The sequence below is a fragment of the Rhizomicrobium sp. genome (assembly GCA_037200385.1).
In the GTDB taxonomy this organism is placed as follows: Bacteria; Pseudomonadota; Alphaproteobacteria; order Micropepsales; family Micropepsaceae; genus Rhizomicrobium.
Genome location: JBBCGL010000001.1, coordinates 790392 through 846961, shown reverse-complemented (window position 1 = coordinate 846961; position 56570 = coordinate 790392). Strand labels below are relative to the sequence as shown.

At 66.0% G+C, this 56570-nt stretch carries 56 protein-coding genes (2 of these 56 cut by a window edge); 23 read left to right on the top strand and 33 right to left on the bottom strand.

Features of this window, described 5'->3' with window-relative positions:
* The 5 genes from WDM91_03995 to WDM91_03975 all read right to left on the bottom strand — a co-directional run.
* On the bottom strand, positions 1 to 459 hold the 5' portion of the coding sequence (locus WDM91_03995; GenBank protein ID MEI9993737.1) for a hypothetical protein. It extends 255 nt beyond the left edge of the window; 459 of the gene's 714 nt are visible here — the first part of the coding sequence; the start codon lies at positions 457 to 459; the stop codon falls past the left edge of the window.
* A gap of 261 nt (positions 460 to 720) precedes the next feature.
* On the bottom strand, positions 721 to 1527 hold the full coding sequence (locus WDM91_03990; protein ID MEI9993736.1) for a transglutaminase family protein: 807 nt from the start codon (positions 1525 to 1527) through the stop codon (positions 721 to 723).
* Between the two features lie 18 nt (positions 1528 to 1545).
* A complete protein-coding gene (locus WDM91_03985) occupies positions 1546 to 2466 on the bottom strand; it encodes a transglutaminase family protein (GenBank protein ID MEI9993735.1) in 921 nt (306 codons plus the stop codon).
* A 77-nt stretch (positions 2467 to 2543) separates the two neighbouring features.
* On the bottom strand, positions 2544 to 3515 hold the full coding sequence (locus tag WDM91_03980) for an alpha/beta hydrolase-fold protein (GenBank protein ID MEI9993734.1): 972 nt from the start codon (positions 3513 to 3515) through the stop codon (positions 2544 to 2546).
* 19 nt (positions 3516 to 3534) lie between these two features.
* Entirely contained in the window at positions 3535 to 4551 is a 1017-nt protein-coding gene (locus tag WDM91_03975) for a polyprenyl synthetase family protein (protein ID MEI9993733.1), read from the bottom strand.
* Positions 4552 to 4626: 75 nt separating this feature from the next.
* Here WDM91_03975 and WDM91_03970 point away from each other — a divergent pair, with 75 nt between their 5' ends.
* From WDM91_03970 to glyS, 4 genes are all read left to right on the top strand, one after another.
* Positions 4627 to 5562 (top strand): DUF2007 domain-containing protein, encoded by a 936-nt coding sequence (locus tag WDM91_03970; GenBank protein MEI9993732.1) that lies wholly within the window; start codon positions 4627 to 4629, stop codon positions 5560 to 5562.
* The gene (locus WDM91_03965; protein MEI9993731.1) at positions 5559 to 6089 is read left to right on the top strand and encodes a VOC family protein; all 531 of its coding nucleotides are present in this window, start codon (positions 5559 to 5561) and stop codon (positions 6087 to 6089) included. The genes WDM91_03970 and WDM91_03965 overlap by 4 nt, the downstream gene beginning before the upstream one ends.
* A 67-nt stretch (positions 6090 to 6156) precedes the next feature.
* Entirely contained in the window at positions 6157 to 7041 is an 885-nt protein-coding gene (locus WDM91_03960) for a glycine--tRNA ligase subunit alpha (protein ID MEI9993730.1), read from the top strand.
* A gap of 3 nt (positions 7042 to 7044) precedes the next feature.
* Positions 7045 to 9114: a glycine--tRNA ligase subunit beta gene (gene glyS / locus WDM91_03955; GenBank protein ID MEI9993729.1), complete on the top strand. Its 2070-nt coding sequence runs from the start codon at positions 7045 to 7047 to the stop codon at positions 9112 to 9114.
* Positions 9115 to 9143: 29 nt separating this feature from the next.
* Here glyS and WDM91_03950 read toward each other — a convergent pair whose 3' ends face one another.
* Positions 9144 to 9431, bottom strand: coding sequence for a DUF4242 domain-containing protein (locus WDM91_03950; protein ID MEI9993728.1), 288 nt, complete (start codon positions 9429 to 9431; stop codon positions 9144 to 9146).
* A gap of 93 nt (positions 9432 to 9524) precedes the next feature.
* On the bottom strand, positions 9525 to 9926 hold the full coding sequence (locus WDM91_03945) for an MAPEG family protein (protein MEI9993727.1): 402 nt from the start codon (positions 9924 to 9926) through the stop codon (positions 9525 to 9527).
* A 158-nt stretch (positions 9927 to 10084) separates the two neighbouring features.
* Here WDM91_03945 and ppdK point away from each other — a divergent pair, with 158 nt between their 5' ends.
* Both ppdK and WDM91_03935 read left to right on the top strand, forming a co-directional pair.
* On the top strand, positions 10085 to 12757 hold the full coding sequence (gene ppdK / locus WDM91_03940) for a pyruvate, phosphate dikinase (GenBank protein ID MEI9993726.1): 2673 nt from the start codon (positions 10085 to 10087) through the stop codon (positions 12755 to 12757).
* 201 nt (positions 12758 to 12958) lie between these two features.
* Positions 12959 to 13603, top strand: a complete 645-nt coding sequence (locus WDM91_03935; GenBank protein MEI9993725.1) for a cell wall hydrolase — start codon at positions 12959 to 12961, stop codon at positions 13601 to 13603.
* 75 nt (positions 13604 to 13678) lie between these two features.
* Here the strand turns inward: WDM91_03935 and WDM91_03930 are convergent, their stop codons facing one another.
* From WDM91_03930 to nadA, 4 genes are read right to left on the bottom strand one after another with little or no spacing between them, the layout of a single operon-like run.
* On the bottom strand, positions 13679 to 14449 hold the full coding sequence (locus WDM91_03930; GenBank protein ID MEI9993724.1) for an SDR family oxidoreductase: 771 nt from the start codon (positions 14447 to 14449) through the stop codon (positions 13679 to 13681).
* A 32-nt stretch (positions 14450 to 14481) separates the two neighbouring features.
* Complete coding sequence (gene nadC / locus WDM91_03925; protein MEI9993723.1) at positions 14482 to 15342, bottom strand: carboxylating nicotinate-nucleotide diphosphorylase; 861 nt, start codon at positions 15340 to 15342, stop codon at positions 14482 to 14484.
* Positions 15339 to 16922, bottom strand: coding sequence for an L-aspartate oxidase (locus WDM91_03920; GenBank protein MEI9993722.1), 1584 nt, complete (start codon positions 16920 to 16922; stop codon positions 15339 to 15341). The genes nadC and WDM91_03920 overlap by 4 nt, the downstream gene beginning before the upstream one ends.
* A gap of 1 nt (position 16923) precedes the next feature.
* Complete coding sequence (gene nadA, locus WDM91_03915) at positions 16924 to 17955, bottom strand: quinolinate synthase NadA (protein ID MEI9993721.1); 1032 nt, start codon at positions 17953 to 17955, stop codon at positions 16924 to 16926.
* A 250-nt stretch (positions 17956 to 18205) separates the two neighbouring features.
* Here nadA and WDM91_03910 point away from each other — a divergent pair, with 250 nt between their 5' ends.
* Positions 18206 to 18634 (top strand): hypothetical protein, encoded by a 429-nt coding sequence (locus WDM91_03910; GenBank protein ID MEI9993720.1) that lies wholly within the window; start codon positions 18206 to 18208, stop codon positions 18632 to 18634.
* A gap of 7 nt (positions 18635 to 18641) precedes the next feature.
* Here WDM91_03910 and WDM91_03905 read toward each other — a convergent pair whose 3' ends face one another.
* The 5 genes from WDM91_03905 to WDM91_03885 form a co-directional block, all read right to left on the bottom strand.
* On the bottom strand, positions 18642 to 19175 hold the full coding sequence (locus WDM91_03905; protein ID MEI9993719.1) for a hypothetical protein: 534 nt from the start codon (positions 19173 to 19175) through the stop codon (positions 18642 to 18644).
* Positions 19176 to 19183: 8 nt separating this feature from the next.
* Positions 19184 to 19738, bottom strand: a complete 555-nt coding sequence (locus tag WDM91_03900; GenBank protein ID MEI9993718.1) for a response regulator — start codon at positions 19736 to 19738, stop codon at positions 19184 to 19186.
* 122 nt (positions 19739 to 19860) lie between these two features.
* Positions 19861 to 20820 (bottom strand): hypothetical protein, encoded by a 960-nt coding sequence (locus WDM91_03895; GenBank protein MEI9993717.1) that lies wholly within the window; start codon positions 20818 to 20820, stop codon positions 19861 to 19863.
* Positions 20817 to 21335 (bottom strand): protein-tyrosine phosphatase family protein, encoded by a 519-nt coding sequence (locus tag WDM91_03890; GenBank protein ID MEI9993716.1) that lies wholly within the window; start codon positions 21333 to 21335, stop codon positions 20817 to 20819. The genes WDM91_03895 and WDM91_03890 overlap by 4 nt, the downstream gene beginning before the upstream one ends.
* A gap of 38 nt (positions 21336 to 21373) precedes the next feature.
* Positions 21374 to 21961, bottom strand: coding sequence for an HD family hydrolase (locus tag WDM91_03885; protein ID MEI9993715.1), 588 nt, complete (start codon positions 21959 to 21961; stop codon positions 21374 to 21376).
* A gap of 142 nt (positions 21962 to 22103) precedes the next feature.
* Between WDM91_03885 and WDM91_03880 the strand changes: the two genes are divergently transcribed.
* Positions 22104 to 24509, top strand: a complete 2406-nt coding sequence (locus WDM91_03880) for an ATP-binding protein (protein MEI9993714.1) — start codon at positions 22104 to 22106, stop codon at positions 24507 to 24509.
* Between the two features lie 53 nt (positions 24510 to 24562).
* Complete coding sequence (locus tag WDM91_03875) at positions 24563 to 25429, top strand: universal stress protein (protein ID MEI9993713.1); 867 nt, start codon at positions 24563 to 24565, stop codon at positions 25427 to 25429.
* A 65-nt stretch (positions 25430 to 25494) separates the two neighbouring features.
* Here the strand turns inward: WDM91_03875 and WDM91_03870 are convergent, their stop codons facing one another.
* Positions 25495 to 26616, bottom strand: coding sequence for a beta-ketoacyl-ACP synthase III (locus WDM91_03870; GenBank protein ID MEI9993712.1), 1122 nt, complete (start codon positions 26614 to 26616; stop codon positions 25495 to 25497).
* 144 nt (positions 26617 to 26760) lie between these two features.
* Here WDM91_03870 and WDM91_03865 point away from each other — a divergent pair, with 144 nt between their 5' ends.
* The 5 genes from WDM91_03865 to WDM91_03845 are packed head-to-tail and all read left to right on the top strand — an operon-like array spanning position 26761 to position 31531.
* Positions 26761 to 28104 (top strand): PAS domain-containing sensor histidine kinase, encoded by a 1344-nt coding sequence (locus tag WDM91_03865; protein MEI9993711.1) that lies wholly within the window; start codon positions 26761 to 26763, stop codon positions 28102 to 28104.
* A gap of 26 nt (positions 28105 to 28130) precedes the next feature.
* Positions 28131 to 28823, top strand: a complete 693-nt coding sequence (gene queC / locus WDM91_03860; protein ID MEI9993710.1) for a 7-cyano-7-deazaguanine synthase QueC — start codon at positions 28131 to 28133, stop codon at positions 28821 to 28823.
* Positions 28820 to 29449, top strand: a complete 630-nt coding sequence (gene queE / locus WDM91_03855) for a 7-carboxy-7-deazaguanine synthase (protein ID MEI9993709.1) — start codon at positions 28820 to 28822, stop codon at positions 29447 to 29449. Before queC ends, queE begins: the two co-directional genes overlap by 4 nt.
* 28 nt (positions 29450 to 29477) lie before the next feature.
* Positions 29478 to 30608 (top strand): tetratricopeptide repeat protein, encoded by a 1131-nt coding sequence (locus WDM91_03850; protein MEI9993708.1) that lies wholly within the window; start codon positions 29478 to 29480, stop codon positions 30606 to 30608.
* A complete protein-coding gene (locus WDM91_03845) occupies positions 30605 to 31531 on the top strand; it encodes a pepsin/retropepsin-like aspartic protease family protein (GenBank protein MEI9993707.1) in 927 nt (308 codons plus the stop codon). Before WDM91_03850 ends, WDM91_03845 begins: the two co-directional genes overlap by 4 nt.
* On the opposite strand, the gene WDM91_03840 is transcribed toward WDM91_03845, so the two are convergent.
* Both WDM91_03840 and WDM91_03835 read right to left on the bottom strand, forming a co-directional pair.
* Positions 31532 to 33064 carry a sulfatase-like hydrolase/transferase gene (locus WDM91_03840; protein MEI9993706.1) on the bottom strand — a complete coding sequence of 511 codons (1533 nt, stop codon included), beginning with the start codon at positions 33062 to 33064 and terminating at the stop codon, positions 31532 to 31534.
* A gap of 50 nt (positions 33065 to 33114) precedes the next feature.
* A complete protein-coding gene (locus WDM91_03835) occupies positions 33115 to 33711 on the bottom strand; it encodes a nitroreductase (protein MEI9993705.1) in 597 nt (198 codons plus the stop codon).
* Positions 33712 to 33877: 166 nt separating this feature from the next.
* Here WDM91_03835 and cysE point away from each other — a divergent pair, with 166 nt between their 5' ends.
* Positions 33878 to 34699 (top strand): serine O-acetyltransferase, encoded by an 822-nt coding sequence (gene cysE, locus WDM91_03830; GenBank protein ID MEI9993704.1) that lies wholly within the window; start codon positions 33878 to 33880, stop codon positions 34697 to 34699.
* A 150-nt stretch (positions 34700 to 34849) separates the two neighbouring features.
* On the opposite strand, the gene WDM91_03825 is transcribed toward cysE, so the two are convergent.
* Positions 34850 to 36091, bottom strand: coding sequence for an FAD-binding oxidoreductase (locus WDM91_03825; protein ID MEI9993703.1), 1242 nt, complete (start codon positions 36089 to 36091; stop codon positions 34850 to 34852).
* 99 nt (positions 36092 to 36190) lie between these two features.
* On the opposite strand from WDM91_03825, the gene WDM91_03820 reads away from it, so the two are divergent.
* Complete coding sequence (locus WDM91_03820) at positions 36191 to 36421, top strand: DUF3126 family protein (GenBank protein MEI9993702.1); 231 nt, start codon at positions 36191 to 36193, stop codon at positions 36419 to 36421.
* A 156-nt stretch (positions 36422 to 36577) separates the two neighbouring features.
* Here WDM91_03820 and recQ read toward each other — a convergent pair whose 3' ends face one another.
* Complete coding sequence (recQ, locus tag WDM91_03815; GenBank protein MEI9993701.1) at positions 36578 to 38404, bottom strand: DNA helicase RecQ; 1827 nt, start codon at positions 38402 to 38404, stop codon at positions 36578 to 36580.
* A gap of 111 nt (positions 38405 to 38515) precedes the next feature.
* Between recQ and WDM91_03810 the strand changes: the two genes are divergently transcribed.
* Positions 38516 to 39724: a hypothetical protein gene (locus WDM91_03810; GenBank protein ID MEI9993700.1), complete on the top strand. Its 1209-nt coding sequence runs from the start codon at positions 38516 to 38518 to the stop codon at positions 39722 to 39724.
* Here WDM91_03810 and WDM91_03805 read toward each other — a convergent pair.
* A complete protein-coding gene (locus tag WDM91_03805) occupies positions 39712 to 40506 on the bottom strand; it encodes a hypothetical protein (GenBank protein ID MEI9993699.1) in 795 nt (264 codons plus the stop codon). The two genes, WDM91_03810 and WDM91_03805, sit on opposite strands and share 13 nt — an antisense overlap.
* Before the next feature lie 276 nt (positions 40507 to 40782).
* Here WDM91_03805 and WDM91_03800 point away from each other — a divergent pair, with 276 nt between their 5' ends.
* On the top strand, positions 40783 to 41058 hold the full coding sequence (locus WDM91_03800; GenBank protein ID MEI9993698.1) for a hypothetical protein: 276 nt from the start codon (positions 40783 to 40785) through the stop codon (positions 41056 to 41058).
* A gap of 18 nt (positions 41059 to 41076) precedes the next feature.
* On the opposite strand, the gene WDM91_03795 is transcribed toward WDM91_03800, so the two are convergent.
* Positions 41077 to 42879 carry an NAD(P)/FAD-dependent oxidoreductase gene (locus WDM91_03795; protein ID MEI9993697.1) on the bottom strand — a complete coding sequence of 601 codons (1803 nt, stop codon included), beginning with the start codon at positions 42877 to 42879 and terminating at the stop codon, positions 41077 to 41079.
* A gap of 175 nt (positions 42880 to 43054) precedes the next feature.
* On the opposite strand from WDM91_03795, the gene WDM91_03790 reads away from it, so the two are divergent.
* Both WDM91_03790 and WDM91_03785 read left to right on the top strand, forming a co-directional pair.
* Entirely contained in the window at positions 43055 to 43741 is a 687-nt protein-coding gene (locus WDM91_03790) for a DUF2306 domain-containing protein (GenBank protein ID MEI9993696.1), read from the top strand.
* A gap of 25 nt (positions 43742 to 43766) precedes the next feature.
* Positions 43767 to 44486 carry a DUF4386 domain-containing protein gene (locus tag WDM91_03785; GenBank protein MEI9993695.1) on the top strand — a complete coding sequence of 240 codons (720 nt, stop codon included), beginning with the start codon at positions 43767 to 43769 and terminating at the stop codon, positions 44484 to 44486.
* A 6-nt stretch (positions 44487 to 44492) separates the two neighbouring features.
* Here WDM91_03785 and WDM91_03780 read toward each other — a convergent pair whose 3' ends face one another.
* The 4 genes from WDM91_03780 to WDM91_03765 all read right to left on the bottom strand — a co-directional run bounded on the left by WDM91_03780 (position 44493) and on the right by WDM91_03765 (position 47870).
* A complete protein-coding gene (locus WDM91_03780; GenBank protein MEI9993694.1) occupies positions 44493 to 45143 on the bottom strand; it encodes a glutathione S-transferase family protein in 651 nt (216 codons plus the stop codon).
* A 4-nt stretch (positions 45144 to 45147) separates the two neighbouring features.
* Complete coding sequence (locus WDM91_03775; protein MEI9993693.1) at positions 45148 to 45774, bottom strand: YceI family protein; 627 nt, start codon at positions 45772 to 45774, stop codon at positions 45148 to 45150.
* 208 nt (positions 45775 to 45982) lie between these two features.
* On the bottom strand, positions 45983 to 46723 hold the full coding sequence (locus tag WDM91_03770; GenBank protein MEI9993692.1) for a PhoH family protein: 741 nt from the start codon (positions 46721 to 46723) through the stop codon (positions 45983 to 45985).
* Positions 46724 to 46946: 223 nt separating this feature from the next.
* Positions 46947 to 47870: a DUF6635 family protein gene (locus WDM91_03765; protein ID MEI9993691.1), complete on the bottom strand. Its 924-nt coding sequence runs from the start codon at positions 47868 to 47870 to the stop codon at positions 46947 to 46949.
* A gap of 79 nt (positions 47871 to 47949) precedes the next feature.
* On the opposite strand from WDM91_03765, the gene WDM91_03760 reads away from it, so the two are divergent.
* Positions 47950 to 48480: a gamma carbonic anhydrase family protein gene (locus WDM91_03760; GenBank protein ID MEI9993690.1), complete on the top strand. Its 531-nt coding sequence runs from the start codon at positions 47950 to 47952 to the stop codon at positions 48478 to 48480.
* A gap of 17 nt (positions 48481 to 48497) precedes the next feature.
* Here WDM91_03760 and WDM91_03755 read toward each other — a convergent pair whose 3' ends face one another.
* Entirely contained in the window at positions 48498 to 49103 is a 606-nt protein-coding gene (locus WDM91_03755) for a DUF4339 domain-containing protein (GenBank protein MEI9993689.1), read from the bottom strand.
* 110 nt (positions 49104 to 49213) lie between these two features.
* Here WDM91_03755 and WDM91_03750 point away from each other — a divergent pair, with 110 nt between their 5' ends.
* Complete coding sequence (locus WDM91_03750; protein MEI9993688.1) at positions 49214 to 50014, top strand: enoyl-CoA hydratase-related protein; 801 nt, start codon at positions 49214 to 49216, stop codon at positions 50012 to 50014.
* Between the two features lie 56 nt (positions 50015 to 50070).
* On the opposite strand, the gene WDM91_03745 is transcribed toward WDM91_03750, so the two are convergent.
* Positions 50071 to 50538, bottom strand: a complete 468-nt coding sequence (locus WDM91_03745) for a glycine zipper domain-containing protein (protein ID MEI9993687.1) — start codon at positions 50536 to 50538, stop codon at positions 50071 to 50073.
* A 213-nt stretch (positions 50539 to 50751) separates the two neighbouring features.
* Between WDM91_03745 and WDM91_03740 the strand changes: the two genes are divergently transcribed.
* Entirely contained in the window at positions 50752 to 53430 is a 2679-nt protein-coding gene (locus WDM91_03740; protein ID MEI9993686.1) for a M1 family metallopeptidase, read from the top strand.
* A 57-nt stretch (positions 53431 to 53487) separates the two neighbouring features.
* Here the strand turns inward: WDM91_03740 and WDM91_03735 are convergent, their stop codons facing one another.
* From WDM91_03735 to sdhD, 4 genes are all read right to left on the bottom strand, one after another.
* Entirely contained in the window at positions 53488 to 54132 is a 645-nt protein-coding gene (locus WDM91_03735; protein ID MEI9993685.1) for a hypothetical protein, read from the bottom strand.
* A gap of 127 nt (positions 54133 to 54259) precedes the next feature.
* Positions 54260 to 54670 (bottom strand): DUF2306 domain-containing protein, encoded by a 411-nt coding sequence (locus WDM91_03730; protein MEI9993684.1) that lies wholly within the window; start codon positions 54668 to 54670, stop codon positions 54260 to 54262.
* Between the two features lie 4 nt (positions 54671 to 54674).
* Entirely contained in the window at positions 54675 to 56465 is a 1791-nt protein-coding gene (gene sdhA / locus WDM91_03725; protein MEI9993683.1) for a succinate dehydrogenase flavoprotein subunit, read from the bottom strand.
* Positions 56466 to 56570, bottom strand: partial view of a succinate dehydrogenase, hydrophobic membrane anchor protein gene (gene sdhD / locus WDM91_03720; protein MEI9993682.1) — the end only. The gene runs 276 nt beyond the window's last position; the window shows 105 of its 381 coding nt (coding positions 277-381); its start codon lies off the right edge, out of view; it ends in the stop codon at positions 56466 to 56468.

Genomic DNA, 56570 nt, shown 5'->3' with positions numbered 1-56570 from the left:
TGCGCCGGTGGCGTAAAGCGCCCAGGCTTGGCCGACGCCGCTCTGCGTCTGCCCCTGGATTTGCACGCCGATCGCAGTGGTGAGCGTGCCGCCGCCGGCCGGTATCGGCGATTGCGCGACGAAGGCGCTGCCGGTCGTGATCGTCGCGCCGCTCTGCGGCTGCAGCGCGGCCTGGACGCCGGTGGCCGTCGTGATCGTCGCGCCGGCCGCCAGCGTCGCGACGTCGAGGCTGCTGATCAGGTTTGCGCTGCCGCCGCCCTGCTTGTTCACGGAGCTGGTAGCGCCGAAGAGCCTGTCGACCGCATTCGCGCCGCTGTCGGTCAATCCGCCGCCGAAGCCGGCCGCGGATTGGCCCGCCGCGACCGGAAACTGGCCGACGACCTGCTGGACCGCCAAGGTCGCGGCGCTGGGACCGGCGGCGGGCGCATAGAGGAGTGCGTTGATGGTTTGCGTTGTCATGAGATCCTCCTGAAGGGTTTGGACGATCCAATTCTACGATTTCATCCATCAATATTATTATTAATCCCGAGATAGGATTTTTATATTGTGAAATACCAATATTGACACCGTGCTGACGCCCTCGAGACCGTGATGGAAAAGGAGAGTGGGCATCACCCAGAGGTGCCTCGCGAAGCGAGGCCTCGAAGGGCGACGGGCCGCCCGCGCCGTCCAACCCGATCGCAAACCCCTTTAAATCATCTTATCCGAAGGCTGAGGTGATCACGCCACCTCCTCCGTCACCACCTTGAACGTCACCAGCTCCGCCTTGCCGAACGCCGTCGACAGCGCGACGTCCGCCGCGTCGCGGCCGCGCGCCATCAGGATGCGGCCGATGCGCGGGATGTTGTGCCGCGCATCCCAGGTGTGCCACCGCCCATCCAGATAAACGTCGAACCAGGCGCTGAAATCCATCGGCGACGGGTCGTAGGGCATACCGATATCGCCGAGATAGCCGGTGCAATAGCGCGCCGGGATGTTCATGCAGCGGCACAGCGCGATGGCGAGATGGGCGTAGTCCCGGCACACGCCCAGCTGCTCGCGATGCGCGTCGAAGGCCGTGCGGTCGGGCCGTGCGTGCTGATAGCCGAACACGATGCGGTCATGCGCATAGTCCGCGATGGCCTTCGCCCGCGTCCAGCCCGGCGGCGTCTGGCCGAACGTCTGCCAGGCGAAATCGGCCAGCTTGTCGGTGTCGCAATAGCGGCTGCCCATCAGGAAGACGAGGACGTCATCCGGCAGGTCGTCGATCTCCGCCTGGCGCGCGCCTGTCGGCACGATGTCTTGCAGGCCGCTGTCGCGTATCAGGAAGTCGGCGGTGAAATGCGTCGTGCCGGCCGGCGCCACCAGCCTGGTGCAGACATTGCCGAAGCCGTCGCGATAGTGGCGAAACGGCAGCGCGGGCGTGGCGGCGAAATTCTCCGGCGTCTGGAGATCGGCTTGCCGCTCTGGCCGCACATGCAACATGAGGAGCAGCGGCGTCTGCGCGGTGCAGGCGAAGGCGATGTCATAGCCGCACCGAATCAGCAATCGTATATCCTCAAAAGGTCAACGCATCCGCACCACGCGTCTGCGTTCGGTCTCCCCGGGCTCTTCGGCCACCACGTCGACTTCGACGTCCATTCCTTGATAGTCGTCCGCATTGCCGGAAAACGTTCCCGACAAGGGCACGGCCTGGGCCGGATCGCGTGCCACGGCGACACGGATCAGGTCGCGGTTGCCGACCAGGCCATTGGTGGGATCGAATTCCGCCCAGCCGCCACCCGGAAGGAAAACGCGCACCCAGGCATGGGTGTTCCCACCGCCCTTGTGCGCCGCGCGCCCCTCGCGCGGTGGGGCGTAGAGATAGCCGGAGACGAACCGTGCGGCGAGGCCGAGCGTCCGTGCCGCTTCCATCATCAGCACGGCGAAGTCGCGGCAGGAGCCGCGACCCAGGGCGAGAGTCTCGAGCGGGGCCTGGGGCGGGCCGCTGGCGCGGCCCTCGTATTTGAGCTCCTCGTGGATCGCCAGCGCCATCGCGGCAAGCAGATGCGGTGCGTCGCGCGCCGTCAGCCCGTCGAGGAAGCGGTGCGACCAGGCGGCCAGCACGCCGTCGGGATCGGCATGGATGGGTGTCCGCGACGGCCCCAGATCGGCGTCGTCGAGCACGTCATAGACGAACGGATAGGCATTGGTGCCGTATTCCGCATGCGGAATGTCCAGCGAATTCTCCGGATGGTGCTCCAGCCGGTTGATGCTCTCGAACACCAGTTCCCGGGCCCGGGTCTCGAAGCGCGCGATGCCGATCGTGTTGCCGAACACGTCATGGACGTAGCGGATGGCGGCCGGCCGCGGCGTGATGGTCAGCACCGATTCGAGCACATGCTGGTCGAAGCTCTCGCGCGGCCGGAACATCATGCGATGTTCGCCGAACGAAACCGGCTGCGCATAGCGATAGCGTGTCAAATGACGCACGCTCAAGACGGTCACGATGGGCCCACCCGCGATTCCGTGACCATCATGCGCCATTGTGCATCCGCGAAGGCGTGGCGGAAGGTCGCGCCGGGTTACGACCCGGGATACCCGTGCCACAGCCACTCCAGCGCGCCGGGCAGGGTCTGCTCGGTCACCCGCGGATCGACATGCCGTGCGCCGAGCGAGAGCGTGAAGCGGTAGGCATAGCCCTTGGCCTTCAGCACGGCTGCCATGCGCCGATTGGCGAGCGGCCAATTGTGCCAGGTCTCCTCCGGATCGTCGAAATGCAGGTCCTTCTCGCCGACCTCCAGCCAGAGCCGGATCGGCTTGCGCTCCGCATTCGGCAGGATCGTCGCGTGATACTCCCAGGCACCGCGCGGCGTCGCCTCGCTCGGCGGCGATTGCTGGTTCACGAACGTCCCGGAATAGCAGAGCACGCGGCGGTAGCGCTCTGGATGGAACCACGCCATCGAGAAGGCACACGCCGCGCCCGAGCTCGCGCCCATCGTCGCCCGCCCCTCGGGATCGTCCGTCAGCGTCACATCGCATTCGTGCATCACGCGCGGCAGCACCTCGCGCTCGATGAAATCGCTATAGGTGCCCGAGACGGTGTCGTATTCGAGCCCGCGCTGGCTGCCCTGTGCATCGCCGCCGCCGCTGTCGATCAGTACGGCGATCATCGGCGGCACGCGTTCCTCCGCGACGAGGTTGTCGAGGACGCGCGGCAGGCGATTGAGATAGCCGTAGCCGTCCTGCGCCACGATGAAGGGCGCCGCCGTACCCGGCACATATTGCTTCGGCACATAGACCCAGACCGTCCGGGTGTAGGGGTAGGGCTCCGACTGCTCGGTTTCGGCGGCCGCGATGCGATTGCCATGCGCATCGCGCCGACTGGTGACCGCGTTCTCCAGCCGGCGGATGCCGGAATAGATCGCACTGTCCGTCGATTGCATGATGAAGGCATGCACCGTGCCCGCCGGCACGCCGGGCTGAAGTCTGAATTCCGGAGCAGGCACATAGTCCGGCCCTATGACGAAATCGCCCATCGCAAACCGCTCCGTCATGACTGTCAGACGCCGCGAGCTAATAGGCCCGCTCGACACAGAAATCTGCGATGTCGGCCAAGGCGGCGCGGATGTCGCTGTCGGGAAGACCGTCCAGCGCGGCCTTCGCGCTGTCGGCATAGTGGCGGGCGCGCGTCATGGTTTCCTGGATCGCACCGGTGGCCTCGACATAGCTGATGGCGCGTTCGAGATCGGCGTCGCTCTGCGGGCCGCCCTCGATCACCCGCTTCCAGAACACCTCCGCCTGCTTGTCGGCGCGGGCATAAGCGAGGATCACGGGAAGCGTGACCTTGGCCTCGCGGAAATCGTCGCCGACCGCCTTGCCCATCAGCGCCTGGCGGCCGGAATAATCGAGCGCGTCGTCGACTAGCTGGAAGGCGATGCCCAGGCTCATCCCGTAGGCGCGCATCGCCTGAACGAAAGCGGGACCCCTGGTGCACAGCGTGGCACCCGACTCGGCCGCGGCGGCGAAGAGTTCGGCGGTCTTGGCGTTCACGACCTTCAGATAGTGCTCCTCCGTCGTGCCGAGATTGCTCTCCGATTTGAGCTGCATGACCTCGCCTTCGGCGATGATCGCGGACGCGCCTGCGAGGATCTCGAGGACCCGCAGGCTGCCGGTCGCAACCATCATCTCGAAGGCGCGCGAGAACAGGAAGTCGCCGACCAGGACGGTCGCCTTGTTGCCCCAGACGAGATTGGCCGCGACCTTGCCGCGACGCAGGGTGCTGGCGTCGACCACGTCGTCATGCAGCAGGGTCGCGGTATGGATGAACTCGACCGCGGCCGCGAGATTGACCTGCTTGTCGCCCTCATAGCCGCCCATCCGCGCGGCAGCCAGGGTCAGCATGGGGCGAAGGCGCTTGCCGCCCGAATCGATCAGGTGCCGCGACAGCTCCGGGATCAGCGCCACGGCGCTGCCCATCCGGGCATGGATCATCCGGTCCGTCGCCGCCATGTCGGCGGCCACGAGGGTATGCAGGCGTTCGACCGGCGAGACGTCGTCGCTCTTGGCCTTGCGCGTTTCGGGCTTCAACATGGCGCCGACATTGCGAGTGGAATATCTTGCGGTCAAGCTGACCAAACCTCGCAGCCCGGTCCCTGGAAAACGTAAATGCGCCCGATACTTAAGACCAATGATCCGGTCCTTCTGAGCTTTGCGCGGGACGCCCTGGCGCAGAGCGGCATCGAAAGCGTCGTGTTCGACGAATATGCCAGTGTGATGGACGGCAGCCTGGGCATCCTGCCGCGGCGCCTGATGGTGGCGGACGACGACGCCGACCGTGCCGGGCTGGTGCTCAGGGAGGTTCGAAGTCGCAGCGAATCGGCACCGCAGCCAACCGAGGACCGCTTCCTCGGCGGGCAGGTGATCGTGCGCCAGATGCAGGAGGGATTCCGCAGCGGGTTGGACGCGGTGATGCTTGCAGCGGCGGTGCCGGCCTGTGAGGGCGACGACGTGTTGGAGCTGGGCAGCGGCGCAGGGACCGCGAGCCTGTGCCTCGCGGCGCGTTTGCGCGGCGTCCACGTGACCGGGGCGGAGATCGAGAGCGCGCAGGTGACGCTGGCGAACGGCAATGCGAACGCGAACGAGGTCGGCGACCGGGTCGTATTCGTCACGGTGGACGTGCTTGATCTGCCGGGCGACATGAAGCGCGATTACGACCACGTGTTCTGCAATCCGCCCTTCCATGGTGCGGAGGGTAACGTCTCGCCCGATGAGTCGCGCGCAACCGCCACTCACGACGACGGCGAACTGGCGGCTTGGCTGGAGGTCGGCGTCAAGCGGACCGCGTCCGGCGGCACGTTCACTTGCATCCTGCGGGCCGACCGGCTGGGCGAGGCCCTGGCGGCGCTGCCGGCGAAGGGCCTGCGGATCTATCCGCTGCATCCGCGCGAAGGCGAGCCGGCGAAGCGCGTGATCGTGCAGGTCAGGAAGGGGTCGCGTGCGGCGCTCGCGCTGCTGCGCGGCTTGGTGCTGCACACCGATGACGGGTCCTATACGGCGCAAGCCGACGCCGTCTTGCGTGGCGAACGGGCGATCGGACTATGAGCCGCATCTTCGGAAAGGTCTGCCAGAACGGCTATGTCGTGCGCGACATTGAGGCGGCGATGCGGCACTGGACCGAAGTGCTGGGCATCGGGCCTTTCTACTATATCGAACGTGTGGAGATGGACTGGTTCCGCTATCGCGGCGAAGCGTCCTCTCCCGCGGTGAGCATCGCGCTGGCGAACAGCGGCGACCTGCAGATCGAGTTGATCCAGCAGCGCAACGACGCGCCCAGCATGTATCGCGATTTCCTTGCCGATGGCCGCGAAGGGCTGCAGCACATGTCGTATTGGACGGGTGACTATCAGGCCGAGCTCGACCGCTTCCTGGCACTGGGATTCCAGGTCGGCCAGGAGGGACAGATCGGCGGGCCGCAAGGCCGCTTCGCCTATTTCGATACCGAAACCCATCCCGGAACGGTGATCGAGATTTCGGACATCTCGGGAGGCAAAGGCGCGTTCTTCGCGCGGATCCGCGAAGCGGCGGCGAACTGGGACGGCTCGCGCCCCATCCGGCCGGTGCGTTCGTGAGACGGACGCCTTGTCGGGGCAGGGACCGGTCTGTAGGTTCCGGACCTCTTTTTCAGACGTGGAACCGGTGGCAAAGGCGAAGACTTTCCAGGATCTCATCCTGACGCTCCAGGCCTATTGGGCATCCAAGGGATGCCTGATCCTACAGCCCTATGACGACAACATGGGCGCGGGCACTTTCCACCCGGCGACCACGCTGCGGGCCTTGGGGCCAAGGCCGTGGCGCGCCGCCTTTGTCCAGCCCTCGCGGCGGCCCAAGGATGGGCGTTATGGCGAGAACCCCAACCGGCTGCAGCACTACTACCAGTATCAGGTGATCATGAAGCCGGCGCCGGCCGACATCCAGGACCTCTATCTCGACAGCCTGCGCGCCATCGGGCTCGACCCGGCGCTGCACGACATCCGCTTCGTCGAGGACGATTGGGAGAGCCCGACGCTGGGCGCCTGGGGCCTGGGCTGGGAAGTGTGGTGCGACGGGATGGAGGTGAGCCAGTTCACTTATTTCCAGCAGGTCGGCGGCATCGATTGCGATCCGGTCTGTGGCGAGATCACCTACGGGCTCGAGCGCCTCGCGATGTATGTGCAGAACGTCGAGAACGTCTACGACCTGCAATTCAACGAGGACTTCAAATACGGCGAGGTGTTCCACCAGGCCGAACAGGAATTCTCCGCCTACAATTTCGAGATGGCGGATACCGACATCCTGTTCCAGCATTTCAAGGATGCCGAGAAGCAGTGCCAGGAGCTGGTCAGCGGCAACAAGAAGCTGGCGCTGCCGGCTTACGACCAATGCATCAAGGCGAGCCACACCTTCAACCTGCTCGATGCGCGCGGCGTGATCAGCGTGACGGAGCGCGCCGCCTATATCGGCCGGGTGCGGGCGCTGGCCAAGGCCTGCTGCGAGGCCTGGCTGGCGACGCCGATGGGCGCGTATACGCCACGAGGGGCGTAACCCATGTCTGATCTCCTCCTCGAACTGTTCAGCGAAGAAATCCCCGCGCGCATGCAGGCGCAGGCGGCCAAGGACCTCGAACGGTTGGTCGTCGGCGCGCTGGCGGACCGCGGGCTGCTGTTCGAAGGCGCCAAGGCCTTCGCGGGACCGCGCCGGCTGACGCTGGCAGTGAGCGGCCTGCCGGCCAAGCAGCCGGACGTCTCGGAAGAGAAGAAGGGCCCGCGGGTCAACGCGCCGGCCAAGGCGATCGAGGGCTTCCTGCGCTCGGCCGGCGTCACGCTGGCGGATTGCGAGCAGCGCGACGACGGCAAGGGGCCGTTCTATGTCGCGGTGATCGGCCTCAAGGGCCGCGCCACGGCGGATGTCATCGCGGAGTTCCTGCCCGACGTTCTGGCCAAGCTGCCTTGGCCCAAATCGATGCGCTGGCCGCAGGCGACCAACGCACCGGTCCGCTGGGTGCGGCCGCTGCATTCGATCCTGTGCACGCTGGATGGCGAGGTCGTAGAGTTCGCCTTCGCGGGCGTGACCGCGGACGTCACGACGCGCGGCCATCGTTTCCTGTCGAGCGGCGTGATCGCGGCCAAGCGCTTCGACGACTATGTCGCCAAGCTGCGCGCCGCGCATGTGATCCTCGACGCGGAAGAGCGCAAGGCGATCATCTTCGAAGCGGTCAAGCAGGCGGCGTTCATCCATGGGCTGGAGATGATCCCGGACGAGGGGCTGCTGAACGAGGTCGCGGGCCTCGCGGAATGGCCGGTGGTGCTGCTCGGCACGATCGAGAACCAGTTCATGGACGTGCCGGCGGAGATCCTCCAGACCACGATGCGGGTGCATCAGAAATATTTCGCGCTGCGCGATCCGGCCACCGGAAAGATGGCGAACCGTTTCGCGCTGGTCGCGAACATGGTCGCCGAGGACGGCGGCAAGCAGATCATCGCCGGCAACGAGCGCGTGCTGCGCGCGCGGCTGTCGGATGCGAAGTTCTTCTGGGACCAGGACCGCAAGGTGAAGCTCGCGGATCGAGTAGCGGCGCTGGGCGACATCGTGTTCCACGCCAAGCTTGGGACGCAGCTTGAGCGGGTGGAGCGGATCGAGGCGCTGGCGAGAAAGATCGGTGCGCAGATCGGCGGCGACATCGCCGAAAATGCCGGCCGCGCGGCACGACTTGCAAAGGCCGATCTCACCACCGGCGTCGTCGGCGAATTCCCGGAGCTGCAAGGCACAATGGGGCGTTACTATGCCCTCCACGATCATGAGGATGCGGACGTCGCCGACGCCATTCGCGATCACTACAAGCCCGTTGGACCGAGCGACATCGTGCCTGTCTCGCGCGTCTCCTGGGCCGTCGCATTGTCCGACAAGTTGGATACGCTCTATGGAATGTTCGCGAATGGCGAACGTCCAACCGGATCGGGCGATCCCTATGCGTTGAGACGCGCCGCGTTGGGCGTGATCCGCATCTTGCTCGAAAAGGATTTGCGGTTTTCGCTCAATGAGCTGTGCGGCTGGGCCGCACAAGGATATGGCGATGGGGACGAAGCCGTAATTTCGGACTTGGTCACGTTCTTCGCCGAGCGCCTGAAGGTCGTCCAGCGCGCCAAGGGCATGCGGCATGATTTGATCGACGCCGTGTTTTCGCTCGGTAATGAGGATGAACTGGTGCGGATCGTCTCGCGGGTCGAGGCGCTGCAGGCATTCCTAAAGACGGACGACGGCGCGAATCTGCTCGCAGGCTACAAACGCGCCACGAATATCCTCAAGGCGGAAGAGAAGAAAGACGGCGTAGTGTTTGACGGCGCGTTCGATTTCGCTTTGCTGAGCGAACCGGCCGAGAAGGTCTTGGCGGACACGCTCGGATTGACACAGGTGGCAATTGCGCCGTCGCTGGAGACCGAGGCTTTTGCCGTGGCCATGACGGTGATGGCGGGACTGCGCACTCCGGTCGACGCGTTTTTCGAAAAGGTGAAGGTCAACGCCGACGACCGCGCGGTGCGGGCGAACCGGCTCAACCTGCTGGGCGCGCTGCGCGCGACTCTGCACCAGGTGGCGGATTTCTCGAAGATCGAGGGATGACTTTCCTCCCCCGGGGGAGGAAAGTTGGATCACGCCCCGTCCTTCTCCGTCGTCGGATCGATCATCTTGCGGACTTCGGTGATCTTGGTCGCGGGGAAGCCGCTGATCTCGGCGTGCTTGCGGATCGTGGCCTCGTCCTTCGCCAGATAGACACAGAAGGTCTTGTCCGCCGCCACGAAGCTCTCCTGCCACTGGATATCGGGCGCGAGCTGGGCCAGCGCTTCGTTCGACTTCGCGGCAGCCGCCTTCAATTGCTCGCGCTCGAAGGAGCCGACGGCGGGGATGTCGCGTTCGATGATGTATTTGCGCAAGGTCATGGGATGTATCCCTCCTCCTGGGCACGCCGAAGGCTAGGAACCTCCGCGCGAACGGTCAAGCCGTGGACGCCGGAACTTTGCCGGTCAGCCGGTTCAGATTCCGCCCGGTGGCAGGAAGAAGAAGACCCACATCGCCAGTACCGCGAAGTTCGACAGGGCGAACAGCGCGGCGCGGTGGACCGGGCTGTCATAGGTCAGGTGCACGGCGCTGTGCAGCGCCCGCAGCACGACATAGGCCCAGGCGAGCCAGAGCAGCGTCGTATCCACTCGCGTCGCGACGATCGCCATGAGGCATATCACATAGAACAGCACCGGCATTTCGAGCAGGTCGGCGAAATTCGGATTGTGCGAGCCGCCCGGGATGTCGCCGGTCGCGTTGTTCTGGGTCTCCGAACGGCCGCGCCGTGCGAAGCGCTGCGCGGGCACGAACAGCAGGACGAAAAACGTGATGCCGGCGAGCAAGCCCATGGGGGCGAAAATGGCGGCCTGGTTCATGGCGAATCTTTCGTGGGTGCGACGCTAAAAGGTTAGCGCACAATGGCGCTTTCTCTAAGATGGGGCGATACCCGCGACGGTCCTATATAGGATGCCGCGGCGTGCTGCGATCAACACATGGCCCATCGCGGACCATGGCATTTTGCGTGGAAACGATCATGACACAGTGGGTCTATTCGTTCGGGAACGGTTCGGCCGAGGGCGAGGCGGGGATGAAGAACCTGCTGGGCGGCAAGGGCGCCAACCTGGCCGAGATGAGCAATCTGGGCCTGCCGGTCCCGCCGGGCTTCTCGATCACGACCGAGGTCTGCACCCATTATTACGCGAACGGCGAAGCCTATCCGGCAGACCTGAAGTCGGCCGTCGCGGCGGCGCTGGAGCGGATCGGCGAGCTGGCGGACGGCCGGCTGGGCGATCCGGCGCGGCCGCTGCTGGTCTCGGTCCGCTCGGGCGCCCGGGTCTCGATGCCCGGCATGATGGACACCGTGCTCAATCTCGGGCTCAACGCCGAGACCACCGAAGGCCTCGCCAGGATCACCGGCGATGCCCGCTTTGCCTACGATTCCTATCGCCGTTTCATCCAGATGTATTCCGACGTCGTGCTCGGCGTCGAACATGCGATGTTCGAGGAGATCCTCGACAGCCAGAAGGCGGACAAAGGCTATGAGCTCGACACCGAGCTGACGGCAGCCGATCTCAAGAAGATCGCCGAACTGTTCAAGGCGCAGGTCGCCAAGGAACTCGGCAAGCCATTTCCCGAAGACGTGCACGAGCAGCTCTGGGGCGCGATCGGCGCGGTGTTCGGCTCCTGGCGCAGTCCGCGCGCCAATACCTATCGCCGCATCCACAACATCCCGGAGGATTGGGGCACCGCAGTGACCGTGCAGGCGATGGTGTTCGGCAATCGCGGCGAGACCTCTGCCACAGGCGTCGCCTTCACGCGCGATCCGTCGACCGGCGAGAAGATCCTCTATGGCGAGTTCCTGATCAACGCGCAGGGCGAGGACGTCGTCGCGGGCATCCGCACGCCGCAGGCGATCAGCAAGATCGTGCGCGAGCGGCAGGGCGCCAAGAAGCCTTCGATGGAAGAGGCGATGCCCAAGGCGTTCGCCGAGCTCAAGGCGATCTGCGACCGGCTCGAGGCGCACTATCGCGACATGCAGGATCTCGAATTCACGGTGCAGGAAGGCAAGCTCTTCATGCTGCAGACCCGCAGCGGCAAGCGCACGGCGGAAGCGGCGCTGAAGGCCGCGGTCGACATGGAGCATGAAGGGCTGATCGACCGGCGCGAGGCGGTGGGCCGGGTCGATCCGGCGGCGCTCGACCAGCTGCTGCATCCGACGCTCGATCCCAATTCGCCCAAGGAGCAGATCGCGATCGGCCTCGCGGCGTCGCCGGGCGCGGCGACCGGCGAGGTGGCGTTCACCGCCGACGAAGCGGAGAAGCTCGCGGCGGACCGCCGCGACGTGATCCTGGTGCGCACCGAGACGAGCCCGGAGGATATCCACGGCATGCACGCGGCGCGCGGCATCCTCACGGCGCGCGGCGGCATGACCAGCCACGCCGCGGTGGTGGCGCGGGGCATGGGACGGCCCTGCGTCTCGGGCGCCGGATCGATCAAGATCGACGTCGCGAACGGCGTGATGGTGTGCGGCAGCCACACGATCCGGCGCGGCGACATCATCACCATCGACGGCGCCAGCGGCTGCGTCTTCAAGGGCCGCGTCGAGCTGCGCCAGCCGGAGCTGACCGGCGATTTCGGCATCCTGATGGGTTGGGCCGATTCGATCCGTACACTGAAGGTCCGCACCAATGCGGACACGCCCGGCGATGCGAGCGTGGCGCGCAAATTCGGGGCGGAAGGCATCGGGCTGTGCCGCACCGAGCACATGTTCTTCGAGGCCGATCGCATCATCGCGGTGCGCCAGATGATCCTGGCCGACGCCAAGGCGGACCGCGAGGCGGCGCTGGCCCGCCTCTTGCCGATGCAGCGCGGCGATTTCGAGGGAATCTTCCAGGCGATGGAGGGCCTGCCGGTCACTATCCGCCTGCTCGATCCGCCGCTGCACGAGTTCCTGCCGCAGAAGGAAGAGGAGATCGCGGAAGTGGCGCGCGCCGCCGGCAGCGACCCGGCCAAATTGCGCGCCCGCGCCATCGCGCTGCACGAATCGAACCCGATGCTCGGCCATCGCGGCGTGCGGCTCGGCATCACCTATCCCGAGATCTACGAGATGCAGGTCCGCGCCATGCTCGAGGCGGCGCTGGACGTCGAGGCCGCCGGCGGCAAGGCGGTGCAGCTCGAGATCATGGTGCCGCTGGTGGGATTCAAGAGCGAACTCGACCGCATCAAGGAGCGCATCGACGTCGTGGCGGCGGCGGTGAAGCTGGAGCGGGGCAGGCTGCCGCACTATCTCGTCGGCACGATGATCGAACTGCCGCGTGCGGCCTTGCGCGCGAAGGAGATCGCCCAGACCGCCGAGTTCTTCTCCTTCGGGACCAACGATCTGACCCAGACCACCATCGGGATCAGCCGCGACGACGCCGGGATGTTCCTCACGGACTACCTCAACAAGGGCGTGATCGCGCGCGATCCGTTCGTCACCATCGACGTCGACGGTGTCGGCGAACTGGTGCGGATCGCGGCCGAGCGCGGCCGCTCGGCGCGTCCCGATCTCAAGCTCGGCATCTGCGGAGAGCATGGCGGCGACCCCGACTCGATCCGTTTTTGTCACGAAGCGGGACTCGATTACGTGTCGTGCTCGCCGTTCCGCGTGCCCGTCGCGCGGCTTGCCGCCGCCCAGGCGGCGTTGATGAGACGCAACGACGAGTAGTGATCCGCCTACGGACGATGCAGGGAAACGCTGGATTTTCCGGCGTCAAATGACGCTGTGTCACGAATATGAAAATTTTATTTGACGATTCGGCTTTTCGAGGGCACAAGCCCGATCCACTTTTATCAAAGCAGGGCGGGGGCTGTTCGGTTTTTATTTTTGCGTGAACGAAATCCGAAAGAGCTAGAGAGTCCGAAGATCATGAAAACCAGAGATGCCTTGTCGCGATCCGATCGCGTACTCGTCGGCGCGCTCGCCATCGTGCTCGCCACCGCGAGTGCGGCGGTCGGCGCTTCGCTGAACGATCGTCCGCATACGGAGGAAATCCGCGTCATCGCGGTCGAGAAGCCGGTGGTGAAGGTTGTCCAGGCCCCGGCCATCCCCGCCGCCATCGCGATGCGCGGCGCCGGCACCAACACGGTACTGGCCAAGCTCCTGCAGGAGCACAAATGCCTTGCCGAGGTCATGTATTACGAGGCGCGAGGGGAGAGCGAGGAAGGCCAGAAGGCCGTCGCCGAGGTCGTCTACCGCCGCATGCACACCGGCAATTTCGGTCATTCGATCTGCGCCGTGGTCTATGAGGGCGTAGCGACCGGCTCCTGCCAATTCTCCTTCGCCTGCGATGGGGCGCGCGAAGCGAACCGCGAACCCGGCCCGTGGCGCGAAGCGCAGGCGCTTGCCGCTCGCATCATGGTCAATGAGGAGCAGCTCGCCAATTCCACCGACGGTGCCGTGGCGTTCCACACTTCGGCGGTGCAGCCGCAATGGCCCGGCTATGTCCGCACGGTCCAGATCGGCAACCACGTCTTTTACCGTCGTGGCCATGCCCGGACCAACGGCGCTTGACATAACAACCATCTGAAAAGAAAACGCCGGAGCGCGCATAACGCTCCGGCGTTTGTGCTTGCAGGTTCCGCGTTCCTAGAAATTCACCCGCCGGCTGATCGCGCCGTCGACCAGCAGGTTGACGCCGGTGGTGAAGGACGAAGCGGGGCTGGCGAGAAAAACCGTGGCGTTCGCGATATCCTGCGGCGTCGCCATACGGCCGGTGGGATTGCGCTCCATCGCGCCCTTGTAGACCGCCGGCATGTTCTTCTCGATCATGTTCCATACGCCGCCCTCGAAATAGACCGTGCCCGGCGACACGACATTGGCGCGGATATGCTTCTTGGCATAGTGCCGCGCGAGGCCCTTGGCGTAGTGGATCAGCGTCGCCTTGATCGGCCCATACGAGCTGGGGCCATCGCTCTCGGCCGCCGACACCGAGGAGATGATGGTGAAGGAGGCGTCGCCATGCCTCTCGGCCGCTGTCTCGAGGAAAGGCTTGGCGGCGTCGAAGGCGTTGACCATGCCCAGCACGTCGAGCTTGAAGTTCTGCTCCCAGGACGCGGGATCGCCGCCCTGCGCCATCGCGCCGGCATTGGAGATCAGGATGTCGATGCCGCCGAGCTCGCCGCCCGCGGCCGCGATCCAGGTCTTGAGCGCCGCGCCGTCCATGATGTCGACGGAGGCGCCGGTGGCCTTCACGCCCTTGTCCTTCAACGCGGCGACGGCGTCCTTCACCTGATCGGCGTTGCGGGCGCAGAGCGCGACATTGGCGCCTTCCGCCGCCAGCGTGTCGGCGATGGCGCGCCCGATGCCGCGCGTGCCGCCGAGGATGACGGCGTTCTTGCCCTTGAGATGAAGGTCCATGTGCGTCTCCGGTTTTTCCGGAGCGCACTTAACTAGAAGTCGAGCCCCAGGTCGAGGTTCGGCGCGCTATGGGTGATGCTGCCGGCCGAGATGTAGTCGACGCCGGTCTCTGCGATGGCGCGCACGGTCGCCAGCGTGACGTTGCCCGACGCTTCGAGCGTCGCGCGTCCATTGGCCAGCGCAACGGCCTGGCGCAGCGTCTGCGGCGACATGTTGTCCAGCAGGATGGTATCCACACCCAGCGCCAGCGCCTCTTCGAGCTGGGCGAGCGTGTCGACCTCGAGTTCGATCTTCGCCATGTGGCCAAGGCCGGCGCGCACCCGCGCGATCGCGGGCCCGATCCCGCCCGCGGCGACCAGATGGTTGTCCTTGATCAGCACGGCATCGTCGAGACCGAAACGGTGGTTGAAGCCGCCGCCGCAACGCACGGCGTATTTCTCCAGTAGACGCAGGCCCGGCGTGGTCTTGCGGGTGCAGACGATGCGCGCCCGTGTGCCTTCGACGGCATCGACCAGGGCGCGGGTCGCAGTCGCGATGCCGGAGAGATGCCCGGCGAAATTGAGCGCGACGCGCTCGCCGGTGAGAAGGCCGCGTGCTGGGCCTTCGACGGTGGCGAGGACGGTGCCGGCCGCGACGGTCGAGCCGTCCGGCGCCAGCGCGGTGAAGGTCAGCGACGGATCGGCGAGCCGGAAAGCGCTCTCGGCCGCGATGAGGCCGGCAATGGTACCGGGCTTTCGCGCAGCTAGCTTTGCCACGGCGCATATCTCAAGCGGAATGGTGAGTTCGCTCGTGATGTCGCCGGCACGGCCCAGATCCTCCTCCAATGCGTGGCGCACGATCGGCTCGAGCAGCAGCGCATGCGGTGGGCGGGTGAAAGGCAGGGCGGCGGTCACGCGGTGCTGCGCTCGGCCTGGGCAGGCCTTGCGGATTGCGCAATGGTTTCCGCATCGGCCAGCGTCATGAAGCTGCGTTGCGCGATCGGGGCGGCCTGTGGGTAATCCGTGCGATAGTGACCGCCTCGGCTCTCGCGGCGAACCAGCGCCGCCGCCGTCACGAGCTTGGCGGCCGCCGTCATGTTGAGCAAGGCTGCTTCATTGCCGCCGGCGCGCTCGACCTGGCCGATCACGGCGAGCGCTTCGACCAGGCCTTCCGCATCGCGCTCCAATCCGACGAGGCGCGTCATTGCATCGCGCAGGACATGCGGCGGAGCGGGCGAGGCGAAGCGCTCGGGTGCCGGCGGGTTGCCGCGGCCGGGTCGCGCGGTCACCGTCGCCGCGATGTCGTCCGCGGCGCGGGCGCCGAAGACCAGACCTTCCAGAAGAGAGTTCGAGGCCAGGCGATTGGCGCCGTGCAAGCCGGTGGCGGCGCATTCCCCGACGACCCAAAGGCCGTCCAGCGACGAGCGTCCGCGGTCGTCGCTCGCGATGCCGCCCATGTGATAGTGCGCGGCCGGCGCGACGGGGATCGGCTGTGTGGCGGGATCGATGCCGGCGGACCGGCAGGCCTCGTAGACGGTCGGGAAGCGCTGCGCGAAAGACGCGCCGATCGCCTGGGTGCAATCGAGGAATGTCTCGTGGCCCGCGGCGCGCTCGCGGTGCAGGGCGCGGGCGACGATGTCGCGCGGCGCCAGCTCGGCGTCCGCATGCACGTCCAGCATGAAGCGGCGGCCGTTCTCGTCGACCAGGATCGCGCCTTCGCCGCGCAGAGCCTCGGTCGCCAGGGGCGCCGGATCGCGTCCGACGGCGATGGCGGTCGGATGGAATTGCACGAATTCGGGATCGGCGATGGTCGCGCCCGCCCGGGCCGCCATGCCGAGACCTTCGCCCCGCGACTCGAGCGGATTCGTGGTCACCGCATACAACGCGCCGAGGCCACCGGTCGCGAACACGATGGCAGGCGCGCGGAACAGCACGAGCCGGGTGTTCGCCCCGATGCCGGTGCGGGCAAAGAGGCCGGTGACGCGGCCGTCCTCGAAGGCGAGTTCGATGGCGTGGAAGCCCTCGCGCAGACTGATCGACGGCGTCGCCAGCGCGCGCTCGGCCAGCGTGCGCGAGATCTCCGCGCCCGCGCGGTCGCCGCGCACATGGACGATGCGGTTGTGGGAATGCGCCGCCTCGCGGCCGAGCGCCAGCGTGTGATCGGCCTTGCGGTCGAATGGCGCGCCATAGGCGACGAGGTCTGCGATGCGTTCCGGCGCCTCGCGCGCCACGAGGGCGGCGATGGCGGGATCGCAAAGGCCGGCGCCGGCGGTCAGCGTGTCGGCGGCATGGTTCTGCCAGCTGTCGTCGGCCCCGAGCGCGGCGGCGATGCCGCCCTGCGCCCAGGCGCTGGAGCCGGACAGGCCGGGCCGCGTCCCGGCGAGGACCGTGACGGGGAAGGGCGCGAGCTTGAGCGCGGTGAAAAGCCCCGCGATGCCGGCGCCGAGGATGAGCGCACCCTTGCACTCGATGATGCTGTCGATGTTCCGGGACATGTCAGGCGGCTTTCTTCATCGGCAGCTTGACCGCAAGCATGCGGTCGATGGCCTTCTTGGCCCGCACCGCGATGGCGGGATCGACCTGGACCTCGAACGTCATCGTCTGCAGCGCATGCAGGATCTTGTCGAGCGTGATGCGTTTCATGTGCGGGCACAGATTGCACGGCCGGATGAATTCGAGGTCGGGATATTCGGCGGCGACGTTGTCGCTCATCGAGCATTCCGTCACCATCACCACGCGGCGCGGACGATGCGTGCCGACATAGTCGATCAGGGCGGCGGTCGAGCCGGCGAAATCGGCTTCCGCGACGACCTCCGGCGGGCATTCGGGATGGGCGAGGACGACGATGCCGGGATGATTGGTGCGGTAGTCGCGGATCTCGGCGGCGGTGAAGCGCTCATGCACCTCGCAGGCGCCTTCCCAGGTGATCACCTTCACGCCCGTCAGGTTGGCGACATTCTGCGCGAGATATTTGTCCGGGATCATGATCACGGTGTCGGTGCCGAATTCGCGCGCGATCTCCTCCACTACCGCGACCGCGTTGGACGAGGTGCAGCACACATCGCTTTCCGCCTTCACATCAGCCGAGGTGTTCACATAGGTGACCACCGGCAGGCCGGGATATCTCTGCTTCAGCAGGCGGACATCGGCGCCGGTGATCGAGGCGGCGAGCGAACAGCCGGCGCGCAGATCGGGGATCAGCACCGTCTTTTCGGGGGACAGGATCTTCGAGGTCTCGGCCATGAAATGCACCCCGGCCTGGACGATGATCTTGGCATCGGTGCGCGCGGCTTCGCGGGCCAGCGCCAGGCTGTCGCCGACGAAGTCGGAGACGCAATGGAAAATCTCCGGCGTCATGTAGTTGTGGCCGAGGATGACCGCGCCCTTCTCGGCCTTCAACCGGTTGATCTCGGCGATGACCGGCGCGAAGACCGGCCATTCGATCTGCGGCACCACATGCGAGACCTTGCGGTACAATGCGTCCGTCGCCTTCGCGACCGCCGGGGTGTAGGCCAGTTCGACGCCCATCTCGTAGCTCCCTGTTTCTCTTCGCCTTTTATACTCACTTTGAGTATATATGTAGGGCAAAAAGACCGGCCTTCAAGGCCGGGTGTCATTAAGGTGTTATGCTACATCTGAGCATAAGTCTGTCAAGAGCTGTCGACCGGCGGTTTACCCAGGGAAACCGGCACAAAATCCATCGCCGCGCATTGTCGCAGGTATGCCGCGTCTAAAGGTCTTCACGACCCAGTCTGGCTTTTACGATCTGGCTGTAGCCGTGTCGTCGCAAGCCAAGGCGCTGGCGGCATGGGGCATCCATCAAAACCTGTTCGCACAGGGCTTGGCGAACGTCGCGTCGGATGCCGCCGTCGTCGACGCTGCGCTGGCGAAGCCCGGCGTCGTGTTGAAGCGGGCCGTCGGCACGAAAGGTGCGTTCGCCGAGGACGCCGCTCCGCCGAAGCTGCCGGGCAGCAAGCGCAAGCCGAAACCACGCACAAACGCAAAAGTCCGCAAAGCGGCGGAACGGGCGGAGGCTGCACTGGCGCAAGCCGCAGCGGCACATGAAGCACAGCAGAGGGCGCTCGAGCAGCAGCGCGCGGCCCTCGCAGCGCGCGCGACGGCGGAAGACAAGGCTTGGTCCGCAAGGCGGCGCGCGCTGGAAGAGAAGGGCAATCGCGCAAGACGGGCCTTGCGCCGGCAGAAATAGCCTTGGCTCAGCCGAGAGCGACGCCCTCTTCGCCGTCGCCGGCCGCCGTGCCGAGCGAACCGAGATTGAAGTGGTTGGTGACCTTGGCTAGTTCGCCCAGCATTCTCTCTGCGTGCTCCGGTGAAAGCGACATGGTACCCGGCGCCAGCAGATGCATGGTCTGCACATGCACCGCGACCGGCTGGCGGTCGTGCATGCCGGCCCGCAGCATGCCGTCGGTGATGTCGCACAGGCTCTTCGCTGCCGTGTCCAGCGCATTGTAAGAGAACGTGCCGGCGAGCGTCACGACCTGATCGGCATGCCGCAGGATTGCACGCATCTCGTCGTCGCCGAGCGTGTCGCCGGCCGCGCGCGCGAACACCACGCCTTCCATGGCGCCGATTGCCGCGCGGATCTGGGCGTCAGCCTCGGCACGCATCGACTCCAGCGTCCGCAAGGCGCCGTCGAGCGCATCGTCGCGCGCGACGCCGCCGCTGCGAGCGGCGAGTTCGGAAAGGCGCGTCGTCGGAAAGAATATCTTCTTTTTTGCCTTGCCCGCCATGTGATCACCTATGCCGCTGAATCGAGTTTCGCCGGCTCGCCGGAGGCATCGCTGCCGCTGGCCGCCTCGTCGGTTTCGCGCTTGAACACGCCATCGAGCGGCGGCGTATCCTTGAACCGCCGGTCGGGGCCGATATAGTCGCCCGCCTCGATGAAAGGCCGCGCGGTTCGCGCAACCCAGGCGATGCGGTCGTACAATGCGGCCGGTGAGACGGGTTTCTTGACGACGAGATTGGCGCCGGCGTCGCGCACCGTCGAGACCAGACGAAGCTGGGTATAGCCCGACATCGCGATGATCGGCACGAAGCGGAACGGGCTCTTCTCCTGGCGCCGGATCCAGCGGATGAAATCGGCGCTCGGCATATCGGGCAGGTCGGCTTCGAGGATGACGAGATCCGCATAGTGATGCAGGAGATGATGCCTGGCCTGCGCGCCGCTTTCGCAGACCGTCGGCGAATCCATTCCGAAGCCGCGCAGCATCTGCGCGACCAGCCCGCGCGTGAACAGGTCGCTGTCGACCAGCAGCGTCGTCACGCTCTTCAGATTTAGCCTTGCTTGTCCCATTCGCCGTCCGCCCCGAGGCCATCATCTTCGGTCACGATTGCGGAACTTTACGGCGTACTGGTTAATTCACTTTTACAGGCTCCTGGCACGCTGTGGTTGCATCCGAGGTCCGTCCGTACTGCTTATGCCTTGCGGCTCCGCAATCTCACGCCGGGTGCCGGGCGCTCGCGCAAGACTTCACGGCGGAACCGGAAAAGCTCCGCCGGGCGTCCGCGTCCCTTGGCGGCAAACCTTCCGGTGCCTTCGACCAAGCCTTGGTCTTCCATCAGGCGGCGGAAATTCTGCTTGTGCAGGCGGATGCCGGAGATCGCTTCGACGGTCCTCTGCAACTCCAGGAGCGTAAAGCCGGGCGGCATCAGCTCGAATACGACGGGGCGATATTTCATCTTGCCGCGCAGCCGCGCGATCGCGGTCGCCAGGATACGACGGTGGTCGAACATCATGCTGACGCCGAGCGCAGGTTGCGTCTTGCTCGCCGGCAGACGGCCGTCCCGCATCGCCTCGCGCACGAGGCCGGCTTCGTAGAGCAGTTCATAGCGTTCGAGGACCTTCTCCTCGTCCCAGGCGAGTCCATCGAAGCCGAAGCAGAGCCGGATGCGCTCGCGGCGCTGCTCCGACGCTTCGGTGCCGGTCGCGGCTTTCGCGAATTGGCGCAGTGCAGGAGCGATGACGCTGTCGATCACCGCCGGTTTGGCGTCGCGCCAGTCCTCCCATGGGAAGTAGCGATACCAGTCGCTCCACTGCGTATCGGGGCTTTTGCGCTCGCCGGCCTGGCGGGTCAGCGCGAGATAGCCGACCGAGACGACGCGGGCGCCTTCGTCGGGCGTCGGCAGGTGCCGGCCGCGATCGCCGAAGGTATAGAGCTGTTCGGCGTAGCCGAGATCGAGCGCGGTCTGCTCGCCGACCCATTTGCGCAAGCCGCTGTCGAGGGTGCGGTGGTTCAGCGGATCGAACGGACCGAAGGGCAGGGCGTCCTCACCGCCCGGATGGCGCACGATGAGGACGCTGGGCCGCTCATCGGCGACCGAGACGATCGCGGCAGACAGTCCGATGCTGACGACGTGTTCCGGCTTCGCGCTCACAGGCCCACCAGCGGAAATTCGACAAGCTCGCCTTCGGCCACCATCTTGCCGGCACCGATGTCCTTGATGGCCTCAACCATACGGCCTTGGCGGCCAAGCAGATCGTCGGCGTGCCGGACGAGCAGCGCGTTGGGGTAGGCGTGCGGCGCTCGGGCCCGGATGGCCCTGGCGGCATAGAGTTCGCTGCCGCGGCCCAGACGGTCGCACAGGACGATATAAGCCGCCGCCATGGAGCGGCTGATCCCGGCCCAGCAATGGATCAGGATGGGGTCCTCGGCCGACCAGGCGCGGACGAAATCGAGCAGCGACTCGACATGACGGCGATCCGGCGGCGTGTCGCCAGCGCTAACATCGATGATGTCGTTCATGCCGATGCGCAGATGGCGCTCGCGCGGAAACCCCGCCGGGGTCTCGATCATATGGTCGGGCGAAAGCAACGTCACCAGATGCGACGGCCGGTGCAGCCGTATCGTGTCCGGGACGGCGGAGAGCGGCGTGACGAGGATGCGTGACATGGTCCTTGCTACCGCGGGAAGGTGACGGGAGGAAGGCTTTAGACTGCCAGTTTTTTGAACCTGTCCAGGAATTGGGCTTGAGCGTCGGCGGTCGCCAGAGGCACCAGTCGGGGGGCCCGCATGGCAGGCGGTGGAACGACGAAGAGCTTGCGGGCGACGTCCAGCTCGAACCCGGCAAGCTGTGTGGCTTCGAAATAGGCGGCCATCAGATCGGCCTTCTTGAAAAGCTTTCCGAGTATCGGCGGCAGCGCTGCCGGCAGCCCGAACCGGAGATGGATCGCTGCTTGAAGTCTATTCTCCAAGGCTTTGTAATCAATACCAATTGCGACTTTGAAAGGGGATATGAGGTCGCCGATGACATACTCCGGTGCATCATGCAGCAGAGCCGCCAGCCGGGCTTCCCGGGTCAAGCCGGGGCGCAAATCCGCCGTGAGGCGCTCGACCAGGACGCAATGCTGGGCCACCGAGAACGCGTGATCGCCCTTGGTCTGGCCGTTCCAGCGCGCGACCCGGGCCAGACCATGGGCGATGTCCTCGATCTCGACGTCCAGCGGCGAGGGGTCGAGAAGATCGAGACGGCGGCCGCTCAGCATGCGCTGCCAGGCGCGGGGGGGATCCTTGGGCATCGGGTCCTGACGGGTTGAAGGCCGGGTTTAGCGAAACCGGACGGCGTGCGCGAGGGGCGGCTTGGAGCTTGCAGGATCGCTTCCCGGAACAGGGGATCCGTGCCGAAAAGGGGCGGAAAACCCTGACGCATGTGGGGATTTGATGCGCGTTAAGCCTCTGGACGCGGAAAGGCTGCGACTGGTCACCAATCCGGCGCGGCTGCCCTTCGAGACGACGGGCGAGCTGCGGGAGCCGACCGGTCCTGTGGGGCAGGAGAGGGCGATGCGGGCGCTCCATTTCGGGGCGGGCATGGCACAGCCCGGCTACAACATCTTCGTCAGCGGCCAGCCCGGCAGCGGCAAGCGCGATGCGGTGAAGCGGGCGTTGGAGCGCCTGGCGGCGGCCATGCCGGCCCCGCCGGATGTCGCTTATGTCCACGACTTCGCGCAACCACATCGCCCGAAGGCCTTGCGCTTTGCCGCCGGAGACGGGGCGCGCTTCAAGGCGGCGCTGGCGGAATTCGTGACGGCGCTCAGAGGCGCGATGCCGCGCTTGTTCGACAGCCCGGATTATCGCGCGCAACGCGCCGCGCTGGAGCAGGAATTCCATCGCGCCACCGAGGCGGCAGTGCTCGGGCTCAAAAAGAGCGCCGAGACGGAGGGATTGGGACTGGTCGAGCGCGGCGAAGGGCGGTTCGACTTCAAGCCCATGCGCGACGGACTGCCGGTCTCCGACGAGGATTACCGCCGCCTGCCGAAGTTCGAGCGCGATCGGTTGGCGGCAAAGGCGACGGAACTGCGCGGCCTGCTCGACAAGGCGATGGAGCAGAATGACGGGCTGCGCCGGCGCATCGTGGAGAAGGTGCGGGCGCTGGATCGCGAACGCGGCGAACGCGAGATCGCCAGGCTCATCGCGCCGCTCGCGCAAAGTTTCGCGCAGCACCGCGAGGCGCATGGGCATCTTGCTTGCGTTTACAAGGACGTGCTGACGCATGTCGACGCACTGCAAGCTCTGGCACGTGGCGAGGCAGACGAACGGCTTCGGCGCGAAGGCATGCCGTTTTATCGCTATGAGGTGAATCTCGTGGTCGACCACACGATGGCCAAAGGTGCGCCGGTGGTGATGCTGGCGCTTCCTTCGCTCGCGCATCTGATCGGCAAGGTCGAGCATGTGCCGGTGTTGATGACGGCGTTGACGGATTTCCGGCACATCCGGGCGGGTGCATTGCATCAAGCCAATGGCGGCTTCCTGCTGATCGACGCGATGGATCTGTTCCGCCAGGAAGCGGCATGGGAATGCCTGAAGCGCGCGCTGAAGGCACGGCGGGTGAAGATCGAGAGCCTTGCCGACGTGTTCGACCGCAATCCGGCGGTGACGTTGCAGCCGGAGCCGTTGACGCTGGATATCAAGATCGTGCTGATCGGCGAGGCCTGGGCCTATCACCGGCTCTGCCAGATCGATCCGGACTTCGCCGAACTGTTCAAGGTGCAGGCGGATTTCTCGGCCACGGCAGCGCGGGACGATGAAAATTGCGCGGCGCTGATGGCGGCCATGGCCTCCATCGCCCGGGCGGACGGGCTGAAGCAGCTGGACCGCGGCGGCGCCGCGCGGCTGGTCGACGAAGCCTCGCGGCTGGCGGGCGATGCCGAGAAGATTTCGGTCCGCACCGGGCGGCTCGCCGATCTGCTTCGCGAGGGGGATCACTATGCGGCCCTCGAAGGCCGCACATTGATCGCGGCCGAGGATATCGCGTGCGCCGTGGCGGCGAAGGAAGATCGTGCGGGGCGCCTCAAGGCGCTCGAACAGGAGCTGATCCAGCGGCGCATCCTTTTCATCGACACGGACGGCGCGAAGGCGGGCCAGGTGAATGGCCTCACCGTTCTGAGCGCGGCGGGCTTTGCCTTCGGCATGCCGGCGAGGATCACGGCGCAAGTCGCGCCGGGCGAAGGCCGGATCGTCGATATCGAACGGGTCGCGAAGTTCAGCGGCCCATCGCATGTCAAAGGCATGCAGATCCTGTCCGGCTATCTGAACGGCGCGTACGCGATCGGACGGCCGCTTTCGATTTCGGCGAGCGTGGCGTTCGAGCAATCCTATGGTCCGATCGACGGCGACAGCGCATCGGCCGCCGAGCTGATCGCGATCCTCTCGGCGATCGCCGGCGTGCCGGTGAAGCAGGGGATCGCGATCACGGGCTCGATCAACCAGCACGGCCAGATGCAGCCGATCGGCGGCGCGAACGAGAAGATCGAGGGCTTCTACGACATCTGTGCGGCGCGCGGGCTGCGCGGCGGGCATGGTGCGATCATCCCGAAGGCCAACGCGGTCTCGCTGATGCTGCGGGACGAGGTCGTCCGGGCGGCACATTCGGGTCGTTTTGCGGTCTATGCCGTCGAAACGGTGGATGACGCCATCGAGATCCTCACCGGCATGACGGCCGGGGCACGGCGCCGGAATGGCAGCTTTCCGCGCGGCAGCTTCAACCGCCGGGTGCGCGACAGGCTGATCGATTTCGCGCGGCCGCGGCTGCTCAAGCCGGTGCACCTTGACGGCTGGTGGCGGTTCTAGGAACTCTGCGCTCCAGCTCCGCGTTCCCGCGGAACGACCGAAAGGCGCTGCAGATGACGATTGCGAAAATTCTCGCCCCGCTGACCGGCGGCGGCCGCGACGCCGCCGTGCTCGCCAGCGCGTTCGCCGCCGCCAAGCCGTTCAACGCGCATGTCGCCGCGCTGTTCGTGCGTCCGGACGCAATGGAAGCGGTGCCCTTCTACGGCGAGAGCGCCTCCGCCGCCGTCATGCAGGAGATCGCCGACGCATCGAAAAAGGCCGCGGACGAGGCGTCGGGCTTGGCGCACGCGGCGTTGGCCGCTGCCGCGAACGCGGCCGGCGCGGAGATTATCGAGAGGCCGGAGCGACGCGATGTTGTGGCGGCCTCGTTCCGCGAAGTCCTCGGCAATTTCGCGGACCAGGTCACGCTCGCGGCGCGGCTCTCCGATCTCGTCGTGTTCGGCGCGCTGGCCGAAGGCGACCGCGCCGGGCTGACCGAAGCGTTCGAAGCGACCTTGCTGGAGACCGGGCGCCCGGTGCTGTTGACCCCGCAGGCGGCGCCGGCCGGCTTTTGCCGGAAAATCGCACTGGCCTGGAACGAGAGCGTCGCATCGGCCCATGCCGTCACGGCGTCCCTGCCGTTCCTGGAATGCGCCGACAGCGTCGAGATCCTCGCCGTCACGCGCGCCAAGGATGAGACGATCGATTGCGACGAGTTGTGCACCTATCTCAAGCTGCGCGGCATCGAGGCGGGGCGCCGGCTGGTCGATGCCGGAAGCCGGCCGGTCGGGGACGTGCTGCTCGAGGAAGCAGCCAAGGGCGGCGCGGGGATGCTGGTGGCGGGCGGCTACGGCCATAGCCGGCTGCGGGAAATGTTCTTCACGGGCGTGACCCGGCACGTGGTCAACCGCTCCGGCATGCCGCTGTTCCTGGTGCACTAAGCACGCGTCCGGCAAGTCGCCTGGTGTCTTACGGCGACGTCTCGTTCCCGACGGCGAGAATCCAACTACAACTTCTTCAAGATCACGCTGCCGGCCGAATAGCCCGCGCCGAAGGAGCAGAGCAGGCCCGTATCGCCGCGTTCGAGGTCGGCGCTGTATTTGTGGAAGGCGATGATCGAGCCGGCCGACGACGTGTTGGCATATTCGCCCAGGATGTTCGGCGCTTCCCCCGGCAGTGGATCGCGACCCAGGACGCGGCGGGCGATCATCTCGTTCATCCCGAGATTGGCCTGGTGCAGCCACAGGCGCTTGAGCGACGCCGGCGCGATGCCGTTGTCGGCCAGATGGCCGGTGATCAGCTCCGCCACCATCGGTACGACTTCCTTGAAGACCTTGCGGCCCTCCTGGACGAACAGCTTGTCGGCCTGGCCGACGCCTTCCGGCGCGGCGCGGTTGAGGAAGCCGAAATTGTTGCGGATGTTGTTGGAGAATTTTGTCTTCAGCCGCGTCGCGACGATCTCCCAGGAATTGCCGCCTTGGGCCGTATCGCGGCGCTCGACCACGAAGGCCGTGGCGACGTCGCCGAAGATGAAATGGCTGTCGCGGTCGCGGAAGTTGAGATGGCCCGAACAGATCTCCGGATTGCACACCAGGATCGCACGGGCATGGCCATTGGCGACCATGTCGGCGGCGGTCTGCAGTGCGAAGGTCGCCGACGAGCAGGCGACGTTCATGTCGAAGCCGAAACCCTCGATCCCCAGCGCGTCCTGGACCTCGACCGCCATGGCGGGATAGGCGCGCTGCATATTGGAGGCGCCGACCAGGACGCCGTCGATGTCGGCCGGCGTGCGGTCGGCGGCTTTGAGCGCATCGCGGGCGGCGGTCACGGCCATCTCGGCGAGGACCGAGATCTGGTCATTGGGCCGTTCGGGAATGCGGGGGCACATGATCGCGGGATCGAGCACGCCCGCCTTGTCGACGACATAGCGCGCCTTGATGCCGGACGCCTTGACGATGAATTCGGCGGACGATTCGGTAAGGGCGGCCATTTTGCCGGCGGCGATGGCTTCGGCATTCGCCGCATTGGCGGCGCGGACATAGGTGTTGAACGACGCCACGAGCTCGTCGTTCGAGATCGAATTGGGCGGCGTATAGAGGCCGGTGCCGCTTACGGCTAACGCTGTCACGCGAGCCATCCCCTTGAAACCCTTGGCCAGAAGCTGGCGCAGCGCCGGGACAAAGGCAAGCAATTCACCATTTGATAAACCCGTCATTCAGACATTCCGCCTAGAAAGGCTGGCGCGTTTTGCAGTGCGATATCGATGGTCAGCGTGGAACTAGCCCGGACCGACCTGCCGGCGGCTCAGCCGCGGCCGGCGCTTGCCTCTGCCTTGCTGGCGCTGGCGGGCGGGGTTCTGCTCGGCCTGGTGACGACGAGCGCGCCCCGGGGCGAGGCCTGGGCCGGGATTGCGATCCTAACCCTTCTCAGCACCGCCATTTTCGCCCTCAGCCGCGTGTCGCAAGGCCCGGACGGGCGGCGGCCAGGGCGCGAAACGAGTTATCGGGCGTTTTTCGAGCAGTCCATCGAAGGGATTTTCCGGACCTCGCCGGACGGGCGCTATATCGACGCCAATCCGGCGCTGGCGCGGATTTATGGCTATCCGAGTCCTGCTGCGCTGATGTCCGGCCTCACCAATATCGCCGACCAGCTCTATGTCGATCCGGCCCGCCGGGCGCAGTTCCAGGCGCAGATGCAGGCGAACGATCAGGTCAGCGCCTTCGAATCCGAAATCCGCAGGCGTGATGGCACGACGATCTGGATATCGGAGAATGCCCGCGCCGTGCGCGACTGGACCGGACGCGTCGTTTGCTACGAGGGCATGGTGGAGGACGTGACGGCCCGCTACGCCGCGCAGCGCGCCCTGCGCGAAGCCCTGGCGCGGGCGGAGGAGGCGAACCGCTCCAAGAGCGCCTTCCTGGCCGCGATGAGCCACGAGCTGAAAACGCCGCTGAACGCGGTGCTGGGCTTTTCGGAGATCATCAAGGACGAAGTGCTGGGTCCGATCACGCCGCCCACCTATCGTGCCTATGCCGGCGACATCCATGCGAGCGGGACCAAGCTGCTGGCGATCATCTCGGACGTGCTGGACGTGGCGCGCCTGTCCGGCGGCGCATTGACGCTGCAGGCGCGGCCCTATCCGGTGGCAGTCCTGGCAGAAGAGGCCGTGACGCTGGCGCGGATCGCGACGAAGGATCAACGGGAAGTCCGCCTCGAGATTGCTGCCGGATTGCCGCAGGTCGAGGCCGACCCGCAGAGGCTGCGCCAAAGCCTCACCAATCTCCTGAGCAATGCGCTGAAGTTCACGCCGGAGGGGGGGACCGTGGCGCTACGGGCCTGGCAAGAGGCCTCGGGCGGCGTCTCACTGGCGGTGGTCGATACGGGAATCGGGATGGACCGCGAGAAGATCGCGGCGGCGCTGGAACCGTTCCGCCAGCTCGACGGCTCCCTGGCGCGGCGGTTCGAGGGCGCGGGGCTCGGGCTTTCCATCGCCAAGTCCCTGGTCGAGCTGCATGGCGGCGCGCTGGCCATCGAGAGCGCAGTCGGTGCCGGCACCACGGTGACCGTGGCTTTGCCGCCCGTCCGCACGATCGCACACCGGGCGCTTGCGAGCTGAGGCCTCCCTTCTGTACAAGCCGCGAGATGACCGGCGCCACCGCACTTGTGCTGTTTTCCGGCGGACAGGACTCCACGACCTGTCTCGCCTGGGCGCTTGCGCGCTTTGCCCATGTCGAGACCGTCGGGTTCGATTACGGCCAGCGGCATATCGCCGAGCTCGCGGCACGACCCCATCTGCTCGAGGCCTTGCGCGGATTCACGACCTGGTCCGGAACGCTGGGCGAGGATCATGTCTTGCCGATCGACACGCTGAAAGCGATCGGCGGAACGGCGCTGACGGATGACGTGGCGATCGAGATGGGCGGCAATGGATTGCCGACGACCTTCGTTCCGGCGCGCAACCTGATGTTCCTCAACGCGGCCGCGGCGCTGGGCTATCGACGCGGGATTTCGGACCTGGTCGGCGGGATGTGCGAGACCGACTTCTCCGGCTACCCCGACTGCCGCGACGAGACCATTCAGGCGACCGCGAAGTCGCTCTCGCTCGGCTTGGCGCGCGAGACGCGCATCCACACGCCCTTGATGTGGATCGACAAGGCGGCGACGTGGAAGCTGGCGGAGGAACTGGGCGGCACGAAGCTGATCGAGCTGATCGTGCGCGAGACGGTCACCTGCTACCATGGCGATCCGTCGGTGCATGACTGGGGCCGGGGCTGCGGAATTTGTCCGGCCTGCGAGCTGCGCGCCAACGGCTACGCCAAGTACCGCGCGGCATGACCTATTCGGTCAAGGAGATTTATTACACGCTGCAGGGCGAAGGGGCGCAGGCGGGACGCGCCGCGGTGTTCCTGCGCTTCGCGGGCTGCAATCTGTGGAGCGGATTGGAGCGCGACCGTGCGAATGCGACATGCCGCTTCTGCGATACGGATTTCGTCGGCACCGATGGGCCGGGCGGCGGGAAGTTCGCCGATGCGGAGGCGCTCGCCGACGCCGTCGCGGCGCAGTGGCCGGGAGGCGGCAAGCCTTATGTCGTGTGCACTGGCGGCGAGCCGCTGCTGCAGCTCGACGCGGCGGCGACCACGGCGCTGCACGCCCGTGGCTTCGAGATCGGGATAGAGACGAACGGCACGCAGGAGCCGCCTCCGGGCATCGACTGGATTTGCGTCAGCCCCAAGGCAGGTGCCGAACTGGTGCTCCGGCGCGGCAACGAGTTGAAGCTGGTCTATCCGCAAGCGGGCGCGGAGCCGGAGCGGTTCGCGGGCCTGGCCTTCGATAATTTCTTCCTGCAGCCGATGGACAACGCGGCACGCGACGCCAACACGGCGGCGGCGACGGCATATTGTCTTGCCAAGCCACAATGGCGTTTGAGCCTGCAAACCCATAAGCTGATCGGCATACGCTGAACCCCGGGGGCGGGGGATTGAGGCTGTCGTGGCGGGAGCGCGTCTTGTCCATGCGGGGCTTGGTTGGGCGCTATGCTGCGGCATGGCGCTCGCGAGCGGCTATTCGGACTTCAATGCCGGGATCGCGCTGCGCGGCCGCGACGATGCGCTGGCGGTTGCCAGGTTCACCGCGGCGCTGGCCGATCCCAACCTGCCGGCCAATCTGCATGCTGTCGCGCTCTATGATCGGGCCGACGCCTATGCCCGGCTCGGCAAGACCGATCTGGCGCTCGCCGACTACAGCGCAAGCCTCGCGCTGCAGCCGAGCTACGATGCCTACATAGACCGCGCCAAGCTGAATTTTCTCGCCGGCACCATCGAGCCGGCACTCAAGGATCTGTCCGACGCTGCGTCGCTGCGGCCCGACCTTTTGGAGGCGCGGGTGCTGCGGGTGGCTCTGCTGGTCGAGAACGACAGGTTCGCGGAGGCGCTGGCCGACGAGGCGACTCTGATCCAGATGGAGCCGAATGAACCCGGACTCTATGTGCTGCGCTCCGCGGCCTACCGCCGAACCGGCGACTACGACGCCGCACGCAAGGACGCGGACATGGCCATCGCGCTCAAACCATCCGACCCTGCCGGCTATTTTGCGAAGGCCTCCGCCTTTGAAGCGCAGGGCCGTCTCGACGATGCGCTGGCCGCGATCGGCATCGCGCTGCAGAAATCCCGTCGCAACCTGTTCGCACAGATGCAAAAGGGAATCCTGCTCTGGGAACAGAAGAAGTTCGAGGACGCGGAGCAGGCTTTCATCGATGCGCAAGGCCTGGCCCCCGATTTCGGCTATGCACAGCTGTGGCGCACCATCGCGCATCGCGCCGCGCACCCCGAAGAGAGCGATCCGCCCCCGGCGGCCGGCAAGCTGGACATGGCGGTATGGCCCGCGCCGCTCGCCGCGCTCTATGACGGCGCGGCCACGCCGGCCCAGGTCGCGGCCGCGGCGGCCGCCGCCACGCCGGCCGACCGCCGGCTTCATCTCTGCGAGGCCGACTTTTACGTCGCGCAATGGCATCTGATGAACGGGCGCCCCGCCGCGGGGCGCAAAGGGCTCGATAAAGCGGTGCATGACTGCCCTTATGACGCCGTGGAGCGCGCCGCCGCCATCGCGCAGGAGCGGCCATGAACGTCCCGCGCCTCGCTCTTGCCGGACTCACGTTGTCGTTGCTGGGCACAGCTCCAGCGATGGCCGAGTCCAGGCTCTGTCAGATGCCGCTCGAAGCGTCGCTGGACATGACGACGGAAGCGGACGGAGAGGTCTCGGTGCCGGTCACCGTCTCCGGTCTGGCCGGTCAGATGCTGATCGACACCGGCGGAGTGCAGACCATCCTCGGTAGGACCGTGGCCCGGCGCCTCGCTCTCGGCATCCAACCGTCAGCCAACACCTATATGCTGTTCGGCGGCGTGCGCCTGCAAGAGTTGGCGACGGCACATGAGCTCATACTCGGGAGGCTCAAGGCGAAAGAGATTCCGTTGCTGCTGGCGCCGCCGGCGTCGCTGCACAACGACGACATCGGAATTCTCGCGCCGGACATCATGTCGAACTACGATGTCGAGCTCGATTTCGCGGCCGGGAAGTTCAACCTGTTCCAGCACTTTTCCTGTTCCGGCACGCCGGTCTATTGGACCAAGGAACCCGTCGCGACGGTACCCTTCAAGCACGATTTCGAAGACCATATCATGATTTCGATCGCGCTCGACGGCCAGGAGGTGACGGCCGGCGTCGACACCGGCGCGGACCGTTCGACCATGACCCTCGCGGCGTTTCGCGAATTGTTCGGCAAGGGGCCGGACGAACCGGCGCTGAGCGTGGTCGGCAAGATATCGATCAACGGCACGCGGGCGATGCGGATATTCCGCTATTCCTTCCAGGCCCTGAACTTCGAAGGCATCCGGGTGCAGAAGCCCAATATCGACATCGTGGAGACCGATCGCCTGGACGATCGGGCGCCGAAGATCATTCTCGGCGTCGAGACCTTGCGGCAGCTTCACATGTACATCGCCTATGACGCGCGCAAGATCTATTTCACCGCGGCCGAGGCACGGTAGTCAGACAAAGGTCTCGACCTTGCGGCGGCGGGTGTCGCCCTTGGGCGTGCGGGCGCGCAGATCGGCGAGCAAGTCCGCTTTCATGCCGGCGGCCGAAGGCTCGTTCCACAGATTGCGCCACTGCTTCGGATCGTTCTCGAGGTCGTAGAGCTCGCCTTCGTCGCCTTCGTAGATCGCGGTCTTGCCATAGGCGGTGATGGTCCAGCCGTCGCGGTGCAGGGTTCGCAGCGAGACCGAGACGCCTTCGAACTCGCTGTCCCATTCGGTGAAGACCGCTTCGCGCTTCGACGCGCCCGAACTGTCGCGGGGCAGGGCGGCGCCTTCCATCCAGTCCGGCACGGGCGCGCCGGCGATCTCGCAGAAGGTCGGCGCGAAATCGACCTGGCCCACGGGTGCTTCGAGCATCGCGGGCGCGACCTTGGCGTTGGGCGCGGGGCGCCAGATCAGCGGCAGGCGCATCAGGCTGTCGACATGGTGTGGACCTTTGAACAGCAGGCCGAAATCGCCCTGGAACTCGCCATGGTCGGTGGAGAAGAGCACGTCGGTGTCGCCGTCCCAGCCGCGCGTGCCGATATGCGCCATCACCCGGCCGACCGCGTCGTCGATCAGCTCGTTCTTGATGTGGGTCATCGCGTCGATCTCGCGCAGCTGGTCGGTCGTCAGCGTCGCGGGCACCCAGCGCGGCGGCGCCTCATAGCAGGTGACGCGCTTGCCGCTCCACCAGTCGCGCCAGTGATGCGGCTTGCCGGAGAGGATCGCGTCGATCTTCTCAGGGCTGCCGGGATAGCCGTCCGGCACCGGCAAATCGCGCCAGTCGTGGCGGTGGAGCTCCTCCTGTGGCGGGTCCCAGGGATGGTGTGGGTCGGGGAAGCTCATCCAGACGAACCAGTCTTCGCCGGCATCGAGGCTGTCGAGATAGGCGATGGTGCGGTCGGCGACCCAGTCGGTGTGGTAGAGGCCGCGCGGCGTCGCATTGTGCTTGACCTGCACCGCATCGGTGTCGCCGCCGCCGAAGGAGTTCTGGTGGAAGTCCGGGCCGAGCACGGGATAGAAATTGTCGAGCATCTCGGGGTGCCGCTTCATCAGCCATTGCGGATAGTGCAGCGGCCCGCGCGCGCCATGCGAGGCGAGCTCCATATGGTCGAAGCCGCGATGCGGCCCGAAGGTGCCGGCACGGCCCATGCGGTTCTCGGCGAATTTGAGCTGCAGGTCGAGCATCGGCTCGAAATGCGCCTTGCCGATCAACGCGGTGCGGTAGTTCTTCGTCTCCTGCAGATGGCGCGCGACCGACGGCGCATCTTCGGGCAGCGGCACGCCGTTCATCCAGACGCCATGGGTGGTGACGTACTGCCCGGTGATCATGGTCGAGCGCGCCGGCATGCAGACCACGTTCTGCGCATGGCAGCGGGTGTAGTTGATCCCGGCCTTCGCCAGCGCATCGATATGCGGCGTGCGCGCGATCCTCTGGCCGTTCGCGCCGATGGCGTCGAAGCGCATCTGGTCGGTGGTGATGAAGAGGATCTTGCGGCCCATGCGTCTTTCCTTTTGCACCTCCCCCGCTGCGCGGTGGAGGAGCTTTCGAGCTAAAACCGGCTCACGATCTTGCTCATGTCCGGGCGCACGCGCTCTTCCAGCGTCACCGCGCTCGTACCGATATAGATGAAGCCCGCGATGCGTTCGCCGGGCTTGAGGCCGAGACGCTCTTTCACCAGGGGGTGGAAGGCGCACCATTCGGTCAGCCAGTTGGCCACGAAGCCCATCGCGTGGGCCGCGATCAGCAGGGTCTGGCAGACCGCGCCGGCGGAGAGGACCTGTTCCCATTCGGGGATCGGGATATTCTCGCGGGCGCGGCTGATCACGGCGACGACCACCGGGGCGCGCAGGAAACGGTGGCGCTCCTGGTCGAGTCGCTCGGGCGCCGTCTGCGGCTCGCTCTCCTTGAGCGCGGCGGCGAGCAATTCGCCTACGCGGCGTCGGGCATCGCCTTCGAAGATCACAAAGCGCCAGGGGAACAACTTGCCGTGGTCGGGCACGCGGGCCGACGCGGCCAGGATGGTGTCGAGCTGTTCCGGCGACGGACCTGGGCCCGTCATCGCCTTGGCCGAGCCCGAGCGGCGGCTGAGCAGGAGATCCAGTGCGTCGGGCGCGGGGCGATTCAGGGCTGGGGTTGTGGAGTCCATTGGCGGCCTATGCGAAAACGAGGGTTGGCGTGGCAGGTTAGAGACTTATTTAATGGACGGGAGCGGGGTTGCGCGACCCCTTTTGGGGGCCTTTTCACGCTTCCGACGCGTTGTTTTGTCATAATGGGGTGTCCGCTGGTATAAGGCGGCCCGTCTCGGAGCGAACATGGCCGTCACACGCGAAAAAGTCGCCACTTGCGATCCCATCTGGCACTTCCTGCGCGGGCAGGCCGAAGCCCTGGCTGAGCGCGAGCCGGCGCTGGCCAGCTTCGTCCACGCCATCGTGCTCAAGCATGAGCGGCTGGAGAGCGCGCTGTCCTATCATCTCGCCAAGAAGATCGGCTCGGACGATCTGTCGCCGATGATGATGCGCGAGATCTTCGACGAGGCGATGGCCGACGATCCGTCCATCGGCGATGCGATGCGCGCCGACCTGGCTGCGGTGTTCGACCGCGACCCGGCGTGCAAGGCGCATGTCGACGCCTTCTTGTTCTACAAGGGCTTCCAGGCGCTGCAATGCCATCGCTTCGCCCATTGGCTGTGGCGGCATGAACGTCGCGCCATGGCGCTGTTCATCCAGAGTCGTGTGTCGGAGCTGTTTCAGGTCGACATCCATCCGGCTGCCGCGATGGGCAAGGGCATCATGATCGACCACGCCACCGGCGTGGTGATCGGCGAGACGGCCGTGGTCGAGGACGACGTCTCGATCATGCAGGGCGTGACGCTGGGCGGCACCGGCAAGGAGACGGGCAACCGTCATCCGAAGGTGCGGCGCGGCGTGCTGATCTCGCTGGGCGCGAAGATCCTCGGCAATATCGAGATCGGCGAATATTCGCGGATCGGCGCTGGCAGCGTGGTGCTGCGCAACGTGCCGCCCGGCTGCACCGCGGTGGGCGTCCCGGCGCGCCTGACCAACTGCGCCGGAGGCGACCGGCCGTCGCAGGAGATGAACCAGGTCATCGAGGACGAAGACGCGAAGTCGGGGTGACGCACGCTGTTGTCATCCCCGGCTGAGCGATGCGTCAGCATCGCGAAGGGAAGGGGACCCAGGTACCCACACTTCCCAGGTTTAGACGCCTAGGTCCCCTTCCCCTCACGCCGCTTTGCGGCGTTCGGCCGGGGATGACAGCGGTGTGTGTTAAACCGCGTCCTTCCATTTCAACAGCGTCAGCGCCGCCGTCACCATCGGCTTGCGCAGCATCCGGCCGCCGGGGAATTTTTTCGGCGGGACCTTCGCGAGAATGTCGAAGCGGGTGGGGTCGCCCTGCGCGGCCTCCGCGAGTGCCTTGCCACCCAGCACCGACAGCGCGACGCCGTGGCCGCTATAGCCGTGGCCGAACAGGATACGTGGGCCCAGGCGGCCGAAATGCGGCATGCGGGTGCGGGTGATGCCGACCGTGCCGCGCCAGGCATATTCGATGGGAATGTCTTTCAGTGCCGGAAACACGCGGAGCAGGCGCGGACGCACCAGGGCGGCGATATTGGCGGGCGGATTCCAGTAGCTCTCGCGGCCGGCGAAGAGCAGGCGCCCGTCGGCGCTTTTGCGGTAGTAGTCGAGGACGTGGCGGGTGTCGGCGACCGCCGCGTCGCTCGGAAGGATGCCGGGACCGACCGGTGCGGTGGCGACGATGAAGCTCTCGACATGCGCGATGTAAGGCGCGAGCTGCGGCGCCAGCGCGGCGCTGAACGCGTCCGTCGCGAGCACGATGTGGTCGGCGCGGATCGTCCCGCCGGCGCAATGCACGGCGCCATCTTCCAGCGCGGTCGCTGGGCTCGCCTCGAACAGGGTCGCGCCTGCCTTTACCGCTTCGCGCGCCAGGCGGCGAGCGAATTTGAGCGGATGCAGATGGCCGCCGCCCGTGTCCAGCCGCGCCGCCGGATAGACCGGCGAACCCAGCGCGGTCCGGGCCGCATCGCGGTCGAGCATGCGCAGCTCGTCATAGGCGTAATGCGTCTTGAGATAGTCGGCATCTTCGGCGAGACCACACGCCGCGGCACGGTCGTGGGCCGCGAGGATCAGGCCGCGCTTCAGATCGCAGCCGCGCGCGCCCAGCGCGAAGACCAGCGCGCGGGCCTCCTCGCTCAACCGCCACAGATCGCGCGCGTGGGATTGGCCTAGCCAACGCTCGAGCGCCGCTTGTTCCTTGCGATGGCCGGGATGGATCTGGCCGCCATTGCGGCCCGACGCCGCGAAGCCGATCGTCTGCGCCTCGACCAGCGCCACCTTGGCGCCGGTGCGCGCGGCATGCAGCGCCGCCGACAGGCCGGTGAAGCCGCCGCCCACGACACAGAGATCGGCGCGCCATTCGCCGGTCAGGCGCGGTAGCGGCGGCAGCTTGTCGGCACTGGCGGCGTAATAGCCTCGTGGATCGGCACTCATGGGGGCTGCTTGCGCGAAGCACCGTATCGCGGTCAAGCTAGCGTCTTGACCCACCCGGCCCTGCGTGCGAGTTGAGCCCACCTTTCCAGGAGATTGCCGTTGACCCGCAGTGAAATCTGGCGCCTCGAAAAATACCTGCGCAACCTGTTCCGGCTGGACACGATCAGCATCGTGGAGCGGCCCAAGCAGGCGGATTCCGTCGAAGTGCAGGTCGCCGGCGAGTTCATCGGCGTGATCTTCAAGGACGAGGAAGACGGCGAGGTCTCCTACGCCTTCAACATGGCGATCCTCGAGATGGACCTGCCGGAACCGCCGGCAAGCCGGACGTAGAGTTTCACCTGCGCGGTGTGTCGCCTCCCCCTCGCGGGGAGGTCGACGCGCGCAGCCCGGCGGGCGAGCACGTCGGGTGGGGCTCTATCCGGATGGGCGTCCCCCACCCGGAAAATCGCTACGCGATTTTCCGACCTCCCCGCGAGGGGGAGGTCATTACAGCTCACTCGCCTCCCGTATCGCACGCAGGAACACCGTCCCGAACTCTTGCAGCTTCTTGGCGCCGACGCCGTTGACCTCGGCGAACTCAACTTCGTTTTGTGGGCGGCGCTGCGCCATGTCGGCGAGACTGCGGTCTGAGAAGATCACAAAGGCGGGAACTTGGCGCTGCTTGGCGAGGCGCAGGCGCAGGCTGCGCAGGATCGCGAGCAGGGAGGTCTCGTCGCTGCTGAGGGGCTGCGCAGCGCCGGCGTCCCGTGCCTTGCGGTCGGCGCGGCGCTCGCGGACGCGTTCGGGCGCGGGGCGGTGGCTGAAGCCGATCTCACCGCGCAGCAAGGCGTGGCCCTTGGCAGTGATCTCCATGCCGCCGTAGCCGGCGACGTCGAGATGCAGATAGTTTGCGGCGACGAGCTGGCGCAGCAAGGCCTGCCATTCTTCAGTCTTATGAGCGGCACCGCTGCCGAAGACGGCAAGGCGGTCATGCCCGGCGGCGGTGATCTTGTCGCCCTTCATGCCGCGCAGCACATTGGCGATGTGGACGGTGCCGTAACGCTCGCCGGTCTGCCGCACCGTCTCGAGCGCGGCGCGCGCCGTTGCGGTGGCGTCGACCAGCGTGCCGGGATCGGCGCAGAGGTCGCAATTGCCGCAAGGCTCGGCCTTCTCGCCGAAATAGGAAAGCAGGATCTGGCGGCGGCAGGAGGCTGCCTCGCAATAACCGATGAGGGCGCTGAGGCGCTGGTGCTCGCGGCGGCGGCGGTCCTCGCCGGCTTCCTCCTGCTCGATGAAGACGCGCCGCATGCGGATGTCGCCCAGGCCGAACAGCATATGCGCCTGCGCGGGCTCGCCGTCGCGGCCGGCGCGGCCAATCTCCTGATAATAGGCTTCGAGACTGCCGGGCAGGTCGGCGTGGAAGACGAATCGGACATCGGATTTGTCGATGCCCATGCCGAAGGCGATGGTTGCGACCATCACGATAGCGGGCTCGCTCATGAAGGTGTTCTGGTTGGCTTCACGCTCGGATTTGTCCATGCCCGCGTGATAGGCGAGGGCGCGGATGCCGTTCTCGATCAGCAGCGCTGCGGTCTCTTCGGTCTTCTTGCGCGACAGGCAATAGACGATGCCGCTTTTGCCGCGCTGGCCGCCCAGGAAAGCGAGGAGCTGCTTCTTCCACTCGTGCTTGGGCGCGACGGCAAGCCGGATATTGGGGCGGTCGAAGCCGAGAACGACCCTCTCAACCTTGCCCGCGAAGAGCCTGGCCGCGATGTCGCCGCGGGTGGCTTCGTCGGCGGTGGCGGTCAGGGCCGCGATCGGCACGCCGGGGAAGAGTTCGGACAGGCGCGCGAGCGCTTCGTATTCGGGGCGGAAGGCGGGACCCCATTGCGAGATGCAGTGTGCCTCGTCGACCGCGATGAGGCGGACGTCGAGCTTCGCCAGCGCGGCCAGCATCCGCTCGGTCATCAGCCGCTCGGGCGCCAGATAGAGCAGGCGGGTCTCGCCGGCGGCGGCGCGGCGCCAGGCCGCGACGTTCGAATCGCGATCCTGGGCGGAGTTGATCGAATCGGCCGCGACGCCCGCGAGGCGCAGCGCCGAAACCTGATCCTGCATCAGCGCGACCAACGGCGAAACGACGATGGTGAGCCCGCCCAGCACCAGCGCCGGCACCTGGAAACAGAGCGACTTGCCGGATCCCGTCGGCATCACGGTCAGAACGTTGCGGCCCGCAAGCAGGGCGTCCATCGCGGCTTCCTGGCCCGGCCGGAAGCGATCGAAGCCGAAAACGTCCTTCAGGACCTGCTCTTTGGCGGCGATGGGAAGGAGAGTCATTGCGCGAAACTGCCCGACGCGGCGGCGACAAGCAATCTCGCGCGCTTGAGCCGGAGCCTGCGCAATGCGAACATCCGGTATGCTTCGACAAGAACCGCTTGAGCGGCGTCCTTGAGGGTCACGGCGCGTCTTTCCCGCATGCGCATCGCGGTGCCGATTCTCCTGGTGCTCGCCATGGCGGCGGCGGACCTCTTTGCATTGCAGGCGCGCACGATCCCCGTCGGAGCGGTGTTTTTGTGCGCGCTATCGCTCTGCATCGCACTGGCTGTCGCATTCGTTCATCTGCGCCGCCCCGCGCTTGCGGTGATCGTCACGGTGGCTCCGGCGGCAGGCCTGCTGGCCGGTGCGGCGCTGACCGCTCTGCCGCCGCCCCCATTTCTGGCGATCTACGGCGTCTGCTATCTCGTGGCCTCCTGTCTGGGCGGCGAGATTGTGCGCCAGCAGCGGGCGGGACAGGATGATATCGATGCCGCGCGTCTTGCGCTTGTCCGGCTGGGATGGCCGCTGCTGGTCGGCATCGTCGCCGCGGCGGTGCTTGCGGTGGGCTGGATGTTCCGGGACGCGCGCGCCGAAAGCCTGAGTGTCGCCATGGCGGTGATTGCCGGTGGCCTGTCGTCGATCGTCGGGGTGCCGTTGTTCGCGATGGCTCTTTCGTCCGGCACCGGCTTCGCGGCGGCGGCCAGCCCGGCCGGCGAATCGTGGCTGCGACGCGCGACACGCACGACGGAACCGCGATGGGCGATGAGTCTGGCCGGTGTCGTGCTCGTGCTGGGCCTGTTGGGATGGTTCGGCGCCGGGCCGCTGCTGGCGGAGAGCGCGGCGCTGGCGCAGCCCGCATCCTGGGCGGCATCGGCGCTCGGCGTCTTCCTCGCGGCATTCGCGGTCAGCCGCGCTTGGCGCGAAGCCGCCGCGACGCTGTTCGTGTTGGGCGCGTTCATGCTGGCCGCGTTGTGGTTGTGGCGGAGCGCGGTCGGCCATCTGCCCGCGCCGGCCTTCGCCGACCTCCTGATGATCGCGACCGCGGCGCTGCTGCCGATGCTCGTGGTGCAGGACGGGGCCCGACGCTACCGCGATACGGGCGACCGGGCGGCCGTCGCGCGGCTGAAGGCGGTCGAGGATGTCGGCGCAACGGTGTTCTTCGCCACGGTGGGCGCCGCGGCGGCGCTTGCGCCCTGGCTTGTGGTGCATGGTGCCGATGGCGTGCTCGCGCTGCTGTTTCTTCTTGCCGGCGCGGCGGCGATCCTGGCACAGCCCGCCGTTGCGGGTGCGCTCGCCATATTGCTGCCGCCGCTGCAGGGCCACCCCTATCAGCGTGGCTGAAGCTCGACGGAAGCCTGCGGCTTGGGCGGGGTCTCGAAGGTTTCGATGAGGCGCGCCACGCCGTCGCCGATCTCGCGCCAGCGCGCCAGATGCTCGCGCTTGAAGCGATAGGAAAGCGCCACGGCGTGCGCGATGGGCATGTCCCGCAGGCAGCCCGGGCTCGGCATATCGGGCGCGATGCGCGAACAACGCAGCACGACAAGACCATGCGGAGTCTGGCCGACGAACAGGTCTTCGCGGCGATAGCCGGAATCCTCGCGGAAGGTGTATTGCGTCAGTCCGAACGGCCCCGGTTCGCCGCGCGGGTTGGTCACATAGGCCATGTAGATTCGGGCAAAGCGGTCCGCCTCCGAGATGTTGAGCTGCTCTTCCCGGATGAGCAGATAGACCACCGGCGAATCCGGCGCATTGCCGGAGAAGTTCGACGCCTCCCAGTTCGACCAGCCCGCCATGTCCGGGAGGATCGCGAACATCGCAAGGTTCTTGCGCGCGCCGCCTTGACGGGCGCTGTCATATTGCAGGTAGTTGGCGGGCACCCAGAGCTTCAGCCCGTGGACCCGCAACGCGATCAGGTCGGCGCGCGAGGTCGGCGAGACCTGTTCCTCGAGAAAATTCGGAGCGGTCGGGGCGAGATAGTACAACAGGATCAGGGCCGAAAGCGCGGCCGTGACCAGGAACACGCCCAGCGGGATCAGCCAGCCGGAGCGCTTGCGGATCGTGCCGTCGGTGTCGGAATAGCTCATGTCCTTGCCCAGCGACTGGTCCTGGCGACTCGGCCCCATTCGCGCCGGATATCCTTAACATAGAGGTCGCAACGATCCGTCGCGGCATGCTGGCAGATGGCTAAGATTGTGTGCCGGCGTGGCCCGGATGCCGCTACGGAATGTGACGCCGGTGCCATGAATGGAACAACGTCGTGGACAATGCGGCGTGTCCCGTAGTCGTCCGCCCTAAAATGGCACAGAAGGGGCCGGCGGGGGCTTTTTGCGCAGGCATACGGCCTGCATTGCGCCTCCCAAGCGCATCGTTTTGGGGGCCGGATGTATCGGGACTTGCTGTTGGTTGCATTCTGCACGCTGGCGGGTTTCACCGCCTCGGGCATCCTTGCCAATCTTTACAGGTTGGTGGCCCACAAGCCGGAGACGGCGGCTGGTCGCATCGGGTACGTCGCCGTCATGGTGGTCGCCGGCCCGAACGTGCTGTTCGAGAACGCGGCCAATTCTTTCCGCGCCAAGGATTGCTCGCGCTTCGCCTTTTGGCTTGCGGCGTCGATCTCGGCCTATTGGAGCTTCGGCCTCGGCATGTTCGTGCTGCAGATCGCCTTGGTGAAATAGCCGGCCCGCCCCGAGGGATTATCGGCTCAGTTCCAGGCCCTTCAGATCGTCTGCCTTGCGCCAATCCTCCAGCAGCTTGATGAACGCGATCGAGCCGAGACCGTAGGAGCCGTTGCGGGCCGCCAGCGGCGAGGGCTTGCCTTCATTGTTGTAGTAGCCGGGCGTGCACTCTTCCTGGAAGCGCTGGCGCTGCAGCGCCGACTTGATGATCGTGTCGACCCAGGCGTTCTCCGCGTCCTCGGAGGCCTCGATCACCGTCGCCTGGCGGTCTTGCGCCGTCTTGATGATGTAGGAGAGATGCTTGGACTGCTCGTTCAGCATGTGCGGGAAGTTCGCGGTGAAGCCCGACTGGGTGTTCGAGACGATGAACACATTGGGGAAGCCGCGCGAGAACATGCCGTGCAGCGTCGAGACGCCGTCTCTCCACTTCTCCGTCAGGGACTGGCCGCCCCGGCCGTAGAGCTCGTAGCCCGAGCGCCGCGTATAGCCCGTGCCGACCTCGAAGCCGGTGCCGTAGATCAGGCAGTCGAGCTCGTATTCGCGGCCGTTCGCGACGACGCCCTTCTCGGTGATGCGCTCGACGCCCTTGCCGTCGGTGTCGACCAGCGTGACGTTCGGCCGGTTGAAGGTGTCGAGATATTCGTCGTGGAAGCAGGGCCGCTTGCAGAACTGGTTGTAATAGGGCTTGAGCGCTTCGGCGATCTTGGGATCCCTCACCAGCGCTTCGGCGCGGGCCCGCACCTGTTCCATCTTCTTGAAATCGGCGAGCTGCATGACGGTGGCGATGTCCTGGCCCTTGGCGCCGCCTTCGCGCATCAGCTTCATCATGTTGCCGATGATGTCGGTCCAGCCGTCGTTGATCAGGTCTTCCTTCTGCGGCACGCCGGAGACCAGGGCGTTGAAATTGTCCATGCGGGCCTGCTGCCAGCCCGGCTCCAGCGACGCGGCCCATTGCGGATCGGTCGGCCGGTTGTTGCGCACGTCGATGGAAGACGGGGTGCGCTGGAAGACGTAGAGATGCTTCGCGCCGGCGCCCAGATGCGGCACGCACTGCACCGACGTCGCGCCGGTGCCGATGATGCCGACGACTTTGTCCTTGAGGCCGGTGAGATCGCCGCCGGAATCGCCGCCCGTGTAGGCGTAGTCCCAGCGGCTGGTATGGAAGGAATGCCCCTTGTAGCTCTCGACGCCCGGGATGCCGGGCAGCTTGGGGCGGTGCAGCGGGCCGTTCGCCATCACCACGAAACGCGCCTTCATGGCGTCGCCCTTGTTGGTCTTGATGATCCAGCGCGCCAATGCATCGTCCCAGCGCATCTCGGTGACTTCGGTCTGGAAGACGGCATTGCGATAGAGATCGAACCGTTCGCCGATGTTGCGCGAATGCTTCAGGATCTCTGGCGCTCGCGTGTATTTCTCGACCGGCATGAAGTTCATCTCTTCAAGCAGGGGTAGATACACATAGCTTTCGATGTCGCACGCCGCGCCCGGATAGCGGTTCCAGTACCAGGTGCCGCCGAAATCGCCGCCTTTCTCGATGATGCGGATATCCTCGACTCCCGCCTCGCGCAGCCGGGCGCCTGCCAGCAGGCCGCCGAAGCCGCCGCCGATCACGACGACCTCGACCGCGTCGGTCAGCGGTGCGCGCGCGACCGGCGCGACATAGGGGTCGTCGAGGTAATGGGCGAATGCGCCCTTGATCTCGACATATTGCTCATTGCCGTCGCGGCGCAGGCGCTTGTCGCGCTCGGCGCGATATTTCGCCTTGAGTGCGTTGGGATCGAAGCCGAGTTCGTCCGTGGGCGAGATCGTCTCGAAAGCCATGCATGCCTCCCGCGTGTTCTGACTTCTTGTCAGTATGGGATTTATCCGGCGGGATTGCCAGCGGAATTTTCGAAGAAAGGGTATGGCCCGACATGGCATGTACCTTCCGCCGCGTTCCACTGGTAAAAACGACTGCGGGTCGCCACATCATGGGCGGGGAAGTCGGGGCCGTCGAATGTCTCCATTTCTGATCCTTCATATCGCCGCAGGAAGTATCGCGATCCTTGCCGGCGCAGCAGCGCTCGCCGCAGCCAAGGGTGCGCGTCCGCATCGCGCCTTCGGGACCGTTTTCTTTCTGGCCATGCTGCTCATGTCGGTGCTGGGCGCTTACCTGGCCATAGCGCTGCCACAGAAGCCGTCCGTGCCGCCGAGCGGCTCTATCTCCGTCGCCGTGCTGACCTTCTATCTCGTGGCGACGGCGTGGATGACCGTGCGGCGCGAGGCGGGCCGTATCGGGCGATTCGAATATGGCGCGTTCTGCCTCGCCGCGATCACCGCCGCGGCGCTCCTGATCTTCGGCCTCCTTGCGGCGTCCGGCGCGGGAGCGCGGCCCGGCATCTATGCGCCTTATTTCGTCTTCGCGTCCTTTGCGGCGTTCGCCGCGGCGTTGGATTTCAAAGTGATCCGGCAGGGCGGAATCTCCGGCGCGGCCCGCATCGCGCGGCATCTGTGGCGCATGTGCTTTGCGCTGTTCTTCGCAGCGGCCTTCTTCTTCATCGGCCAGCAGAAGGTCATGCCGGCTTCGTTGCACGGCTCGCCCGTCCTGCTGGCGTTGGGGTTTGCGCCGCTGGCCTTCATGGCCTTCTGGCTTGTGCGGGTGCGCCTGACAAGCTGGTTCGCGCGGGCGGCGCCTGCGTCCTAAAACGGTTGTGATGGGGAGATACCGAATGCCCGACGACAAACGCGACAGATCCGTCCGTGCTTATGCGCGGCTGGCGGGGTTCCTGTATCTGTTCATCCTGGCGGTCTTCTACGCGGCGGATTATCTCATCGTCTCGCGGACGATCGTGGAAGGAGACTTCACGCAGTCGGCCCGTAACGTCCTGGCCTCCGAACCCCTTTATCGCCTGGGCCTGGCCGGCGAGTTCGCGGCGAGTTGGCTGACGATACCGCTGGCGGGTGCGCTGTACGTGGTGCTCAAGCGGGTCGATCCCGATCTCGCGCTCTTCGCGTTGCTCTTTCGCGTCGCGGAAGCGGTATTGGGCAGCGTCTGCGCGCTCATCGGTTTCGTCGCCGTGCGGATTTATACCGGTACGGCCGGCGCGTTCGGTCCGGCCGAATCGCAGGCTCTGGTCCAATTGCTCGCGCGGGCCTATGGCGCGTGCTTCACGATCACGGTGATCTTCTTCTCCATCGGCTCTCTGCTCTTCTTCGTCCTGCTGTTCCGCTCCAGGTTCCTTCCCCGGATTCTTTCTGGCTTCGGTGTCCTTGCGTCGCTGCTGGTGACGGTGCTGGGTTTCGCCAATCTCATCGTTCCGCAATATGCGACGCTGCTGGCGCCGGCTTTTATGCCCATCCTGGTCGCCGAAGTGGCAACGGGGCTTTGGCTCCTGCTCGCAGCCGTGAACACCACGAAGTGGAATGCGACGGCAGGCGTGGCGGACTGACCTGGCCTATGCCTGGCTCGGGAAGAGGTGGCTGTAAGGCTCGGCTTCCCGCAGCACGCGCGCGAAGGAGGGGCGTTGCTTGAGGCGTCCGAGATAGGCGGCGGTCGCCGGAAAGTCCTTCGCAAGCGGCATCACCCGGTCGGCATAGAACAATGCCGGCGCGGCCCCGCAATCGGCCAGGGTGAACGCCTCGCCCATCGCCCAGGAGGTACCGATGTCGCCTTCGAGCATCGCGCAGGCGGCGCGGATTTGCGCGCCCGCCTGCGCCACGCCGAGCGCGTCCTTGTCACCGGCCGGCCGGAGGCGGTCGCCGACGATCTTCTGCATCTGAAGGTGGATGTAGTTGTCGAAGAACCGGTCGCGCATCCGAATCTGGCGGGCACGATCGGGGTCGGCGGGGAGCAGCGTGCTGTGGCCGGGATGGTGCAGCGCCAGATACTCGATGATGATGCTCGACTCGGGCACCATCCATTCGCGCGCCGTATCCTCGAGGACCGGAAATTTTCCGAGGGGCCAGAGCTTGTAGAAAGCCTCGCGGTCCTCCGTCTTGCTCAAATCGACGAAGACCTTCTCGAATGGCGCGTCGGTCTCGTAGAGCGCGATCAGTGCCTTCCAGCAAAAGGACGACAGCGGATGATAGTGGAGCCGGAGCGCCATGGTCCTACCCCCTGTGATCGAACTCGGTGTCGATGACGAGCTGGATCGGTTCTTTGAAGAACGGCCCTAGGTTGAAGTCCTGCGGATTTATCGCGCCTTCGGCATGGATGCCGATGACATGGCCCATCACCGGCCCGCCCGCGAAGCCCGGGCCGGCGCCGACTAGCGTGACGTCGAAGGTGAGCGGCACGGTCTTGCCCTTGAGCGTGAAGCGCCCCTCGACCTCGCCATGCGTGGCGTCGGTTCGGCGGAAAGCCGTGGATACGAAAGTCGCGTCGGGGAATTTGCCAGCGTCGAGATATTTGTCGCTTGCGAGCTCGGCTGCGAAGCCCGGTACGTTGGAGGTGATCGACGCGGTCTGTACCGTTGCATTGAGCGTGGATTTGGCCGGCGCTTTCGGGTCCCAGCTCAGTATCGCCGACGCTTTCTCGAAACGGAAAATGCTGATCGAAAAGCCGAGATGCGAGACCCGCGCGACCACGCCGACATGGTTGGGATCGAGCGTGTAATCGCCGGCGACGGCTTTGGTGTAGTCCTTGGTCCCGTGCGGGATGACCATCGGCGCCGGATCGGCGAATGCCGCGGCGATGCCGAGCGCGAGCGCGGCGGCGAAGAGCAGGGCAGGCTTCATGAGCGTTTCTCCGATGGCGTGGGACGGTGTTCCCAAGGACGGTTCGAAGGCGATCGAACCGACAGCCGCATCCTAGATTTCCGCCAGATGCTCCGCCAGCCGGTCGAGGCTCCCGCGCCAGCCGGTCTTGGGATGCTCGGCAGGCTCATGGCGACACCGCTGCGGCCCTCGCCCTGGGCTTCTCGAAGGGCGAGGGCTGTAGCGGATTTTACAGCACGGTCAGCATCCCCGCGACGAGCGGATGGCGCACGATGTCAGCGTCGCCCAGGCGCACCACGGCGATCTCCGGCACGCGCTCGAGACGCTCGGCGATATCGCCGAAGCCGGACAGGCCCCGGAGCAGGTCGGTCTGGTCCGGATCGCCGGTCAGCACCATGGTCGAGCGCCAGCCCAGCCGGGTCAGCAGCATCTTGAGCTGGGTGTAGGTGCAGTTCTGCGCCTCGTCGATCACGACATAGCAATCGCTGAGGGTGCGGCCGCGCATATAGGCGACGGGCGCGATCTCGATCACGCCGTCCGCCACAAGCGCCTTGAGGCGCTTGGTACCGAGACGCTCGGTGAGCGCGTCGTAGAGCGGCCGCAGATAAGGCGCGAGCTTCTCGTTGAGATCGCCCGGAAGGAAGCCGAGATTCTCGCCGGCCTCCACCGCGGGGCGCGACAGCACGATGCGGCCGCAGCGTCCGGCTTCGAGCGCCTCGACGGCCTTGGCGATGGCGAGATAGGTTTTGCCCGTGCCGGCGGGCCCGAGCGCGATGACGACCGAGCGCTCCTCGATGGCATCCAGCAGAAGTTGCTGGGTCGCGCTCATCGCGCGGATGTTCTTTACGTATTTGCGGTCTCGGGTGTCGTCGTCACCGCGCGGATTCCAGCCGCCGCGGGACGGAAAGGGGTGGACATTTTCGGCTTCCTGAAAGTCACGGGCTTTGTAACGCGCGGAACGCTTGGCCATGGAAACTCCCTGGTCAGGAACGAAACATTTGATGGGAAGATGCGGCGGGCGTGCGTGCGAGGGCGGACGTCTTTGCCCGGGTCTTCGAGGAATGAAGTGCAAGGCTGCACTAAATTCGGTCCCCCTTGATGTCGAATCACGCTCCGACAAGAAAAGCGTAACAGGCTTTGTGCGACTGCAATGTGAAAACTGTGGATGGAATATGCCGCCGGCGCGAAGGCGCTTAGGCGCGCATATGCCCGGCGATCGAAACGATCGCGTCGACGAGGTCGATGAGGCGCGCGGCATATTGTTCTGGGATATGCAGGCGCGCGTCGCCGCCGAGGAACGCGGTCTCCAGCGTATCCAGCAGGGCGATGAGGCGGCGGTGATGGATGCCGAGCGCGCTCTGGATCGGATCGGTGACGACACCGGCGAAGGCCGCGGCTGTCGCGCTGGCGGCGAGCACAGCGCCTGTGACCGTGAAGGCCGCAAAGCCGCCGATCTTGGCGCCGAGCGATTGTGCCAGTGCGGGACCGAGGGTGAGGAAGCCCGGCGTCATCTGATGCAAAAAGGCGCCGCCCGCCGCCATCGTGACGCCCGCGCTCACCACTTCACCGGCCGCACCGCGGGCGTTGAGATAGATCGCGACCTGCTGCGCCAGTTTCTCGTCCATCCGCAGGCGCTGCGTCTCGCCCCATGGACCGTTCAGCGCCCCCAGCGCGCCGTCGAGGCGGCGATCGCTGAGGATCTCGACCGCGAGCGCGTCATGGAACGATACCTTGCCGTTCCCGGTGTAGGGGAGTTCCAGGAGGTCGACGATCAGCCGGCGTTCCACCTCGTCGGTGACCGTGGTGCGGAAGAAGAGCTCGCGGGCGCGCAGGCGTTCGGCCGTTTCCTTCCGCCCGGCCAGCTTGAGCAGGCCGGCGGCGGCATTCAGCCCGATCTGCGGCCCGGCCAGTGCGGCATTGAGCGGTGCCCGCCACAGATCATGTCCCAGCGCGTGGCGATGGGTTTCGAGCGCACCGCGCAGGGTAAAGGTACGGTCGACGAACTCCGGCACCCGGGAGCGGCGCTTGCGGAAATAGCTCCGGATCGCGTCTTCCACGATGGTATGGGCCAGTTCGCTGTTCAGCGCGGGGAGATGAGACTTCGACAGAGTCGCCATGACGATACTATGCCCGTGAACCCTCGCCTTCGCAAAACAGGCCTGTCACAATGGCGCCGCACATTCTTCTGGATACGCCATGCCGATCTATGCCCTCGACGACGCGACGCCGGAACTGCCGCCCGACGGCGAATATTGGGTCGCGCCCAATGCCGTTCTGATCGGCAAGGTCCGGCTGCTCAAAGGCGCAAGCGTATGGTGGGGTTGCGTGTTGCGGGGCGATAATGACTGGATCACCATCGGCGAGAATTCCAACATCCAGGATCTCAGCGTCATCCATGTCGATCCCGGCCAGCCCGTGACGGTCGGTGCGAACTGCACGGTCGGACATCGGGTGATCCTGCATTCGACGACGGTCGAGGACGGCTCGCTGGTCGGGATGGGCTCGACGCTGCTCAACCGCAGCCGGATCGGGAAGAACTGCCTCGTGGGTGCCAATTCCCTGGTGACCGAGGGCAAGCAGTTCGAGGACGGCACAATGGTCCTTGGCGCGCCCGCGCGGGTGGCGCGCAAGCTGAACGATATGGAGCTGGCGGGGCTGAAGATGTCGGCAGCCGGCTATGTGCACAACCACCAGCGCTTCGCGAAGGAAATGCGGCTGCTGGGATAATCCACGCCTGCGCGGCGCTATCCGACCTTCGCGATCGGCTCGTGCTGCGCCGTCCAGACCCGGCGGATGCGGGTGTCGGCTTCCGGTCCGAAGTTGAACCAGGCCGCCTTGTTGTGCGTCGAGTCGACGATGAACAACATGTCGAGCTTGCCGAGTTTTTGCACCAGCGCGTTGCGAATCACATTGATGCCCATCTCGCTGATCAGGAGCCAGGCCTGCGGCATCAGCGAATACGCCGGACCCATGTTGAAGATCTCTTCCTCCAGGCCGGAGATCGAACCCGACTTCATGTCGGCGATCACGACGTAGCGGCCGCGCTCGCCGCCGCGCGGCTCGTCGTTGCTGCGTCCGAAGGTGGGCGAGATCGTGTCATCCTCGCTCTCGACCCCCGAGGCGGTGACGAACTTGCCCGTTGCGGAGGGCGTCGGGCCGGCCGTCGGAGCCGGCGCGAACAGGCGCAGCAGTTCGGGGAAGCTTCCGGCCGGGCGGAACTGCGTCTCGCCGGTCGGTGCGGCAAGCGAGTGCGCGGCAAGGCGTCCCTCGGCAACGAAGGACTGCATCTGCTGCAACGAATAGGGGCCATAGGTGTGGCCCGAAACGCTGATGGTCCAGGTGTCGGTCATATCCGGAGAAGCTTACGCCGCTGCCGAAACCTAGAGTTAAATAGTTACCTAAGCCTTGCCGGGAGTGCCTGCCTCGGCGGAGACTTGCGCGGGAAAACAGGGAAAACGCCATGACGACATACGAATTCTGCAAGGTGGAGCGGGAAGGGCGGTTGACCATCGTCACCCTCAACCGGCCCGAGGTGATGAATGCGCTGCATGCCCCCGCCCATGCCGAGCTCGGCCAGGTGTTCGACGATTTCGCGGCCGATCCCGAGCAATGGGTCGCGATCGTGACCGGCGCGGGGGAGCGAGCCTTCTCCGCCGGCAACGACCTCAAGGTGACCGCAGCGGGTGGCGGCTCCGCGGCGAGCATCCTGCCGCGGCACGCGAGCGGCTTCGCCGGTCTGGTATCCCGCTTCGATCTCGACAAGCCGCTGATCGCGGCGGTCAATGGCATCGCGATGGGCGGCGGGTTCGAGATCGCGCTCGCTTGCGACATCATCCTGGCATCGGAGGCGGCGGTGTTCGCATTGCCCGAGCCGCGGGTCGGCCTCGCCGCGCTGGCAGGCGGCCTGCACCGGCTGCCGCGCGAGATCGGGACCAAGCGCGCGCTGGGCATGATCCTCACCGGCCGCCGCGTCGGCGCGGCGGAAGGCAAGGAGCTCGGCTTCGTCAATGAGGTCGTGCCGGCGGCCGAACTCATGCCGCGCGCCAAGGCGCTGGCGCAGCAGATCATGGAGCTTTCGCCGATGTCGGTGCGCGCCTCGAAGCAGGCGGTGTATCGCGGCCTCGATGAGGCCTCCGTCGCCGATGCGCTGAAGAACCAGAACGGCTATCCCGCGATCGCCGCGATGTATCGCAGCGAAGACCTGCGCGAAGGACCGAAGGCGTTCGCGGAGAAGCGTGCGCCGCAGTGGAAGGGCAAATGAAAGCAAAACCCCGCGCCGGTGAGGGCGCGGGGTCCGCGGTTCAAGCCGTCAGAGGCTCAATCCTCGAATTGCCATTCGCCATGACGGAAACAGGCCGTGCCGTCGCGGTCGAATTCACGGCCATGGCGATAGACCACCTGGGTGAAGTCGCGGCAGAGGTGGCCGTGGCGACGATATTCGCGCGTGGTCACGATGTAGCCGCGGTCGCGGCCGTGCCACTCATAGCGTTCGCCGACATCGCCATAGAAGCTGTCGTGATAGGCGCGTGCCGCGTAGTCGCGGTCTTCGCAATCGACATCGCGGCTGATCGCATTGCCCGCGAAGCCGCCGAGGATCGCGCCGCCCACCACGGCGCCGCCATTGCCGTGGCTCACCGCGCCGCCGATCAGGCCACCTGCGATGGCGCCAAGCACCGTCCCGCCGGCATGGCCATGGCCATTGCAATCGTCGGCCCAGGCTCCGCTCGTACCCGCACACAAAGCCAGCATGGCGGCACCCGCAATCAATCCGGTTTTCTTCAACATTGCGCTCTCCTCATTGGGCGGTCATACCCGGTCTTCGGGCGAAATCCGCTTTGTCAAAATGCAGTTTGCCCTTCGGGCATGAACCGTGCCTGAACAGAATAGGGCAGAATCACGCCACACTGGACAGGGCGTGACGGAAAACTTTCAATGCCGCGTTTTGTTCCCGTTTCGGCCGTTTGCATGGAGCGTTTGCCTTTGAATGCGATGCACAAGATGACGCGGCTCGCCGCGTTTGCGGTCCTTGCTGCAACACTGTGTCTTGCCGGTTGCGGCAAGCCGGCGCCGAAAGCCGCGGCGCATCGCAACGGGCCTTCATTGGCCGGTGAAACAATTCCGCTTGGCAAACTGCCGCGCGTAGCCATTCCCGAGCGCTATCGGATTGCGCTGCGCATCGATCCGAGCGCCGACCGCTTCGGCGGTCATGTCGAGATCGACGTCCACTTCCTCCGGAGCCAGCGTTCGCTGTTCTTGCACGGTCTCGACCTGAATATGTCTGGCGTGACGGTCCGGCTGAAATCGGGGCAGAGCTTCGCGGCGCATTACGACCAGGTCGATCGCTCCGGCGTGGCGCGGCTGATCTTCGTCGATCCGGTTCCGGCAGGGGAGGCGACTCTGATCTTCGACTATGACGCGCCCTATGGTCATTCGCTGGCCGGGCTCTACAAAGTCGTCGATCGCGGCGATTCCTATGTCTTCACGCAGTTCGAGTCGACCGACGCCCGGCGTGCCTTTCCGTCCTTCGACGAGCCGGGCTTCAAGACGCCCTTCGCGGTGACGGTGATCGCTCCCAGGGGGCTGACGATCATCGGCAACACCAATGTCGTCTCGGCCGTACCGTCGGCGCACGGCATGATCGATACCGTGTTCGAGGCGACCAAGCCCCTGCCCACCTATCTGGTCGCGCTGGCGGTCGGGCCGCTCGACGTGGTGGACGGCGGCTGGGCGCCGCCGAACAGATACCGTTCCCGGCCGCTGCACATCCGCGGCGTCACGGCACGGGGCAATGGCGGACGCATCGCCTATGCGCTCGCACTGACGCCCAAGATCGTCGGCGCGCTCGAGAACTATTTCGGGGTCGCCTATCCCTTCCAGAAGCTCGATGTGCTCGCCGTGCCGGACTTCGCGGCCGGCGCGATGGAGAACGCCGGCGCGGTGACCTTCCGCGAGCGCCTTCTGCTGATCGACGCCGGCGCGCCGCTGGAACAGAAACGTGGCAGCCTGACGGTGCAGGCGCACGAACTGGCGCATCAATGGTTCGGCGATCTCGTTACGCCGGCGTGGTGGGACGACATCTGGCTCAATGAAAGCTTTGCGGATTGGGCGGAGTACAAGGCTTCCGCGGCGGTGCTTCCGGAATTCGGCTTCGAGACCGACACGCTGCGCAACGGCCTGGACGTCATGGACCTCGACGAGCTGCCGTCCGCACGGCAGATCCATCAGCCGATCGCCAATGTCGACGATCTCGGGAACGCGTTCGACGCTATCACTTATGACAAGGGCGCGTCGGTGCTGCGGATGTTCGAGAACTATGTCGGACCCGATGCATGGCAGCGTGGTATCCACGCCTATCTGGTGAAATTCGCGCGCGGCAATGCGACGGCGCATGAGTTCATCGCCACGATCGCTGCCGCGACGAAGCATCCCGAACTGGTGCAGGCGTTCGACGACTTCATCGATCGTTCAGGCGTGCCCTATCTGCATGTCGCTTTCGGCTGCACGCCTCCGGCGGGGCTGAACGTGTCGCAAGGGATGTATTCCGCGATCGGGTTCGCGGCGCCGCAGCGCAGTTGGCATGTTCCGGTCTGCATCCTGGACGGCACGACACGCAGCTGCCGCATGGGGGAAGGGGCCCGCTTTGCGCTGCCGCTTGCCGGGATCTGCGCGCCGCTGCCGAATGCGGATGGGGCGGGCTACTACCGTTTTGCACTGACGCGCGAGGCCTGGGCAGGCCTGATCGCCGACGCGCCGAAAATGGATGCGGCGGACCAGATCACCTTGCTCGGCAATCTTTTCGCGGCGCTGCGCGCCGGCGACGCGAAAGCGGCGGATCTGTTCGCGTTGATCCGCGTGCTCGCGCCGACCGCACGCTGGGATGTCCTCGCCAGCTTGGACGGCCGGCTCCAGACATTGCGTCAGAGTCTCGCGGCCGCTGACTTGCCGGCCTATCGCGCCTTCCTCAGCAAGGCGTTCGCCGCGCGCTTCGCACTGGCCGGCACTGCAGCCAAACCGAACGAAGCGCCGTCGGAGGGGCTGCTGCGCCAATATCTGGCGACGATCCTCGTCAGCGAGGCGCGAGACGCCGGCGTGACCGCGGCACTGGCCGGACCGATCTTGATCTCGGCCGAGCCGGGCGAGGGCAGATGGCGGACGCTGGCGCCGGAGTTGCGTGCGGAGGCGCTGCGTGCGGCGCTGCGGATCAACCCTGCGTCCGCCGACTGGCTGATCGATACGTTCGAGACGACCAATCAGGAATATGTACGGCGCGACATCGTCTATGCCTTCGCCGGCAGCGACGACCCGGCCGTGATCGGCAAGATCCTGGCGCTGGCGCCGGCGAAAATGAAGATCGGGGAGATTCGCTATCTCAACCAGTATCTCGGCGCCGAGCCGGCGGCGCGGAACGTGCTCTGGGGCTATGTCAAAAGCCATTTCGGCATTTTGGCGAAGCGGTTGACGCTCAGTGGCATGGCGCGAACGACGGGGATTCTGGCGGGAGCCTGCGACGCTGGTTTGCGCAGCGATGCCGATGTCTTCTTCGCGCCGCGCCTGCGGATGCTCGACGGCGCCGCGCGCCTGCTGGCGCATGCGGATGAGAAGGTCGACCGCTGCTTGGCGTTCCGCAAGGCCAAGGGCGCGGAGGTTTCCGCGGCGTTGACGGCGGCGGCGAACTGACATGCAAACGGGCGCACCGCCGCGGCGGTGCGCCCGTTCCTATACGCAAGCGCGAGATTACTGCTCGTCGTCTTCGAAATGCCAGTTGCCGTCGCGGCTGTAGCAGGCGGAGCCGTCATGCCGCTTCTCCTCGCCATGACGATAGGTCACGGTCGTGAAATCGCGGCAGCGTTCGCCGTCCTCGGTGTATTCGCGGGTGGGCGTGAAGTATCCGTAGGATTCGCCGTGCCGCCACTCATAACGATGGCCGATCTCGCCGTTGAGGCCCTCGGCATAGACGTCGAAGGCGTAATGCTGGTCCTCGCAATCGATGTCGCGGCTCAGCGCGTTGCCGAGCAGTCCGCCCAGCAGGACGCCGCCGACCACGGCTCCCGCATTGCCGTGGCTCGCAGCCCCGCCGATCAAGCCGCCACCGAGCGCGCCGAATACGGTGCCGGCCGCCCGGTTGTCGTGGCATGCACGCTCATATTCGCCTTCACGATAATAGGCCGGCGGCGGCGGACCGTCGCGATCATCATAGGCCGGCGGCCGGTCGGCCCCGCTGAAATGGCGATAGTGGCCATCACGATCGTAATAGCCGTCGTGATCGGTCCGGCTGTAATAGCCATCGGGATCAGGTCCGTCCGGCGGTTGTGCCAAAGCGGCGCCTGCGCCAAGCGTCATTGCAGCGACCGCGGCCAGCAGCATCGTCCTGATTTTCATGCATATCTCCGTAGCGCGCCTCACGCGTTGGATACGCGTCCCGTGCCATTTTGTTCCGCTCTGCGCGCCCGTATCTGCAGGACGCCTTGCCGGCTTGCCGCCAATGAGCGATGTATTTCGCGGTCCGTCAGGATCCGAACATCACGGCGTGCATGATGCGGCCGGGCAGCAGCGTAAGGCCGCCGGCCAGCAGGATCGCGCTCACATAGAGGATGATCATCGCCTGCCGATGCCGCGGGATGTCATGCGTCCACGCCCCTTTGAGCGCGTTGTAGACCGCATAGAGCGTCACCGGGATCAGCAGGTGGATCGGGCTGAAGCCGAAGAACGGGCGGTCCGGCATCAGCCGGTGCACCCATAGCGTCGAGAGCGCGGTGACGACCATGAGCGTCATATAGAGATAGCCGAGCGCGCGGTGAAACGGCGTGCCCTTCCGGCTGAAGAATATCTGCCAGGTCCCGATCAGCGCCGCCGGCACCACCGTCGCGACGTGGAATTGCACGGCGAAGGGCGCTTGGAGCAGTGGCTCTAGCGTCATGTCGTCAATACGTCCGCGCCTTCGGAGGAATGTACTCGACCTCGTTGGTCAGCGTGTAGGTGTGCACCGGACGATAGTCGAGACGCGCCTCGCCACTCACCGGGTCGAGCCAAGCCAGCGTGTGCTTCATCCAGTTCTGGTCGTCGCGGTTGGGGAAGTCCTCGCGCGCGTGCGCGCCGCGGCTCTCATGGCGCACGACGGCGCCTTCGATGGTGACGATGGCCTGCTGGATCAGGTTCTCGAACTCCAGCGTCTCGACGAGGTCGGTGTTCCAGATCAGCGAGCGGTCGGAGACCTTGATGTCCTTCAGGCGGCCGTAGATCGCGTCGATGTTTTTCTGGCCGGACTTGAGCGTGTCGCCGGTGCGGAACACCGCGGCGTCGTCCTGCATCGCTTTCTGCATGGCCAAGCGCAGCTCGGCGGTCGGCGTGCCGCCCTTGGCGTTGCGGTATTTGTCGAGCCGGGCAAGAGCTTCGTCGCCGGCGTTCTTCGGCAGGTCGTGATGGCCGGTGACGCCCTTGAGCGATTCCGCGGCATGCACGCCCGCAGCCTTGCCGAACACCACGAGGTCGATCAGCGAATTGGAGCCCAGCCGGTTCGCGCCATGCACCGAGACGCAGGCCGCTTCGCCCACCGCCATCAATCCGGGGATCGGAGTGTCGGGATCGCCGTTCTTCAGCGTCAGCGCGTCGCCGGTGTAGCGGCATGGAATGCCGCCCATGTTGTAGTGCACCGTCGGGAGCACCGGGATCGGCTCCTTGGTCACGTCGACGCCGGCGAAGATGCGGGCGCTCTCCGAGATGCCGGGAAGGCGTTCGTGGATGATCTTCGGATCCAGATGCGACAGGTGCAGGAAGATATGGTCCTTGTTCGGGCCGACGCCGCGGCCCTCGCGGATCTCGATGGTCATCGCGCGGCTCACCACGTCGCGCGAGGCGAGGTCCTTGGCATTGGGGGCATAGCGCTCCATGAAGCGCTCGCCTTCGGAATTGGTGAGATAGCCGCCTTCGCCGCGCACGCCTTCGGTGATCAGCACACCGGCGCCGAAGATGCCGGTGGGGTGGAACTGCACGAACTCCATGTCCTGGAGCGGCAGGCCCGCGCGCAGCACCATCGCATTGCCGTCGCCGGTCTGGGTGTGGGCGCCGGTGCAGGAGAGATAGATGCGGCCATAGCCGCCGGTCGCCAGGATCACCTTGTGGGCGCGGAAGCGGTGGATCGTGCCGTCGTCGAGATTCCACGCCATCAGGCCGATGATGGCGTCGCCGTCCTTGATCAGGTCGAGCGCGAAATACTCGATGAAGAAATTGACTTCGTGCTTCACGCACTGGCCGTAGAGCGTGTGCAGGATGGCGTGGCCGGTGCGGTCGGCGGCGGCGCAGGTGCGCTGCGCGATGCCCTTGCCGTAATTCGAGGTCATGCCGCCGAAAGCACGCTGGTAGATCTTGCCTTCCTCGGTGCGCGAGAACGGCACGCCGAAATGCTCGAGTTCGTAGACCGCCTCGGGCGCGTTGCGGCAGAGATATTCGATGGCGTCCTGATCGCCCAGCCAATCCGACCCCTTCACGGTGTCGTACATATGCCAGCGCCAGTCGTCCTCGCCCATGTTGCCGAGCGCGGCCGAGATGCCGCCCTGCGCCGCGACCGTATGCGAGCGGGTCGGAAAGACCTTGGTGATGCAGGCGGTCTTGAGGCCCTGCTTGGCGCATTCCAGCGTGGCGCGCAGCCCGGCGCCGCCGGCGCCGACGACGACGACGTCAAAGGTGTGGTCGACGATGGTGTATCCGGCGGTCATCTAGAGCGGTCCAGCAATGCGGAAGAGGGCGTAGAGCGAAGCGGCGATCACCGCCAGGGCGAAGAGGGTCGACAGCAGCCGCAGCGAGATCTTCTGCCATGCGAC

Coding starts and splice junctions, on each gene's coding strand:
- WDM91_03825 (MEI9993703.1), bottom strand. CDS start 36,091: ATGAGTGCCGATCCACGAGGCTATTACGCCGCCAGTGCCGACAAGCTG.
- WDM91_03735 (MEI9993685.1), bottom strand. CDS start 54,132: ATGAAAATCAGGACGATGCTGCTGGCCGCGGTCGCTGCAATGACGCTT.
- WDM91_03880 (MEI9993714.1), top strand. CDS start 22,104: ATGCGCGTTAAGCCTCTGGACGCGGAAAGGCTGCGACTGGTCACCAAT.
- WDM91_03770 (MEI9993692.1), bottom strand. CDS start 46,723: ATGGCCAAGCGTTCCGCGCGTTACAAAGCCCGTGACTTTCAGGAAGCC.
- WDM91_03745 (MEI9993687.1), bottom strand. CDS start 50,538: ATGTTGAAGAAAACCGGATTGATTGCGGGTGCCGCCATGCTGGCTTTG.
- WDM91_03875 (MEI9993713.1), top strand. CDS start 24,563: ATGACGATTGCGAAAATTCTCGCCCCGCTGACCGGCGGCGGCCGCGAC.
- WDM91_03730 (MEI9993684.1), bottom strand. CDS start 54,670: ATGACGCTAGAGCCACTGCTCCAAGCGCCCTTCGCCGTGCAATTCCAC.
- queE (MEI9993709.1), top strand. CDS start 28,820: ATGACCTATTCGGTCAAGGAGATTTATTACACGCTGCAGGGCGAAGGG.
- WDM91_03905 (MEI9993719.1), bottom strand. CDS start 19,175: ATGGCGGGCAAGGCAAAAAAGAAGATATTCTTTCCGACGACGCGCCTT.
- WDM91_03740 (MEI9993686.1), top strand. CDS start 50,752: ATGACGCGGCTCGCCGCGTTTGCGGTCCTTGCTGCAACACTGTGTCTT.
- WDM91_03765 (MEI9993691.1), bottom strand. CDS start 47,870: ATGGCGACTCTGTCGAAGTCTCATCTCCCCGCGCTGAACAGCGAACTG.
- WDM91_03835 (MEI9993705.1), bottom strand. CDS start 33,711: ATGGACTCCACAACCCCAGCCCTGAATCGCCCCGCGCCCGACGCACTG.
- WDM91_03950 (MEI9993728.1), bottom strand. CDS start 9,431: ATGACCTTGCGCAAATACATCATCGAACGCGACATCCCCGCCGTCGGC.
- WDM91_03750 (MEI9993688.1), top strand. CDS start 49,214: ATGACGACATACGAATTCTGCAAGGTGGAGCGGGAAGGGCGGTTGACC.
- WDM91_03965 (MEI9993731.1), top strand. CDS start 5,559: ATGAGCCGCATCTTCGGAAAGGTCTGCCAGAACGGCTATGTCGTGCGC.
- WDM91_03755 (MEI9993689.1), bottom strand. CDS start 49,103: ATGACCGACACCTGGACCATCAGCGTTTCGGGCCACACCTATGGCCCC.
- WDM91_03790 (MEI9993696.1), top strand. CDS start 43,055: ATGTCTCCATTTCTGATCCTTCATATCGCCGCAGGAAGTATCGCGATC.
- WDM91_03785 (MEI9993695.1), top strand. CDS start 43,767: ATGCCCGACGACAAACGCGACAGATCCGTCCGTGCTTATGCGCGGCTG.
- WDM91_03795 (MEI9993697.1), bottom strand. CDS start 42,879: ATGGCTTTCGAGACGATCTCGCCCACGGACGAACTCGGCTTCGATCCC.
- WDM91_03845 (MEI9993707.1), top strand. CDS start 30,605: ATGAACGTCCCGCGCCTCGCTCTTGCCGGACTCACGTTGTCGTTGCTG.
- WDM91_03885 (MEI9993715.1), bottom strand. CDS start 21,961: ATGCCCAAGGATCCCCCCCGCGCCTGGCAGCGCATGCTGAGCGGCCGC.
- WDM91_03840 (MEI9993706.1), bottom strand. CDS start 33,064: ATGGGCCGCAAGATCCTCTTCATCACCACCGACCAGATGCGCTTCGAC.
- nadA (MEI9993721.1), bottom strand. CDS start 17,955: ATGGGCGTCGAACTGGCCTACACCCCGGCGGTCGCGAAGGCGACGGAC.
- WDM91_03970 (MEI9993732.1), top strand. CDS start 4,627: ATGCGCCCGATACTTAAGACCAATGATCCGGTCCTTCTGAGCTTTGCG.
- WDM91_03930 (MEI9993724.1), bottom strand. CDS start 14,449: ATGGACCTTCATCTCAAGGGCAAGAACGCCGTCATCCTCGGCGGCACG.
- WDM91_03805 (MEI9993699.1), bottom strand. CDS start 40,506: ATGGGGCCGAGTCGCCAGGACCAGTCGCTGGGCAAGGACATGAGCTAT.
- glyS (MEI9993729.1), top strand. CDS start 7,045: ATGTCTGATCTCCTCCTCGAACTGTTCAGCGAAGAAATCCCCGCGCGC.
- WDM91_03900 (MEI9993718.1), bottom strand. CDS start 19,738: ATGGGACAAGCAAGGCTAAATCTGAAGAGCGTGACGACGCTGCTGGTC.
- WDM91_03780 (MEI9993694.1), bottom strand. CDS start 45,143: ATGGCGCTCCGGCTCCACTATCATCCGCTGTCGTCCTTTTGCTGGAAG.
- ppdK (MEI9993726.1), top strand. CDS start 10,085: ATGACACAGTGGGTCTATTCGTTCGGGAACGGTTCGGCCGAGGGCGAG.
- queC (MEI9993710.1), top strand. CDS start 28,131: ATGACCGGCGCCACCGCACTTGTGCTGTTTTCCGGCGGACAGGACTCC.
- sdhA (MEI9993683.1), bottom strand. CDS start 56,465: ATGACCGCCGGATACACCATCGTCGACCACACCTTTGACGTCGTCGTC.
- WDM91_03975 (MEI9993733.1), bottom strand. CDS start 4,551: ATGTTGAAGCCCGAAACGCGCAAGGCCAAGAGCGACGACGTCTCGCCG.
- WDM91_03890 (MEI9993716.1), bottom strand. CDS start 21,335: ATGTCACGCATCCTCGTCACGCCGCTCTCCGCCGTCCCGGACACGATA.
- recQ (MEI9993701.1), bottom strand. CDS start 38,404: ATGACTCTCCTTCCCATCGCCGCCAAAGAGCAGGTCCTGAAGGACGTT.
- WDM91_03945 (MEI9993727.1), bottom strand. CDS start 9,926: ATGAACCAGGCCGCCATTTTCGCCCCCATGGGCTTGCTCGCCGGCATC.
- WDM91_03920 (MEI9993722.1), bottom strand. CDS start 16,922: ATGTCCCGGAACATCGACAGCATCATCGAGTGCAAGGGTGCGCTCATC.
- WDM91_03760 (MEI9993690.1), top strand. CDS start 47,950: ATGCCGATCTATGCCCTCGACGACGCGACGCCGGAACTGCCGCCCGAC.
- WDM91_03980 (MEI9993734.1), bottom strand. CDS start 3,515: ATGACGGAGCGGTTTGCGATGGGCGATTTCGTCATAGGGCCGGACTAT.
- WDM91_03775 (MEI9993693.1), bottom strand. CDS start 45,774: ATGAAGCCTGCCCTGCTCTTCGCCGCCGCGCTCGCGCTCGGCATCGCC.
- cysE (MEI9993704.1), top strand. CDS start 33,878: ATGGCCGTCACACGCGAAAAAGTCGCCACTTGCGATCCCATCTGGCAC.
- WDM91_03935 (MEI9993725.1), top strand. CDS start 12,959: ATGAAAACCAGAGATGCCTTGTCGCGATCCGATCGCGTACTCGTCGGC.